Here is a 57,671-nt window from a genome sequence, read left to right as displayed (position 1 = left end):
TGCCCAAAAATATAAAGTTACTCCGTACGATATTTATCGGTTGAATCCCGATGCTCAAAATGGAATTCAGGAAAATGTAACTTTACTTATTCCTACTTCAGCTGTTAACAAAGAGCTAAACGGAAATTCAAAAACTCATGAAGTTCAGCCTAAAGAAACACTTTTCGGAATTGCAAAACAATATAATACTTCGGTTGAAGAATTAGAACGTTTAAATCCTGAAGTTAAAATGGAAGGCCTAAAAATAGGACAAACCATTCAAATTAACGGAAAAAAACAAGAAGCTAAACAAGAAGTAATTTCAAACGGGCAAGCAGTTTATCATGAAGTTCAGCCCAAAGAAACAATGTATGGCATTTCCAAACAACATAATATTACGGTTGAAGAATTAGAATTATTGAATCCTGAAGCGAAATCAGGTTTAACAATAGGACAAAAATTAATCATTAAAAAGGGGAAATCAGTTGAAACTACCACTTCAACTCCTGCAAAGAAAATTGAAGTTCCAAAAAACGGAAAGTACTTAACTTATGAAGTAAAACCAAAAGAAACTTTATTTGGATTATCTAAAACATTTCGTTTAAGTCAAGATGAGTTAATTGCTTTGAATCCGGAATTAAAAGAAGGTGTAAAAGATGGAATGACGATAAAAGTTCCTGCAAATGTGTCATTAAACACGGGAAATGTTCGAGAAGTAAAAGATTTGAGCAAATCGATTTCTGTTAAAGACAAAAAAGAGATTGTGCTTTTACTGCCTTTTAATATTTCTAATATCGAAAGTGATACCACATTATCCACTCAAGCTAGGTTAAAACGTGATGGATTTTTAAACATGACGTTGGATTTTTACTCAGGTGCTTTAATGGCAATTGATTCGGCTAAGCGATTAGGACTTAATTTTAACGTGAAAATATTTGATTCTCAAGAAACGAAAAGTTCTTCCAACGTGCTTCCAATCATTCGAAATAACAATGTTGATAAAGCTCATGCTGTTATAGGACCATTTTATCCTCAATATGTTGAAAAAGCTACAGAGCTTCTAAATCCACACAATGTTCCAGTTATTTCACCCTTACGAGAAACGTCAAAATCCTATAGCAATTTGTATCAATCGATGCCATCCGGTGATTTCGTGAAAAATGTGATGTTTGATTACATTCGTTCTAAAGAAGGTAATATGATTGCCTTGATTGACAGAAAAAAAGGATCTACTAAACAATTTATTGAAGAAAATCATAAAGACATTTTTATTGCTCCTCTAGGTGAAAAAGGCGGTGTTATTGGTGATAGTATTACCCCAAAACTTTCTAAGAATAAAGTAAATTATTTTATTTTAGAAACTGCATCAACCGGAATGATTTTTAATGCTTTAAATCAATGTAATAACGCAAAAAGTGCTGGTTATAGAACAGAATTAGTAGTTTTAGATATTAATCCAACCTTTGAAACAGATGAGGTTTTTCCTAGAATTTTAAGACAAAATATTATTTTTCCTTCGTTGGCTAAATTTCAAGACACCTCAGAATCATTAGGTTTTGCAACTAGTTACAAAAAGAAAAATAACGTTTATCCAAATCAATATGCTATTCGCGGTTTTGATTTAGTTTTTGATACGATGTTACGACTTTCGCAAGATGAAGATTTCGAAACTACCATCCAAAATACTGCAAGCGAGGGTATTGAAAACAAATTTGATTACGAGAAAAAATTAGCTTCAGGTTATTCAAACAAAGGTGTTTATATTATGCGTTATGATGAGGATTTAATAGCTAAACCAGTAGAATAATGACTTCAAAAGTAACATATATTGGCGAATTAAGAACCACTTCGGTTCATGTGCAATCCGGTACAGAAATTTTGTCAGATGCACCAAAAGATAATCACGGAAAAGGAGAAGCTTTTTCTCCCACAGATTTAGTTGCCAATTCATTAGCCACTTGTATGATTTCTATTATGGGAATAAAATCAAGGGATTTGAATGTAGATTTAACAGGCTCAACTGTAGAAGTTACTAAAATTATGCAATCCGAACCTCGAAAAATAGCTAAAATTATCACTGTTTTAAATATGAATCTTGAAGCAGACGATAAAACCAAAACTATACTAGAAAGAGCTGCCATGACTTGTCCTGTGATGTTGAGCTTGCATCCGGATATTGAAAAGGAAGTGATTTTTAATTGGAAATAGCTATCTGTTTTCTGTTATCCGTTATCGGTTGTAAGACAATGAACAACAGAAAACAAACGACGGACAACAGACAACCGACAACTGTCAATGGATCAACAAAAACAACTCATCAAATTAGCACATACCAAAATGCCTTTCGGTAAATATGAAGGTCGCTATTTGATTGATCTTCCTGAATATTACGTGGTTTGGTATCATAGCAAAGGTTTTCCAAAAGGAGAACTTGGTCAACAGCTTCAATTGATTTATGAACTTAAATTAAACGGTTTAGAACATTTAATTCGAACCATAAAAATCAAATTTCCAAAGCCTTAACGATTGAATTGCAATGAATTGTTTTTAAATTCAATTATTACATCATAATCTCAATATTTCATTTTTACATTGACTAATTAAATCGTACTTTTGCACCGTTTTGCATTAAAGTATATTCTATTAATTCATCACACACAACTACAACAACAAACAACAACACAATGAATCAGACAAAGTATATTTTTGTTACCGGCGGCGTAACTTCTTCCTTAGGAAAAGGAATTATTGCGGCTTCGTTAGCAAAATTATTGCAAGCCAGAGGTTATCGAACAACCATTCAAAAATTCGACCCGTACATCAACGTCGATCCGGGAACATTAAATCCCTATGAACACGGAGAATGTTATGTAACTGATGATGGTGCAGAAACCGATTTGGATTTAGGTCATTACGAACGATTTTTAAACGTACCTACTTCGCAAGCTAATAACGTAACCACCGGAAGAGTCTATCTTTCTGTGATTGAAAAGGAACGAAGAGGAGAATTTTTAGGTAAAACGGTGCAAGTTGTACCACATATTACCAACGAGATTAAAGAAAGAATGCAATTGCTGGGTAATTCAGGTAATTTTGACATCGTGATTACCGAAATTGGTGGAACTGTTGGTGATATTGAATCGCTACCTTACATCGAGTCTGTTCGTCAATTGTTATGGGAATTGGGTGAAGAAAACGCAATTGTCATTCATTTAACGTTGATTCCGTATTTGGCTGCAGCGGGTGAGTTAAAAACAAAACCAACTCAGCATTCCGTTAAAACATTGATGGAAAGCGGAATTCAAGCGGATATTTTGGTTTGTAGAACAGAACATGAATTATCAGATGAATTACGTCAGAAATTGGCTTTGTTTTGTAATGTAAAACGTGAAGCGGTCATTCAATCAATTGATGCATCAACGATTTATGATGTTCCGAATTTAATGTTGGAAGAAGGTTTAGATAAAGTCGCTCTTAAAAAGTTGAATTTACCCGAAAAAACCACTCCGGATTTGAAACAATGGAATGAGTTTTTGTTCAAATTGAAAAATCCAAAACATACTGTAAACATTGGTTTGGTAGGAAAATATGTTGAATTGCAAGATTCGTATAAATCAATTTTAGAAGCGTTTATTCACGCCGGTGCTGCTAACGAAACGAAAGTAAACATTGTAAGTGTGCATTCAGAATATATTGATAAATCGAATGTAGCAGAAAAAATTGGTGATTTCGACGGAATTTTAGTCGCACCAGGTTTTGGAGAAAGAGGAATTGAAGGAAAAATTGAAGCCGTTCGTTACGTTCGAGAAAATAATATTCCGTTTTTCGGAATTTGTTTAGGAATGCAAATGGCTGTAATTGAATATGCTCGAACAGTTTTAGGTTTTGAAGATGCCAATTCAACCGAAATGAATTCGCAAACATCACACGCCGTAATTGATTTGATGGAAGAACAAAAAACAATTACAGACAAAGGCGGAACCATGCGTTTGGGAAGTTGGAAATGTGATCTTCAAGAAGGAAGTTTGGCTCATCAAATATATGGAAAATCTCAAATTGAAGAACGTCATCGTCATCGTTTTGAATTTAATGGTCAGTTTAAAGATCAATTAGAAAAAGCAGGTTTAAAAGCAAGCGGAATTAACCCAGATACCGGTTTGGTTGAAATTATCGAAGTAGATAACCATCCGTTTTTTATCGGAGTTCAATACCATCCGGAATATAAAAGTACAGTAGCCAATCCGCATCCAATTTTTGTTGGGTTTGTAAAAGCTGCTGTTGAACATAAATCCGTTTCAGCCTAAATTTGAAACGTAAATAAGTAATAAGTAAGTAAATGGAAGAAAAAAAATTAGACTTAAACTCGATTATCGGATTCGGATTAATTTTCGTGATTCTGATTTGGGTCATGTACAACAGTCAACAAAACGAAGCAAAGGAAAAAGCTAAACAAGCTCAACAAGAACAAGTTGATGCAAATGCAAAACCATCTCCAGCCAAAGTTACTACAACAGAAACAAAAGCGGTCGCACCGGTTTCAGATTCAGTTCAGGTAGCTCAATTGCAAAGTAGTTTGGGATCTTTTGCTTATTCTGCTTCACTTCCATCTGCAACGGAAGCTTTTACAACCATCGAAAATGAAGTGGTTCGATTAAAAATAGCCAACAAAGGAGGTTATATCGTTGAAGCCGAAATGAAAGAATTTGAGCAATTCCGAAAAGGTTCAGGCAAAAAAGTTCATTTGATTAAGGATGGTAACGCCGATTTCAATATCGAATTAAAAACCAATGATAACCGTACCTTAAATACAAAAGATTTATTTTTTGAACCAACGTTAAGCAAAGAAGGTAAAAATCAGGTTGTTTCTTTAAAACTAAAAGCTGGTTCAAACCAGTATTTAGAATACCGTTATGTATTGAAACCAAACGAATATATGCTTGATTTTGCTATTCGTTCACAAGGTTTAAATACAGTTTTAAACTCCTCTAATCCGGTAAATTTAGATTGGAAAATCAAAACATATCGAAATGAGAAAAGTGTAAGCTATGAAAATCGCTACACCGAATTAATTTTTGAATATGAAGACGGTAAAGATGACTATTTAGGTCAAGGAGAATCTAAATCTGATGATCCGGTTGATGTCACGTATATTGCTTTTAAACAACACTTTTTTACATCTGTTTTATTAACCGATACTGCTTTTGAAAAAGCAATGGTTGTCTCAGAAAACTTAGTAAAAGATGAAGAAAAAGACACCTTATTCACTAAACAATTTAAAGCTACTGTTCCATTAGCTTTTAAGAATGGTGAAATTAATTATGATATGAATTGGTACTACGGTCCGGCGGATTATCATATTTTGAACAAGTATGATAAAAATCTTGACGAAATTGTTCCGCTTGGTTGGGGAATGTTCGGGTGGATAAACCGCTATATTTTTATCCCAACTTTCGACTTATTAATTGGGTTTTTACCATATGGAATAGCCATTATAATATTAACTATTTTGGTAAGAATTGTTATGTCACCGGTAACTTATAAATCCTACTTGTCACAAGCCAAAATGAAGGTTTTGCGTCCGGAAATTCAGGAATTAGGGACTAAATTTGCCAAAGACCCAATGAAAAAGCAACAAGAAACCATGAAATTGTATTCCAAAGCAGGAGTGAACCCCATGGCAGGTTGTCTTCCAGCTTTAATGCAGATTCCCGTGTTTTATGCGTTGTTTAGTTTCTTCCCATCAGCAATTGATTTAAGACAAAAAAGTTTCCTTTGGGCAGATGATTTATCGTCATTTGATTCGGTTATTAATTTGCCATTCTACATTCCTTTTTATGGAAACCATGTGAGTTTATTTCCAATTTTGGCTTCTATCGCTATTTTCTTCTATATGAAAATGACAACCGGAGACCAAGCTATGAGTGCTCCGCCACAAGAAGGTATGCCGGATATGGGTAAAATCATGAAGATTATGATTTATATTTCTCCGTTAATGATGTTGTTCTTCTTTAATAATTTTGCTTCCGGATTGAGTTTATATTATTTCATATCAAATGCCATCACAATCGGAATCATGCTGGTAATTAAGAATTATATTATTGATGAAAAGAAAATTCACGCTCAAATTCAAGAGAATAAAACGAAACCAAAAACCATGAATCGTTTCCAACGCAAAATGCAGGAAATGATGGAAGAGGCTGAAAAGCAAAAGAATTTAAAAAAATAAAACATAAAAAAGCTCCGAGATTTTCGGAGCTTTTTTTATATATAGAATGATTTAATTATATTTGATTGATTGTAGCTATTTTAGAGTTGTTGATAGTATTGCGAAATGGCAGGCCCAAATAAAATTCCGAAACAAATGACTGATATTAATACGATTGAAAACAAAAAAATTAGTGCGACAAGATTACTACTGTTTATAATTATTGGGTTTGGAGTGTCTAATATTTTCCGATTTGACATTTTTGATTTAAATAATACATTAGAAGCCAATTATAATTGGAGTTATTTGATATTGGAAGGAATTCTTGAAGGCAGTGGAATATTTATTGCAGGTTTATTGGGATTATTTCTACTAAAAAAACAAAGAAATGTTGACATCTCATTCTTTGGAACATCTAAGGTTAAAAGCTTACTAATGGCTTCTATTCCAACTCTTTTATTAATTGTAATCGGAGTTCAAAATAAATACGGAATAAATTCACATCTATTTGGACTAATTGCTGCTTTTGGAACTTTTGTTTATTGTATAATGGAAGAATATGGTTGGAGAGGTTATCTTCAAGAAGAATTTCGATTTATAAAACCTTTTGCAAGATTTTTGATTATTGGTTTTGTTTGGTATGCTTGGCATTTAAGTTTTCTGACAGAAGCTACTTTGTTTGATAATTTGTTTTTTTTAGGAATATTAATTTTAGGAAGTTGGGGAATAGGACAAATTGCAGAATTAACTAAATCAATTTTAGCTTGTACTTGCATTCACCTTTTGGTAAATGTTTTTATGTACAATCACTTCTTTAATAATGCGTTTAGTGGAACTTCAAAACTTATTATTTTAATAGTTTCCATTTCACTTTGGGTGTTGATACTTATAAAGTGGAAGAAAGACTTAATAATTGAAAATTGATCCTAAACAATACTTACACCAATTAGGATTTTACGAAAAGTGCGTTCAGTGCTCAATTGAACATTATGAATTCTAATAAATTGTTGTGCTTCTAAATCCGCTTCTTCACAAATTCCAAAAACGTTTCATAAAAAATTTAAAAACATATATAAAAGTAATTAGGTATGAAAATAATTAAAATTAGTGTTGTACTACTATTTACAGTTATTTGTTCATCATGTGGCAGTGGAATTGTTGTTTCTAATCTAACAGAAATGAATAAAGTCAAAATAAATACTGTTACATTAATTTCAGATAAAGAAGTCTCCGAAATGAATGGAACAAAAGTTGGAGATGTTTTACTCAAAGAAAATTCTAACTTAAAGTGGAGTTTTCTAAAGAATAAATTAGAAGAAACGGCAAAAAATAATGGAGCAAATTATATCGTAGTCAACACAATTGGGTATAATTTAAAAGGATACGGATTTTATTTAGAAGGACAAATGTATTATTCAGAAAAACCAATAGAGATAAAAGCTGAAAATTGTAAAGTAGGTTTTGTTCGTGATAGATTTGAATCGCTTGTAGGCTCTGCTTTTCCTATAGAAATTATAGTAGAAGGTCAACTGCTAGGCGAATTAAAAAAAGACCAATCTTTACTTTATCAAGCAAAAAATTGTGACGATACAGTAAACATTCAAGTTAATAATAAGAAAAAAGAAGTAGTTTTAAATGGTAAATCAAAATACTACAAAATCGGAAAGCAAACTGCCGGAAGTTCAAGCGGTGGCGGAATTCAAATTGGTATAGGTGGATTATCAATGTTAGAAATAGAAGATGAACTATTAGGAAAGTTACTTTACTTACAGAGTAAATAGTATCAATCTTATTAGTAAATTGATAAACAATATTTTTTATATAACTAAAAATAAATTATTTTATGAAATCCGAAATTTATGGTCATTAAAATTTAAAACAAAAAAAGCTCCGAGTATATCGGAGCTTTTCTTTTTCATAGCAAATTCTTAATTAAAAGTTTGGTAGAATAACTTTATTTATAGCGTGAATTACACCGTTAGATGCTTGAACATCAACAGCAATAATACCGCTAGTTCTTGCTCTTTCATCTGTAATTGTTGTACCAGTAATACTAAATGTTCCTGTTTCTAATGAAGTAATTGGTCCGGCTGGAATTTGGTTAGAACGTACATTGGCTCCACCAACAACATGATACAATAATGTAGTTGTAATTTGTCCTTCGGTTAAAGAAGCAATACCACCTGGTGCTAATTCAGCGTCTAAATCAGCAAATGCAGTATTAATAGGTGCAAAAACAGTGAAAGGAGGATTAATTCCATCAGCATTACCACCTTGGGTTCTACCTAATATTGCTGCAAAATCTGTAGCAGGTGTTAATGTTGTTAATGCAGCTTGTAATGTATCAAAATTTGGATCTGCAACTGCAAAAGTTACAACAGTTGGCAAACCAATTACAGCATCTACCACATGAACTACACCGTTTGATGCAATAATGTTCGCACTACCAGTTACTACAGACGAAACACCATTTAATCTAACTCCTGTAGATTTATTTACATACATGCTTAAGTTATTTCCGTTTGCTTCACCATTAAGAGTCGCAAGTGTCTGAATGTAACCAGCATCAGGTAATTGTGTAGATTGTACAGCACCAGTAACTACGTGATTCAACAAAACTTGAGTTAAAAGAGGAACTGGGACATCTTCTAAATCATCAAATCCGTTTGCTTCTAAAAAGTTTTCAAAAGCTTCATTAGTAGGAGCAAAAACAGTAAGTTGTGTTGTTCCATCAACTGCAGCTACTAAACCTGCACGGTCTAATGCTTGCACTAAAATGCTTAAATCCGGTGTGCGTGATGCAATGGCTGCAATGGTGTTGCTTTGTGGAGCTCCAGCGTCATCATCATCGCTACATGAGAAAGTTGTAATTGCTAAAAAAGCAAAAAATACTGATTTTAAAAATTTAACATTTTTCATAGTTATTGAGTTTTTTATTGTTCGATACAAATATATAAATTATTTTTAATATTGTTTAACTATTTTAGATATAAGATAAACAAAATTGTAAAATATAAATTTTTAAAAGAGGATTGTTTCTTGTTTTATTTCTTATTTTATTAGGATTTATAAGTTTTTTTGTTGATTTAAGCACTCTTAATAATTGTTTAATTTTAACAAAAAATTAATAAACAAAAAATCTTTTTTTCAATATTTCAACCAATTTTTTATCAAGAAATTTTGTTTTAGAAGTTAGTAATAGTATTTTTTTTGAGTTGCTTGATAGCTTAACTATCAAATGATTGAAAAAATCATTTATGAGGTAGTAAGTAGGATTACTTAATTTTTTGAATAATTTTGATTTTAAATAAAGTTTAATTTTAAATTTTCAAATAAATTCTCCTGATCATATACTATTTTTGCCAATGCGTAGTTTTATAAATAAATAACAATAAACTCATGAATATCCAATTTTCTAAAAAAATAGTTCTCTTATTATTTTTAATAAGTTCTGTAATTTTTGCACAAGACAATATCAATCAAGTAGATGAAAAAGGAAATAAGCATGGAATTTGGAAAGGTGTTTATGAAGATACAAAGTATCCCAAATACGAAGGTCAATTTAATCATGGTAAAGAAGTAGGCGTTTTTACCTTTTATGATAACACTAAAGTAAAAAAAATTGTAGCTACAAGAGATTTTTCTGCCAAGGATGGTTCTTGCTATACGATTGTGTTCAACGGAAAACATAAAGTAAGCGAAGGAAAATTAGTCAATAAACTTCATGAAGGCGAATGGAAATTTTATCATCTTAGGTCTGATACCATCATGAATTTAGAGAATTATAAGAAAGGTAAATTGCATGGTGTAAAAAAAGTATTTTATAATACCGGATTAATTGCTGAAGAAACTAATTTTGTTGAGGGTATAAAAAACGGACCTTACAAAAAAGTAGCTGAAAACGGTGTAATTTTAGAAGAAACAAATTTTAAAAATGGAGAGTTGAACGGTCCGGCAATTTTTAGAGAAGCTGCTGGAGATAAATATACAATTGGCGAATATAAAAATGGACAATCGGTTGGAATCTGGAAATTTTACGACAAAGGAAAATTAGTAAAAGAAGAAAACCGTAGCGAAAAGAAAAAAGCCAAACCCAAAACGGCAAAAGGCGAAGCCAAAAGAAAAGTTAAAGCACAGAAACAGTAATTTCAGAAATCGCTACCTTTGCAAAAATTTTTGAAATGAAAAGAGTAGTAGTCGGACTTTCCGGCGGGGTAGATTCCAGTGTTGCGGCGTATTTGTTGAAAGAACAAGGTTACGAAGTCATCGGCTTGTTTATGAAAAACTGGCACGATGATTCGGTGACAATTTCAAATGAATGTCCGTGGTTGGAAGATTCTAATGATGCTCTTTTGGTGGCCGAAAAACTCGAAATTCCTTTTCAAACTGTCGATTTAAGTGAAGAATACAAAGACCGTATCGTTGATTATATGTTCAAAGAATACGAAAACGGTCGAACTCCTAATCCCGACGTACTTTGCAATCGCGAAATTAAATTTGATGTTTTTATGAAAATTGCTCTTTCGTTAGGAGCAGATTTTGTAGCAACCGGACATTATTGTCGCAAAGGAATTCTTGAAAAAGATGGAAAAGAAATCTATCAATTACTTGCCGGAAAAGATGACAATAAAGATCAATCGTATTTTCTATGTCAATTATCACAAGAGCAATTAGCAAAATCATTGTTTCCAATTGGAGAATTAACTAAACCGGAAGTACGTGAAATTGCTTCAAAATTAGATTTAATTACCGCTGAAAAGAAAGATTCGCAAGGATTATGTTTTATTGGAAAAGTCCGATTACCTGAATTTTTACAACAAAAATTACAACCCAAAGAAGGGATTATTATCGAAATTGATAAAAATGATTCGATTTATACTTTACAAAAACCAACTTTTGAATCAATAGAAGATCAACTGAATTTTGATGCTCAACCTTTCCACTATTTGCCAAGTATGGGAAAAATGGTGGGCAAACATCAAGGTGCTCATTATTTCACTATAGGTCAACGAAAAGGGTTAAATGTGGGCGGAACCAAAGAAGGTTTGTTCATCATTGCCACTGATATTGAAACCAATACCATTTATACAGGACAAGCTCATACTCATCCCGGATTATTCAGGAAAGCATTGAAAGTTCAACCGAATGAAATTCATTGGGTTCGCGAAGATTTACGTTTGAATAATGGTGAAACAATGGAAGTTATGGCTCGTATTCGTTACCGTCAAGCCTTGCAAAATGCAACTTTATATCAATTTGAAAGTGGATTGTTTGTCGTTTTTGATGAACCACAATCTGCCATTACAGAAGGACAATTTGTGGCTTGGAATGTGGGTGATGAATTAGTAGGTTCGGGTGTAATTTCGTAAATTCGCATTTCTTAATTATTTGAATTTATGAACAGAATTACATCTCTTTTCAATATAAAATACCCAATTATTCAAGGCGGAATGATTTGGAACAGCGGATACAAATTAGCCAGTGCTGTCAGCAATGCCGGTGGTTTAGGTCTAATTGGAGCTGGTTCGATGTACCCGAATGTTTTGCGTGAACACATTCAAAAATGTAAAAAAGCAACTGACAAACCGTTTGGTGTAAATGTTCCAATGCTTTATCCTAATATTGAAGAAATCATTCAAATTATTATTGAAGAAGAGGTAAAAATTGTCTTTACATCTGCAGGAAATCCAAAAACGTGGACTTCTTTTTTAAAGGAAAAAGGAATTACTGTGGTTCACGTAGTGAGTAGTTCAAAATTTGCATTGAAAGCTCAAGAAGCCGGAGTAGATGCCGTTGTTGCCGAAGGTTTTGAAGCCGGTGGTCACAATGGAAGGGAAGAAACGACCACCTTAACATTAATTCCGATGGTAAAGGAAAACATTTCCATTCCGTTAATTGCGGCAGGCGGAATTGCAACGGGAAGAGGAATGTTGGCTGCGATGATTTTGGGTGCTGATGGTGTTCAAATGGGAAGTCGTTTTGCAGCTTCTACAGAAAGTTCTGCTCACGCTGATTTTAAACAAACGATTATTGATACGAAAGAAGGCGATACGTTGGTTACATTGAAAGAATTAGCTCCCGTTCGCTTGATAAAAAATAAGTTTTACAACGATATTCAGGAATTGTATGCCAAATGTCCAACTCCCGAAGAATTAAAAGAATTGTTAGGACGTGCCCGGGCAAAACGTGGTATGTTCGAAGGCGATTTAGTGGAAGGCGAATTAGAAATCGGTCAAATTGCGGGATTAATTCACGATATAAAACCAGTGAAAGAAATTATTGATTCGGTTATTGGAGAATTTGAATTGGCTAAGAAGGAAGCTGTTTTGCTTTAAGTCATCAAAATAATAGAGTATAAAAGCCGTTCAATTTTTAAGTTGAACGGCTTTTGTATTTTATTGTTGATTACAAATGAATCACTTCACCATAAGCATCAGCCACAGCTTCCATGACTGCTTCACTCATCGTTGGGTGTGGGTGAATTGCTTTTAAGATTTCGTGACCTGTTGTTTCTAATTTACGAGCAACAACTGCTTCGGCAATCATATCGGTTACGCCGGCACCAATCATGTGGCAACCTAACCATTCGCCGTATTTGGCATCAAAAATAACTTTTACAAATCCGTCCGGAGTTCCGGCAGCTTTTGCTTTTCCTGAAGCGGTAAACGGAAATTTACCCACTTTTAATTCATATCCTTTTTCTTTCGCTTGCTTTTCAGTTAAACCAACTGAAGCAATTTCAGGAGTAGCATATGTACAACCCGGAACGTTTCCGTAATCCAATGGTTCAACGTGTAATCCTGCGATTTTTTCTACACACAAAATTCCTTCTGCTGAAGCAACGTGAGCCAAAGCCTGACCCGGAGTTACATCACCAATGGCATAATAACCCGGAATATTCGTTTGATAATAATCGTTTACTAAAATTTTATCACGGTCAACGGCAATTCCAACATCTTCTAAACCAATGTTTTCAATGTTCGTTTTGATTCCAACTGCAGATAATAAAATATCGGCTTCAATAACTTCTTCGCCTTTTGATGTTTTCACAAATGCTTTAACACCATTTCCGCTTGTGTCAATTCGTTCTACCGAAGAACTTGTCATCACCGTAATTCCTGATTTTTTCAACGAACGTTCAAATTGTTTTGAAATATCTTCGTCTTCTACAGGAACAACATTTGGTAAAAATTCAACAATTGTTACTTCTGTTCCCATCGCATTATAAAAACTGGCAAACTCAACACCAATAGCACCGGAACCTACTACAATCATCTTTTTTGGTTGTTCCGGCAATGTCATCGCTTGACGATAACCAATTACTTTTTTACCATCTTGCGGCAAATTAGGCAATTCTCGTGAACGAGCTCCGGTTGCAATAATAATATGATCTGCACTGTATTCCGTTACTTTTCCATCACCTGCAGTAACATCAATTTTTTTGCCTGGTTTTACTTTACCAAAACCTTCGATAACATCAATTTTATTTTTTTTCATTAAGAATTGAACGCCTTTACTCATTCCGTCTGCCACTCCGCGACTACGGTTGATTACGGCTCCAAAATCTTTATCAAATTCTTTTACGATTAATCCGTAATCTGAAGCATGTTTCAGGTATTCAAACACTTGAGCCGATTTTAAAAGTGCTTTGGTTGGGATACATCCCCAATTTAAACACACGCCGCCTAAATTTTCTTTTTCAATAACGGCTACTTTAAAGCCCAATTGTGAGGCACGGATGGCTGTTACATATCCACCGGGACCACTACCTAAAACAATAATATCGTATTTCATTTTCTTTTGAATTTTCGTAATTACAGACTGCGAATTTAATGATTTAATATGTTTTTAAAAAGTTTTTTGAAGACTGTTTTCGGTTGTCCGTTGTCGGTTATCTGTTGTCGGTTATCAGTTGTCGGTGAAAATAACTCGCAACCCGTAACTCGCAACCTTACAACCCGCAACTTTCTACTGTTCCGTTACAAACTGCGAATCGTATAAATTTTTATAAAAGCCTTTTTCGTTTAATAAAAGTTCTGAATGTTTGCCTTGTTCAACGATTTTTCCTTTATCCATTACTATGATTTTATCAGCATTCACAACAGTTGCCAAGCGATGAGCAATCACGATAGAAGTTCTTCCTTTGGTCACTTTTTCAGTGGCTCTTTGAATTAATTCTTCCGAATACGTATCAATCGAAGAAGTGGCTTCATCCAAAATTAAAATACTCGGATTGCTCACATACGCACGCAAAAAGGCAATCAATTGTCGTTGACCCGATGAAAGCATCACACCGCGTTCTTTTACATTATAATCATAGCCATTGGGTAAAGTCATGATGAATTCGTCCACACCAATTTTTTTGGCAGCTTCAATCACATCTTCTCTTGTGATGTTTGGATTATCCAGGGTGATGTTATTCAGAATTGTATCGGCAAACAAAAAGACATCTTGCAAAACCACGGCAATTTGTTTTCTAAGACTTTGTAATTCAAATTCGTTGATGTTTCTTTCATCGATGGAAATAGTTCCGCTATTAATTTCGTAAAATCGATTTAATAAATTAATTATCGTTGATTTTCCTGCTCCGGTTGAACCAACAATTGCGATAGTTTCTCCCGGATTTACTTCCAAATTGATGCCTTTGATGACTTCTTCATCCTCAATATAACCAAAACGAACATCTTGAAAAGATAATTTTCCTTCAAAATGTGGTGCTTCAACTGTACCATTTTCTTGCACTTGATCTTGAATGTCTAAAATGGCAAAAACGCGATTGGCAGCAATCATTCCCATTTGCATCTCATTGAATTTATCAGCAATTTGACGGAGTGGGTTGAACAACATTCCAATCAACATTGTATACGTAAATAAATCTCCAAATGTGGTTGTAGTTTCACCTCCAATCAGAGATAATCCACCAAAATAGACCACAAAAGCTAAAGTGAAATAAGTAACTAAATCGGCAATTGGAAAGAAAATCGAGTTATACCAAACTGTTCTTATCCAAGCTTTGTTGTGTTTGTCATTGATGACTTTAAACTTTTCATAATCAATTTGTTCTCTTGAAAAAAGTTGAACAATTTTCATTCCGGTCACTCTTTCCTGCACAAAAGTGTTGATGTTTGCCACTTGTGTTCGAACTTCCTCAAACGCCGATTTCATTTTTAATTGAAAAATTCGCGTGGCATAAATTAAAATTGGCATGGCTAAAATTGCAATCCACGAAAGCTTCCAATTCATAAAAAACATGACAAAAATAACAGCAACCATTTTCATTAAATCACTGATAATCATGAATAATCCTTGGCTAAAAATACGTGCAATAGCTTCAATATCTGAAACAGAACGAGTTACCAATTGACCAACAGGATAATGATCGTAATATTTCATTTTAAACCGAAGCATGTGGTCAAAAAGCTTGATTCTGATGTCGCGAACAATATCTTGCCCTAACCAATTGGCCCAATAGACAAAGTAAAATTGTGATATAACTTCGAGAATTAATACGATTCCCATCAACATAATATAAAACATCAAGCCATGGCTGTCATGGGTTTTGATGTAATCATCAACTGTGTTTTTTAATAAATAGGGGCGAAGAGCGGCAAAAACCGAAAGTCCGATTGCCCAAAATATCACTCCTTTAAACCGCCATTGATAGGGTTTTGTGTAGAATAAAATCCGTTTGAATAATTGAGTGTCAAATGCTTTCATTCGGTGCTGTATGGATATAAAATTTGGGTTAAATAGAGTCCGTGAGCCGGTGCAGAAAATCCTGCTTGGCTTCGGTTTTTACTTTCGATGATGGTTCGCAACTGTTCCGGTTCAATTTTTCCTTGGCCAATGTTAATCATAGTTCCCACGATTGCTCGCACCATATTTCGGAGAAAGCGATCGGCTGTTATCGTAAAAACCAATTGATTATCTTTTTGTTGCCAAAAGGCATTTTTTATTTTACAATTAAAAGTAAAAACATCGGTATTCACTTTTGAAAAACATTCAAAATCGGTGTATTCTAACAAAATTTTTGCGGCTTGGTTCATTTTTTCCAAATTTAAGGGATAAAAATGATACCAGCTTAATTCATTAATAAAAGCATCTTTAGTGGAGTGAATGTGGTATTCGTAGGTTCTTTCAATGGCATCAAAACGTGCATGAGCTTCAGCATTCACTTCAAAAATAGAATAAATTACGATGTCTTTTGGTAAATAGGAATTCAGTTTTGGAATCCAATAATCACCATCTATCTTCTCTTCAAAATCAAAATGAGCAAACATTTCTTTGGCATGCACACCGGAGTCTGTGCGACCGGCGGCCACAATTTCAATTTTATTTTTAAGTAAAAGAGAAAGTGCTTTTTCCAATGTTTCTTGAACAGATACTGCATTGGGTTGCGTTTGCCACCCGTGGTAGTTGGTTCCGTTATATGCTAGTTTGATAAAGTATCTCATATTTCAATCTACAAAGATAATTGAATTGAAATTGTATCAAATTTACGGAGGATATAATTTTACGTTAAACTTTTTCAGGGTGATAGGTGATTGGTAAAAGGTAATTGGAATTTATTTCAACATAAAAAAGTCATATAAATTTTCTCTTTGTATCTTCGTGCCTTAGTGTCAAAAACATAAAAATTGAAAAAAATCCTTCTTCTTTCTGATACGCATAGTTTTATTGATGAAAAGATTCTGAAATATATTCGTTTAGCCGATGAAGTCTGGCATGCCGGCGATATTGGTGATTTGACTGTGACCGATGAAATTAAAAAACTTAAACCACTTCGGGCTGTTTATGGCAACATTGATAACGATAAAGCCAGAATGGAATTTACGTTGAACAATCGTTTTTTTTGTGAAGGGGTAGAGGTTTTAATTACGCACATTGGTGGTTATCCCGGAAAATATAATCAGGCAATTCGTGACGAACTTAGAAAAAATCCGCCAAAATTGTTTATTTGTGGGCATTCACACATTTTAAAAGTGCAATTTGATAAAACGTTGAATTTACTGCATATGAATCCCGGTGCAGCAGGAATCAGTGGCTTTCATCAAGTGCGAACAATGCTTCGATTTGAAATTGACGGAGAGCAAATTAAAGCGTTAGAAATTATAGAAATGGAAAAGAAAGCTTAATGTGGAATTTGAAGTTTAATGTAAACTAATGTCCCGGCGTTCATTTTAGAATTGATCGTAATTTTTCCTTTTAAGTTTTTAACGCGGGCTTTAATTTGAGTCAGTCCAAAGCCGTCACTGTTGTATGATTTTGAGCTATCAAATCCTTTTCCGTTGTCTTCTACGTTGATTATAATTTGATTATTTCGTTCTTCTAATGTGATGTAGCCACTTGTTGCATTGCTGTGTTTCACAATATTATTCACGAGTTCTGTAATGATAAAATACACCTTAATTTCAAATTCTTCGTTGTATCTTTTTTGGTTGGAACCAAAGTAATTAAAAGTGAAATTTATGATAGAATTTGAATTTTTTTCGCACAAATCTTGCACAGCATAATACAAACCTAATTTTGCCAAAACAGGAGGGACCAATTCATGAGATAAATCACGAACTTGATCATGGGCTTCCTTTAAAAGCGATCTTGCTTTTACAATTTCTTCAGGAATTTCATCTTTATGACCCACCAAATAGGCAGAAAGATGTAGACCTGCGGAAGATAGCAAAGCACTAATGTTATCGTGTAGAACTTCGGAAAGTTTTTTTCGTTCTATTTCCTGACCGTCAATGGAAGCGTTGATAATGTTTTCCTGAATTTCACTATCTAATTCTCTTATTTTATTGCGTTGTTTTAATTGTAAGTTTTGGTAAAAAAAGTAGAAAAGCACCAAACTAAAACCAAACAGAGCCACGAATATAAAGATGATTTTTTTGTTACGGCTTTGTCTTTCTTCTAATTGTTTCGATTTTTCTTTGTATTCATCTTCTACCTTATTGATGTTGTATTTTGTTTCAATTTCTCGAATTTTGTCACTAAGGTTTTCATTATGAAGTTTTTGACTATATTCTAACGCTAACGAATTATATAAATTTGCTCTTTTGTAATCACCTAATTGTTCATAAGCATAAACTAAGTTTAAATATAATTCTACATAATCAAATGAGCTTAAATCATCCTTATAATCAATTTTAATTTTTTCGTAAGTTTCTGCCCCTTTTTTAAAATTGTTCTCATATTGCATATAATAATAGCCATAATTGCTTAATGCAGAGATGATTAATTTTTTGTTATTGTTTTTTATTGCAAAATTATAACTACTATCTAAATAGGATTTAGCCATTACATAGTCATTTTTTATTGTATAGTAAACAAAATGATTATTGTAACTAATCGATAATCCGCTATTAGAATTTGTTATTTTATCAAGTTCAAACTTCTTTTTCATATATATATATGAACTGTCAATTCTCTTTGTTGTATTCAATCGAAATAGATTGTGGTAGATATGAATTAAAGTTGCTGTATCTTTTTCGCTTGTAGCAATATGCTTAGCTTTATAGTAATTTTTAAAAGCTTTAGCACTATCGTTGACAATAGAATAGTGAGTTGCAATTTGTTCTACTATCTCCGCTCTACCTTTTAATTTATTTTTTTCAGAAACAGACAAAGCCCTATAAAGTGTAACAAGTGCTTTATCATGATCGTTTAGTTTACTAAAAAGTTTTGATTTTCTCACTGAAATTTTGCAAAAATCTTTGTATTTCTTTTGTGCTAAATAGTCATCAGATTTTTTTTTCGCATAATTAATTGCTTTTATTAATTCTTTTTTTTCAGAATAATATTCTATTGAGTCAACTTTAGACTGACCTAAAGTAACTGTTAAAGAAAAAAGTAAGAGAAAAATATAAATTAATTTCTTAAGCATTTACATAAATTTTCACTTTTGGTTTATTTGAAGTTCCATCTCCCCAGTCACCTCCGATTTCATTAAAATTTTGTTGCAAAAATTCAATTTCTATCATACCATTATATTGATTGCAAATAACATTATCTGTAATATAATTTGTTGAAGGCTGTATCTGACCTTTTTTTAGTTTTATTGCTACAGTATATACACCATCTTTATGAGTCAATATAGCATTGCAATTGTCAGGAAAAGTGTATGTTAAATTATAACTGTCTGTGTTAATTCTAGCTGTGGAATACGTGCCTAAAAGTTCCATAATTATTGTTTGATTAAGTTGTTTTTGATAGCAAATTTCACAATGCCAATTGTGTTTTTGACATTTAGTTTTTTGATTAAATTTTTTCGATGCGTTTCAACTGTATTTAAACTTATCGATAATTCTTCACCAATTTCTTTTCCGCTGTATTCCAAAGAAATAAGTTTTAAAATTTCAAGTTCTCGGTCTGTTAATGTTGCATTAATAGAAATTTCATTTGTAGAGGGTTCTGTGGCGTTTCCTGAAAATGAACTGAAAATTTTTTCTTGAATATTTTGAGAAAAATAATCTTTTCCGGATGCAACGCTTTCAATCGCCTCAATAATACTCTCGCCGGCACATTGTTTAGATAAATAGCCGTTGGCTCCCAGTTTTAAAACCTCTTTTATTAATTTGATATCGTCATAGCTAGATAGAATAATTACTCTGCAAGAATGATCGGTTGATGAAAGTTCCTTTAGAACCTCTATACCATCTTTTTGGGGCATGTTAATATCCATAATCAAAACATTAGCACCATTTGAAAGTATTTTACTAACTAAATCTACTCCGTTTAATGAATGACCCACTACTTCAAACTTTGAATTTGTTTTAAGAACAGCAAGCATTCCGTCAATTAGAACCTGATGATCATCAGCTAAATGAATTCTTATTTTTTCAGACATGTAATTTTAGAAGTTGGTTTATTACTATTAGGTAATATCAAATGTAGAAAAAAATACGAATGTTTTATGTATTTCGTTTAAAATTTCAAAAGCACTATCAAAATTGAAAAATGTAGTAATTAATAAATAAAAAAAATCCGAACCATTGGCTCGGATTTTTAACGCACTAAAATAAACTAAGTTTACTGTGTTATTTACGTATTCTGCCCGACGATTTTACGAGCTTTTCGTCCTTTTGAATAGCGATGTTGGCTAACGCTAAAAATACGATAGAAAATAAAGGAAGAATTAGCCCAATACCCTTCTCAGACACATGTGGGTCTCCAGATAATTTTGGGGCATACAACACAAATAATAACAATAAAATTATATTTAATATGATGTTCAATCTGTTAATCACAAATTGATGTTGTCTTTTATTATAGGATATGATTGCCAATATAGCTAACAAAGTACTAAAGCTAAAAAGAATGGAAATCGTTAAATCTCCAAGAAAATAAACAGCAATTCTATTTTCATCATACCAAAGAGGAAAAAGGAAAGGTAGTAATCCTGAGCAAATAATTACTCCTAATAAATAAACAGTCTGAATTCGTTGTAGCATCCTTTTTTATTAATACAGCAAAAATATATTTTCTTTTTTAATAATTGCTATTGTTTATTAAAAAATATTTGTATTATTGCAGTGTAAATCTGTTTTTACTTCATTATTGCAGATTAAAATATATAGTGTACCTCATTACATTTTTCCGACTAAAAATTAACATCATAGAACATTCATGTTTGAAATTTCTGTATTAAAAGAAATGAAGCTTTCTGAGCTTCAGGAAATTGCGAAAGCAGCCAAAACAATAAAATTCAACGGCGTAAAAAAGGACGATTTAATTCAAAAAATTATTGAAACGCAAAACAGTGTTTCAAAATCTGAAGTGAATCAACCTAATGAAGTCACTTCTAAATCCAAACGAGCAAGAATAATTGCTCCAAAAGAAAATTTAGAAGAAGCCACCACTTTATTTTCTGAACCGGAAGTAAAGATCTCTGTTGAAATTGAAAACAAAGCTCCCAAAAACAATCAAATAGAGTCTGAACAAACTACTCAAGATTCAAAAAACACCGATAGACCACCGGCTAAGTTTGTAAAATCTAAATTTGAGAAAAAAATATTTAAAAAGAAAGAAGAACAACCGGAAACATCCGATTCATCTGAAATTCAAGCTCCCACAGTAACAGAAGAAAGTCAGCCTTCAAGCACTGAAAACCAACCACAACGCCAGCAAAATCAACCTTTTCAAAAACACCAAAATGGTAATGGAAACGGAAATGGTAACCAAAATAACAATCAAAATCCAAATTTTAAAAACAAAAAAACAAACTATCGTGATGCCGATTATGAATTTGACGGAATCATTGAAAGTGAAGGAGTTTTAGAAATGATGCCCGATGGTTATGGTTTTTTGCGTTCTTCCGATTATAATTATTTGGCTTCGCCGGATGATATTTATTTATCAACTTCCCAAATCAGATTATTTGGTTTAAAAACCGGAGATACTGTAAAAGGTGTGGTTCGACCTCCAAAAGAAGGGGAGAAGTTTTTCCCTTTAGTAAAAGTGTTAAAAATCAATGGTCATGATCCGCAAGTAGTGAGAGATCGTGTTTCGTTTGAACATCTAACACCGATTTTTCCACAAGAAAAATTCAAATTAGCCGAAAAACAAGCTACCGTTTCAACCCGAATTATCGATTTATTTTCTCCAATAGGAAAAGGTCAACGCGGAATGATTGTGGCTCAGCCAAAAACCGGTAAAACCATGTTGTTGAAAGATATCGCCAACACCATTGCTGCCAATCATCCTGAAGTATATTTAATTGTTTTATTGATAGACGAACGTCCGGAAGAGGTAACCGACATGCAACGAAATGTGCGTGGCGAAGTTATCGCATCAACGTTTGATGAACCAGCCGATCGCCACGTAAAAGTAGCTAATATCGTTTTAGAAAAAGCAAAGCGTTTGGTAGAATGTGGACATGATGTAGTTATTCTATTGGATTCAATTACGCGTTTAGCCAGGGCTTATAACACGGTTCAGCCGGCGTCAGGAAAAGTATTAAGTGGAGGTGTGGATGCCAATGCATTGCAAAAACCAAAACGTTTCTTTGGAGCAGCCCGTAACATCGAAAATGGTGGTTCACTAAGTATTATTGCAACGGCTCTTACCGAAACAGGTTCTAAAATGGACGAAGTTATTTTTGAAGAATTCAAAGGAACCGGTAACATGGAACTTCAATTGGATAGAAAAATTTCGAATAAACGTATTTTCCCTGCGATTGATTTAACCTCTTCAAGCACACGTCGTGATGACTTATTACTGGATGAAAACACCATTCACCGTATGTGGATTATGCGAAAATATTTGGCAGATATGAATCCGGTTGAAGCAATGGATTTTATCAACGACCGATTTAAGAAAACCAGAAATAACGAAGAGTTTTTGATTTCGATGAATGATTAATCGAAAATAAAGTATAAAAAAAGTCGTCCGAAATTATTTTTGGACGACTTTTTTGTTTTCAAACTATTTATTTTTTCTTAATAATTTTAATGCTTTCTTTTTCTCCTGAATTGGTTATGAGTGTTAAAAAATAGACACCATCTTCTCCATCCAATTGAAAAGTCACATTTTTTACATAAGAAAAATAAATTTGTCTTAAATCTTTTCCTAACATATCAGTTTGAATTATTGAACCTGTAAATTCCTTGTCAAAATTTATATTGACAAGTTCAGTTGTAGGATTGGGATATACTTTTATTCCTGCAAGTATTGGATTGGAAAACGTTAGACTATTACTTTCTAATTTCAAAACCCAATAATCAGATTGTCCTCGACTGTCTTCTGTTTTTTCTCCGGAAATACCTGAAAAAGTACTTCCTGCCACAAAATAGCCACCGCCTGAAATTTCAATAACATTAGTACCTGCCTCATTCTCAGAACCCCCAATTGTTTTTTGCCCAATTATATTTGCGTCTGCATCAATTAATACAATCCAATAATCGCTTAAACCTCTTGAATTACTTGTTTTGTCACCGGAAATGGAAGAATTGGATGTGCCACCTAAAAGATAATTACCGTCATTTGTTGGCGACATCCTGTAAAGTGTTTCTTGATCATTGCCTCCAATCGATTTTTGCCATAAAATATCACCAGTACTGTTCAATTTAAGAATCCAAAAGTCTGACAAACCATTTGATGCGACCGTTTTATCCCCGGAAATTAAGCCTGCCGAAGTACCGCCAATCAAAATATCATTTTCCGGTGTGATAATCATATCTGAGAGTAAATCGGTATCGGTACTTCCAATTGTTTTTTGCCATTCAATATTACCTAAAGGGCTTAATTTCAAAATCCAAAAATCATGACTATTGCCTCTATTATTTTCACTTTTTTCAAACCCAATGTTTGATCTGGAACGGCCACCAAGTAAAAAACCACCATCATTGGTTTGGCAAACGGTTTTGAATAGGTCTTCATCTTCTCCGCCTATGGTTCGTTGCCATTCAATGTTTCTGTTTTCGTCTAGCTTTAGCACCCAATAATCAGCATTTAAAGATGAAAAGCTTCTGAAATTTTCTGTTTTTTCACCAGAGATGGGCGATCTCGAGCTACCTCCAACAAAATAACCACCATCTGCACACGGAATACCCATCATATCAAACTCTGATCCGCTACCTCCAATTGTTTTTTGCCATTCGATATTGCCAATTTCGTCTATTTTTACTAACCAGTAATCAGATTCACCTCTAGAATTTTCGGTCTTATTCCCTGAAATGTTTGAACTAGATGTATTTGAAATTAGAAAACCATTGTCGGATGTTTTTATAGCATCATGATTAGTTTCAGCACCATTACCTCCGTAAACATTTTGCCAAACAATCTCACCGTTATCATCTATTTTTACAATCCAGCCATGCCTAGCACCACCAAATCCATTAACTGTTTTGTCACCGGAAGCGTTGGAGGAGGATTGTCCTGATAATAAATAACCATCAGATAACACTATATTTTTTTTAAAAGAATCTATATTATTCCCGCCAATTGTTTTTTGCCATTCAATGCCGGGTTGTGCAAAAGCAATAGAAGAAGTTATTACAAATATTAATATAAACTTCATATTATTATTCTTTGTAAATTACAGTTTGTTTTATAGCACCAGTTTCTGTTTCTTTATTGATAATATGATAATATTCGCTCATTAATTTGTCAAATAGGTCTGGATCTTTCACTTGTAACTCATTTAACTCCTCTAAAGTCAAATTCATTGAACCTATTACTTTTGTAGAAACAACTAATCCTTTTACAAAATCTTCTGTTTGACAAAAAGGTTGTCGATTACAATCTACAAAAAAATCATTTGTTATAGTTGGATCAACTTGATTTATTTGAACACCAAATGTATAGGTAGTATTAATGATTTCCGGTAAATCATTTATAGTTGCAGAAGTAGGGTCAGACGGGTTTACATTGGTAAAAACATAATCAAAACTTTTTTGAAAACGATGTCTTAACAATGTATTTCTACACACTTCTGCTGTTCCATCATTGTTATCAGTAACACTCCTGATAATTGTTCCTCCATAAGGAATTATTTCAAAAGGTTCGTATAAACTTTCTACAGTATTATAAGTTAAGAGAACATGTGCCATCGAAGGGCTTTGCAAATGAGTTCTCATTCGAACTACTTGACCTGGTGTAAAATGAAAACCACAAGTTGAATAAGCATCATATCCTAAATAATTTGCAGGTATAACATCAACATATGGTTCCCCTGTACAATCTGTACTATTTGGATTATAAATATATTCACAGTTAGCAAACCAAGGTTGAGAGGACTGTGCAGGAGTATCGTGAACTAAATCACCTGCAACATTTGCATTATATAGCGTGGAGTCTACGTTTCTGGTTACATGTTCACATTGGCTAGTATTAAAATTATTAAAAACATGATGTAAATTAAAACAATGTCCTAATTCATGTCCTAATACTTGCACTCTGCTATTATCATTCATTGTATGAAACGAAAAAACCGCTCTTGTATTTCCATTTATTGCATAAGCATGACCAATATGTGTGTAGTTAACAAAATAAATATTGTAAGCATTATTGTCGGTCACTCCTAATGAGGATATTGATGATCCGTTTTGTAGTCCATTAGTAACGTTTGAATTATAGGAGACATCAAAACCTTTGTATTTAAAGAAAATATTGTGTGGATTAAATGTAACGTTCATGTCTTTTAGAATTTCCATGATTTCATTTTCACCAAACTGAGTTACTAATTGACCATTTACAGTTAATTCGTCTGGTATAACTCCATATTCATCATAAACAATATGAAACTTTACATTTAAAACATACTTTGTTTCAGCATTATAGCTAAAATTGGGGGGGGGTAGCATTAGTAGAGTTGTTAACGGGTTCGTCACCATTACCACAAACAAAAGATTGAGCATTTGCAACTGAAATGCCAATCAAAAAAATAGCAAGCAGAAGTTTTTTCATAAATTATTGGTTTTAAAGGTTATATACTAATGCTAAAATAATAAAATAAATTTAAATACTATCTTTCTTATAAAAAAAATCATAAAAAAAGTCGTCTTTGAAAACTCAAAGACGACTTTTTGTTTTACTAAAAGTAACTTATACCGCCAAAACAATTTTAGCAAAATCATCACTTTTTAAAGCAGCTCCGCCAATCAAACCACCATCAACATCTGGTTTGGAGAAAATTTCGGCTGCATTTTCAGGTTTTACGCTTCCACCATACAAAATTGAAACATTGTCTGAAACATCGTTTCCATAATTTTTATTGATAATGCTGCGAATGAATTCATGCATTTCTTGTGCTTGCTCCGGTGAAGCTGTTTCGCCTGTTCCTATTGCCCAAACCGGTTCGTATGCCAGAATTATATTCTTCCAAGCCGAAGATCCTAAGTGAAACAATCCGTCTTTCAATTGATTTTCCACGACATTAAAATGTTGTCCTGATTGACGGTCTTTTAATTCTTCACCAAAGCAGAAAATTACTTCCATTTCGTGTTTCAAAGCGGTATCCACTTTATTAGCAAGCAAAGCATCAGTTTCGTGAAAATAAGCTCTGCGTTCAGAATGACCTAAAATTACAATGTTTATTCCAACACTTTTTAGCATTGAAGCTGATATTTCTCCTGTAAATGCTCCGCCTTCCGCTTGGTGCATATTTTGTGCTGCGACTTCAATATTGGTGAATTCCAAATGATCGGCTGCGGCTGATAAATTCACAAATGTTGGAGCAACAATTACTCTTTGCTCTATATCGGTTGGAATTTTATCAATTAATTCGTTTAATAAATCTTCGGTTTCTTCTGCATTTTTATGCATTTTCCAGTTTCCTGCAACGATTTTTTGTCTCATTAGTTTAGGTTTTTTATGGTCGATATCAATTTTTCATCATCTGCTTCGATGGCTTTATACAAAGCAATTTTTCCTGTTTTATCTAAAACAATGTAACGCGGAATCCAATCTAAATCAATAGAATTACTGAAAGTACCGCCTTTCCATTTGGATAAAATTAAATAATGTTCGCCATTCACAGCATATTTTTCAATTCCTTTTTCCCAGCTTTCAGGGGTTTTGTCATATGATAAAAACAAATAAACTGCATCAGGAAATTGTTTTTGTAACGCTTCCACTTTTGGCATTCCTTTGATACAATCCGGACACCACGATGCCCAAACATCAATGACAACGGTTTTGCCTTCGTATTTTTTTAAGATGTCAGAAAAAGCTAATTCATTTCCATCCACAGACAACATTTTATCAGCCAACGCTTCTTTTGAGAATTCAGTTTTTTGAGCATTGGAGCAGGAAATCAATCCTAACGCAACAAAAAAAGACAATATTATTTTTTTCATAGTTTTATTTTTTATCACACAAATTTACAATAACTCAGGAAATGAAATCCCAAAAAAGTCCTAATTAAAACCGAAAACGTTTTAGCTTAACCTGATTTTTGGATCGAGGTAAGCATAAACCATATCAACCAAAATATTGATTACCACAAACGTAGTAGCAATCACGATTACAGAACCCATAATTACGGGTAAATCTAAGTTGTTCAAGGCTTCTACGATTTCTTTCCCGAGTCCGTTCCAGCCGAAAATATATTCCACAAAAACGGCTCCGGCCAACATCGAGGCAAACCATCCTGAAATAGCTGTAACGACTGGGTTTAGCGAATTTTTTAAAGCGTGATTTTTAATAATTTGATAAGAATTTAATCCTTTTGCTTTTGCAGTTCTGATATAATCTTGTCCAAATGTTTCTAATAATGAATTTCGCATCAATTGAATGACAACTCCAAGCGGACGAATTCCCAAAACTATTGCCGGAAGAATGATGTTTTTCCATTGAATATAACTTCCTTCGCCAAAATCATCCACTTCATATAAACTGCCGGTCATTTTGAGCCCGGTGTAATTGTGAAGTACAAATCCGAATAACCAAGCAAATAAAATCGCACTAAAAAACGACGGAATACTCATCCCTAACGTACTGATTAAGGCGATAATTCGATCTAACAACGTGTCTTTGTATAGTGCCGAAATGATTCCTAAAAAAACACCAATTACAATGGCAATGATAATAGCAAAAATCGCTAAAATGAATGTATTTGGTAATGTGTTTCCAATTACATCTGTCACTTTTTTACCGCTTTTCTGGAAACTTTCCCTTAAATAAGGTGTCTTTAAAACGGATGTTGTGTTTCCCAACTTTACTAATTGAAAAGCATTGTATTTTCCTTCCGATAAAAAAGTATAATCTTCAGAATTTGAACTATGAAATGAAATTGGCGATAAATCGTTCAAATAATAAAGATATTGTGTGGAAATCGGTTTATCAAAACCATACTTTTTTTTGACGATTGCTAATTGCTCCGAATTTTCATTTTGATCCAACATCATTCTTGCCGGATCACCGGGAAGTATTGTAAACAAAACAAAAATAACCGTAATCACACCAAAAAGTGTAAGCAGAGCATAGCCAATTTTATTTAGGAGATAGCGAATCAACTTATTTTAAAGTTACTTTATCAATATCATTAAAATGCTTTTTCTCTACAATCGTTCCTTTTTCTAAAACAACAATGCTCGGATTGGCTCTTTCAATTGTTTTTAAGGTAGTTGCATCACAGAAATAATAGTCAAAACTTAATTTGTATTCAGCTTTAATACCATCAATAATCGATTTATCTGAAGAAGTCATCCCGATAACTTTATAGCCTTTTTTGGTAGCTTTTTGGTAAAAATCTTCCAACTCATTTAAACCATCATTTTCCGCTTTACTTAAATCATATGAAATGAGCATGATTAATTTTGGCTCGTTCAGCATATCTTCGGTATAATCACTTCCATCCAATTCTATTGTAAAATCGTGAATTGGTGGCACATAACCTTGCTTAATTAATTTATCTTTTCTATCCACAAATTCAGCTGTTTCCGGCACTTTATTCGCCATGACATCATCTTGTGAAAACTCGGTATCTACACCATTTACTTTGTAAATAAAAATCATTTCGTATTCCGACATTTGAGCACCGACCGGAATTTCCATTCCTTTTTGAATGTTTGTTCCTTCAGCATACGCTCTAAAATCAATAAAAGGCAAATGCATTAATACGGTGTAAGCCATCCATAAACAAAAAATATAAGAAGCCAGAACGGTTATGTTTAAAGCTAATCGTCCAAAAAGGGGCTGAATGTATTTTAAGTTAATCAATAAAATTAATATCAAAACCAACAAAACAATATCTTTTGTAAACGATTCCCAAGGTGTTAATTTTAAAGCATCGCCAAAACAACCACAATCCGTTACTTTATTAAAATAGGCTGAGTAGAAGGTAAGGAAAGTGAAAAACACAATCATCAAAAATAGACTCCAAACGGTGAATTTTGGTTTAAAACCAATGAGTAGCATCACACCTAAAACTACTTCAAAAATGACTACAAAAACGGCAATCATTAAAGCAATTGGCATCAAAAACGGTAAGTTTAAAACACCTTCAGAAAAATATTCTTCCAATTTAAAAGAAAATCCAACCGGATCATTTAATTTGATTAATCCGGAAATAATGAATAGTAATCCGACTAGAATTCTGGAAATATGAGTGATAATTTTCATGTTGATAATGTGTCAATTAGTTAATTTGGCAATGTGTCAATCTGGGTTATTTTTTGTGAAAACCTAAGTGAATTAAGGCAAAAACGGCATAATTAATCATGTCTTGATAATTCGCATCAATACCTTCAGACACTAATGTTTTACCTTTATTATCTTCAATTTGCTTTACGCGAAGGAGTTTCTGCAAAATTAAATCGGTTAATGAACTTACACGCATTTCTCGCCAAGCTTCGCCATAATCGTGATTTTTGTTTTCCATTAACGATTTGGTTTCAGCAATTTTTTCGTCATATAAACGAGTTGCTTCTTCCAAACCTAAATCCGGTTGATCGACCACACCTTTCTCCAACTGAATCAAAGCCATAATCGAATAATTGATGATGCCAATAAATTCGCCTGTTTCGTCTTCATCTACTTTGCGAACGGAATTTTCCTGTAAACTTCGGATGCGTTGAGCTTTGATAAAAATTTGGTCAGTTAATGATGGTAAACGCAGAATTCGCCACGCACTACCATAATCTTTCATTTTATTGCAATACAATTGTCGGCATACAGCGATGACTTTATCATATTGTTGGGAAGTACTATCCATTATTGAATTATATTTGTATAAGATTTTCAAAAATACAATTTTCAAAACAAGTAGATGCTACTTTTTAATGCCTTTTTTCAAACGATATGTTAATAAACTGTTTAGGTAATTTAGTTGATTTAAAAACGCCCAAAGTAATGGGAATTTTGAATGTTACGCCCAATTCTTTTTTTGACGGAGGAAAATACCAACAAGAAAATGAAATTCTCAAAAGGGTAGAAGTGATGCTGAATGAAGGTGCTGATTTTGTTGATATTGGAGCATATTCGAGCAAAGCCAATGCGGAATTTGTCTCTGAAGAAGAAGAATTAAACCGATTACTTCCTATTTTGAAATCAGTTTTGAAAGAATTTCCCAAAACGATAATTTCGGTTGATACATTCAGAAGCGAAATAGCCAAAGCTTCAATTGAAAACGGTGCGGCGATGATTAACGATATTTCTGCCGGAAGTTTAGATGAAAATATGATGAAAACGGTGGCAAAATTTCAAGTTCCTTATATTATGATGCATATGAAGGGAACGCCGCAAACGATGATGAATTTGACTAAATATGATGATATTGTCAAAGAAATGTTATTCTATTTTTCTGAAAAAATTGCTCAAGCCAGAAGTTTCGGAATCAATGATTTGATTATCGATCCCGGTTTCGGATTTGCTAAAAACATCGAGCAAAATTATGAAGTTATGCAAAAATTGCAATTGTTTGAAAGTTTAGAATTACCAATTTTAGCTGGAGTTTCACGAAAATCAATGATTTATAAACCATTGGAGTCTTCGCCCGAAGATGCGTTAAACGGAACCACTGCTCTCAATATGATTGCGTTGACAAAAGGAGCTTCGATTTTACGGGTACATGATGTGAAGGAAGCGGTAGAATGTGTGAAATTATTTTCTTTAATGAGTTTATAAAATGAAAAAACTGACCTTACTTTTTTGTATTTTGATTATGATTTCCTGTAAAAAGGAAGTTGAATTAGTAAAAGCAAATCGAACAATTGATTCAACCGTTGTGGATCATTCTCCAATTTATATTTTTTTAGATGCGAAAGGAAAAGATACCCTAGCCGAAGTTAACCGAAAAAATTCCATCGGAACAACCAATTGGATTTTTCATGTTGATAAACGTCTTCCGTTGAATGTTGCAATTCCTGAAATTGTTGCTTTGCAAGACAGAAGAGAAAAAGCTCAATTTCATAAAAACGATGAAGCCGGAAATTATTTTTCTTATACAGATAGCGTCCAAAAAACATTGGCTTTCATTCCATTTAAGGAAATCAATTATAGCTACAACAGTTATTTCTCTACTGTTTATGTAAAAGAAAATCCTGATTATCATCTTCATTTTCAGACTTTTTCAGTGAATTTTAAACCAAAAAATAAAGTTTCTGTGGATGGAAATGAAGTAGAAATGAGTGAGCTGCTTACCTTTTTAAAAGAATACACCGCTTTTTCCAGCGATGGAAAACGTATTTTAATTTATTTGAATTTTGATGAACGATTGACGTTTAATCAATATTTATCCAAATTAATCGAACTAAAAACACTTGAAAATGAGATGGTTTCTATTTCTCCAATCCATTTTATTTATGATAAAAAGAAATTACCGGATTGTGATTGTGGGATGTAAGGGTTGCGGGTTGGAAGGTTGCGGGTTGCGGGTTTGAAGGTTGCGAGTTTCAAGTTTCAGGTTTCAGGTTTTTGAACGCAATGTTGTCATCCCGACGAAGGAGGGATCTCATAAAGTAGAGTTACAATTTTTCTGACTTTGTGGCAAAGTATAAATTCCGTGTCTTCCTTGTTTTCTGTGAGAAAAAATTGTGTCCTTTGCGAAATTCTTCGTGCTCTTTGCGGTTAAAAAAAGAAGCAAAGCGACTTCTACTGATGATGATAAGGTTCATTCCTCAAAATCGTAAACCCTCGATAAACCTGCTCAATAAAAAACAAACGCACCATTTGATGTGAAAAAGTCATCTTAGAAAGCGAGATTTTCTGCTGTGCTTTTTGATAAACCGCTTCTGAAAAACCATACGGACCTCCAATTACATAAACTAACGTTTTAATTCCGGCATTCATTTTCTTTTGTAATTCATTCGCAAATTCTACACTACCAAAGGATTTTCCGTTTTCATCCAACAGAATTAAATAGTCGGTTGGAGACAATTTTCCCAAAATTAATTCGCCTTCTTTTTCTTTTTGTTGAGCTTCAGAAAGATTTTTTGCGTTTTTGATGTCTGGAATAATTTCTAAATCAAATTTAACATAAAAAGACAATCGCTTTTGATATTCATCCATCAACGATTGAAGATTTTTATTATCCGTTTTACCAATGGCGATTAATTTGATGTTCATTTTGAAACTTTTTTCAAATGTACAAAGTTATTTTTTTTTCATTCACCCAATAATCAGAGATTATAAACTATTTTTGCACCGCAGACCGCCTTATCGCTTTCAGTAATGAGAGAGGAAAGTCCGGACACCACAGAGTAGCATAACGGGTAACGCCCGTCCGTTCGTCTCGGCGAATGAGGACCAGTGCAACAGAAAGTATGTACAGTTCGGCTGTAGTGAAACCAGGTAAACTCTATGCGGTGAAATGCCATGTAAATCAACGTTCTGTTTCGGCAGATAAGGGCTACTCGTCCGAGGTTGAAGGGTAGGCAGCTAGATTCAATGGGTAACTATTGAGCAAGATAAATGATAAGGGTTCGCTTTGGCGAATACAGAATCCGGCTTACAGGTCTGCTTTTTTTGTGAAGATGGGGACTGCTATTTCTCACAACCACCATTTTTCTTAAATGCTTTCAATTCCTTTTTTAAACATTTTTTTAAAATGGTTTGAGCCGATTTTCCAAAAACAACATCATCACGGTTATTTTCTACTTCAATACTTCCGGTAGTTGTGTGCGAATAAATTAGACTTCCTTTGTTTACATCATAAACTTGAATGGTGATGGATGCTGATGATTCTTCAGCATTTTTCATCGGTTTGATATTAATTCCTCCAATATCGTTGGCTAAAACATTGCCCACAACTTGAATTACATAATCAATACTATTGGTAGCTTTTAAAATGGTTAATTGCTCCCTTGAATTTTTTTCTGTTAGAATCGGAACATTATAAGCTGCTTTTCTCTTTCCATAGCTAAGATAGAGTGAATCATTCAGACAAGATGAAAGAGCTTCTTCAGTTGTAGTAGACAAATCGTTCCATGCTTTTCCATTTACCGTAACATGATTTAAAAACCATTTTCCTTCCGAAAAATTTATGTCATATAAACTTGATTCTGCAATTGATCTATAATGCGGAAAATAGCATGAATTAAATACTAAAAGCACAGCAAAAAGTCCAAAATAGGTAAGTCTATTCTTCGCTATCATCTTCTTCAATTTCATCATTGTCTGATTCACTTTCCCATTCAAAAAAAGAAAAAGTAGAACCACCATAATTTTTTTGAAACGAAAATTGATTTAAATGTTCTAGTTTAGTATGTTTCGAATGTTCCACAATCATCATTCCATCTTCAGAGAGAAGTTCTCTTTCAAAAACGGACTGAACAACTTTTTCAAAATTTTCTTGTGTCATTCCATAAGGTGGATCGGCAAAAATAATGTCGAAATTACCTTTAGTTTTTTCTAAAAATTTAAAAACATCGCTTTTGATGGCGGTGATATTAAATTCAAATTCGTCGGTTGTTTTTTTGATGAAAGATATACATCCAAAATCGGCATCAACCGAAACAATTGGTTCACTTCCACGTGAAGCAAATTCAAAACTGATGTTTCCGGTTCCGGCAAATAAGTCTAAAACCGATAATTCAGCAAAATTAAAATGATTATTTAAAATGTTGAACAACGCTTCTTTGCTCATGTCGGTCGTTGGACGAACAGGTAGATTTTTGGGTGGTGATAGCCTGCGACCTTTGTATTTTCCGGATATGATTCTCAAGAGTTAAATAGTATAAAATGGGTTCTGTTTTCTTGTGCCGAAAAAGAATTTGATTTTTGTAAATCGGAAACATCCAATAAAGATGTATTTCGTACATAATGATATGCTTTTTGATAAATAGCATCTTGTTCTCTGCATTCGCCTAAAATTATTAATTTAAACGATTCCGGGTTCAAATGAAGTTGTTCTGCCGTGAACAATAAATAATATAAAAAATCTTCGGCAGTTTGATATTCAAATGAATTGAAAAGCAACAATTTTTGATTTTGTATAACAATAATTTCAAAATGTGTTTTAGTTACATGCACAAACATGTTTTGCGACACATCGTTTTTAGATAAATCAAGTAATTTGGAAACTAAAATTCCTGTATAATGTTGGTATTCAAATGAACCAAATTGATCAATTAAATAGTTATTTATGTTTACATAAGGCACGTAAACATTCATCATTTCATATTTTCCAATTTCATCAACAGCAAAATAATCAGTGTCAAAAACTTTGGTGTTATATTGCAAATAACTTCCTTTATAATCTTCGTCAAAAAGCGGTTTTGGCACAAAAGTACTCAAGTTGTTTTCATGCAAAACGGTAATTTGATCATACGATTTTGTTAAATCTGTGTAATCCAAAATAGATTTCCACAAACTATTTTCTATGCTAAAATTTTTTGGAAATTTGCTAAAGTCAATTCGATCAAAAGAAGTTATTTGCCCCGACAAAGTGTCACGGCAACAAAAAGAAAGCCCATTCAGTGAGACCTGAATGGACAATTTTTTATAACTTTTTTCAGTGATTGAATTATTCGTTATTTCCATATTTTTTAGGCCAGTTTCCTGACATACTAACTTCTTCCATTGAACCTAACAAAATATATTCGCCGTTAATTCCATCAACAGAAACAACTTTTCTTTCTTTAGCAACTAGTGATTGATCTTGATCAGTAAGTAATTTAGATTTCTCAAGTTTAGCTTCAAAAACAGGAATTTTTAAATCTTCTCTTTTGATGAATCCTGCTTTCAAATCAATTTTAGCTTCAATATCGCCAATTTTAACAACATTTAATCTTTTGTAACGATCAGAGTTTTTAAATAAAGAATCTTTAATGCTCACTTTACCTAATTCTTTAGTTACTACAATATCTTTAAAATAACCGCCTGTTCCGTCTGGACCAACTGTTAAACGATAGGCAGCATTTTTTGCAGCATCGATAACCGACGTGTCTTTTCTTTCAATGATGGTAAATTTTTCATTTTCAACAAATGAAATCAATGAATCTAAATTATCTGTATACTTTCCGTTAATGGATTTATATGCCATTTGAACAGCTTTAATGTCCAACATTTTGTTAACGGCTACCTGAAAACGCTTTTCTTTTAATTTATCAAAACGAATCGGATCTTGAATTGATTCGTAAATTAAATATACAAAAAGCAAAGTGACAACCCACAATACAACAGAAAGGATATTTTTTACACCCTTGCTAGTATTTTTATCCAGTAATTTTACAATTCCAAAAATGGCTAATGCAAGTACTACAACAATTATAACTAATTTAATCATCTTGATTTTTTTTAATTTCAGTTTAAGGCAAATCTACAATTTTTTTTTTTTCTCAAAAGCATTTCACACAAAATTCATCAGTATATTTGAATTTTAATAGTTTCCTAACTTTTCATAAATGAATTCATCTCTGTTTTACAGTATCTTACAAAAATCGTTTCCATTCAATCCTACTTTAAAACAAACTATTTTTTTTGAAAAGGTAGCCAATTTCGCCACAAATTCAGATTCCAACGAACTTTTTGTTTTAAAAGGTTATGCCGGAACAGGAAAAACAACATTAATTTCTACGTTGGTTGAAAACTTACTTTCTGTAAACAAAAAATATGTGTTGTTGGCTCCAACCGGTCGGGCAGCAAAAGTGATTGCCAATTATTCAGGAAAACCGGCTTTTACCATTCATAAAAAAATTTATTTTCCTAAAAAAAATTCGTCAGGTGGCGTTTCTTTTACCAGACAAGTAAATAAACATAAAAACACCATTTTTATTGTAGATGAAAGTTCGATGATTTCGGATGTAAATACCGACTCAAAATCAATGGACAGCAATTCACTTTTGGATGATTTGATGAGTTATGTCTATTCCGGTGAAAATTGTAAAATGATTCTATTAGGCGATACTGCTCAGTTGCCGCCCGTTCATTTAGATGTGAGTCCGGCATTAAATATTGAAACCTTAGTAACATATTATAATAAAGAGGTGCTTCATATTGAATTGGATGAAGTAATGCGTCAAGAAGAGAATTCCGGAATTTTGTATAATGCAACTTTACTCAGAGAAATTTTGAAAAATCATTTTATAGATTCGTTTCAATTTAATGTAAAAGGTTTTAAGGACATCGTTCGTTTAACAGACGGTTATGATATTCAAGATGCTATTAACACTGCTTACAGTAAGGATGGGATGGAGGAAACCGCTTTCATCGTGCGAACCAATAAACGAGCGAATCAATACAATCAGCAAATTAGAAACGCCATTCTTTTCCGCGAAAGCGATTTGTCTGCAGGCGATTTTATGATGGTGGTTAAAAACAATTATTTTTGGTTAAAAGAAACCGATGAAGCAGGATTTATTGCCAATGGTGATATTATCGAAATACTCGAAATTCACAAAATTCAAGAATTATACGGATTCAAATTTGCAAAAGTAAAAATCAGAATGGTCGATTATCCAAACCAAAAACCATTTGAAACTATTTTGTTATTGGATACAGTTGCGAGCGTTTCGCCATCATTAACGTATGAAGAATCCAACCGCTTGTATCAGGAAGTTTTGCAAGATTATGAAAATGAAGGACCAAAATACAAACAAGTTCAAAAAGTGAAGGAAAATGAATATTTCAATGCTTTGCAAGTCAAATTTTCTTATGCCATAACATGTCACAAATCACAAGGTGGTCAGTGGAATACCGTTTTTGTTGAACAACCCTATTTGCCGGATGGAGTAGATAGAGATTACATTCGATGGTTGTACACCGCTATTACACGTGCCAAAGAAAAATTGTATCTGATTGGTTATAAAGATGAAAATTTTGAATAAATTTGAACTATGATATCCATAGAAACTATTATAAGCATTTGTCTCGGAATAGGATTGGCAGCCTCAGCCGGATTCCGCGTTTTTGTACCCCTTTTTATATTGAGTTTGGCTTCTCATTTGAATTGGATTCCTGTGAATGATTCTTGGAGTTGGCTTGGCGAAACACCGGCTTTAATTGCACTTGGAATTGCTATGGTTTTTGAAGTTTTAGCCTATTATATTCCTTTTGTAGACAATATTTTAGACACGATTGCTATTCCGTTAGCAGCCATTGCCGGAACGGCTGTCATGGCTTCTACGCTGGTTGATTTGAGTCCGTTGTTTACCTGGGGTTTAGCCATTATTGCCGGAGGTGGAACAGCCGCAGCAATCAATTCAGCTACAGCTGCAACCAGACTAACTTCAACCGCAACAACAGGAGGAATTGGCAACCCAATTGTTTCCACCATTGAAACCGGAACTGCCACAGTCATGTCATTCGCATCCATTTTTATACCAATTATAGCATTTGTTTTAGTGCTTTTTATTTTCTTTATGGGAATAAAATTGTTTCGAAAGATGATAAAATAAAAAGCGAACAATCCAACAATCCAACAATCCAACAATCGAAAAATCTGAAAATCCAACAATCCAAAAATGAAAATAATCGCCGTCATCCCAGCTCGTTATGCATCAACCCGTTTTCCAGCCAAATTAATGCAAGATTTAGGTGGAAAAACTGTTATCACGCGAACGTATGAAGCGGCTGTGAATACCAATTTATTTGATGATGTTTTTGTGGTTACGGATTCCGATTTAATTTTTAATGAAATTGTTTCGCGAGGTGGAAAAGCCATTATGAGTATCAAAGAGCACGAAAGTGGTAGCGACCGAATTGCCGAAGCGATTGAAAATATAGACGTTGATGTGGTTGTAAATGTGCAAGGCGACGAACCTTTTATCAACAAAGAACCTCTCGAAAAAGTGATTGAAGTTTTTAAAAAGGATGTAGATCAAAAAGTCGATTTAGCTTCGCTTATGCGAGAAATTACCGATTGGGAGGCAATTGAAAACCCGAATAACGTAAAAGTAATTGTCGATCAAAACGGATTGGCTTTGTATTTTTCGCGTTCGGTAATTCCATATCCAAGAGAGAAAAATGTTGGAGTTCGCTATTTTCAGCATATTGGAATTTATGCGTTTAGAAAGCAAGCATTGTTGGATTTTTATCATTTACCGATGAAATCACTCGAAGCTTCAGAAAAATTAGAACAACTTCGTTATTTAGAATACGGTAAAAAAATCAAAATGGTAGAAACCGATCATGTTGGCATCGGAATCGATACTCCGGAAGATTTGGAAAAAGCTAGACTTTTACTTTAGTTGTACAAAGCATAATAAGCTTCTACATTATCCAAAAATACACCGTCGAATCCGGCATTGATTATTTTTTTCATATACGAATCATCGTTACCATACATCATTTTTTGCCAAGTCGGCTCCCAAAATTCTACATAAATTTCATTGTCATAACCTTTGTAGTTCTTTTTGAGCCATTTCGGATTGCCTTTTTTCCAGTCGGGTTGCCAGTAACTTCGCCAATTTTCGGCAGCACCAACATTTAAATAACTAATTACTAATCGTTTTCCGCCGTTTTTCTTCACTTTTAGTTTCTCTAAATCGGCTTTGGTGTAGGGAAAACTTAAATAATATAAATCGATTAAAATTAAGTCAAAATTAGTATCAGCAACTTTATCAATCAATTCTTTTTTGGTGTCAAAATCATCGGCATTAATGAGGTATAAAAAATTCTGTACATCTTTTAACTTTTTGACATCATTCGCGTTTTCATTTAGTATTTTTTCTGGAATGGTGTGATAATGATAATTATCTGCAGTTCTGATAAACGGAACAAACCCAACTTCCTGATTCAATTTAATGATGTTCTCTTCTTCATTTTTATCCTTTACAAACTCAGAAACAATTACTTTTTTATCTTTTGGTAATTTTTTTAAGTTGTTAATTCGATAGTTATCTGCTTTACCTTTTTCATCCAAAAATAATTCTTCAATTGCGATTCCGTCGATTGCATTCATATATTCGTTGCACAAAGGTTTGTCCGGATCAACGTTTTGAAAAGCCAATTCGGAACCATTTTGTGGAATAACAATAAATTCAGGATTAAATTTTCGGGCATATTTTGAAATGCCGACCACCATTTCCTGCATTTTTTTTCCTGCTTTTTGCGTATTTTTATCTTTATCGTCCATTTCAAAACCAAATAAAATGAGTAAGGTCAAACCAATGGGAAGTATAAAATATATTTTTTTCATGCTACGAATTTCTGAGGTCAAAAGTAATAATTTAATTGGTATTCATTCGATTACGTTGCAATTAGTGTACCAATTCACTTTTCTTTTTTAACTAAAATCAGTTCGTTGTGTTCTTCAATTCGTGGAAGCGTCCAAACTTTATATTTTTCTGAATCAAAAAAATTGAGATACAATTTATTTCTACTATTATCATGTTCTTTCAAAATCATCGTATTAAAAAGAATATAACCATCAACATTTAAAATTTCGGTTAACCGATTCTGAAAGAAATTTTCAAATAAAAAGCTTGGCATTGTTGTGTCTTGAAAAATATCAACAATAATTAAATCATATTTCAATTTGGTTTTTAAAGCAAATTCAAATGCTTCATGATGAATAATGTTGAGGTTTTTGATTTTATCTAACCCAAAATGTTCATTTGCCAAATCGATGACTTTTTCGTCTAATTCAATTCCGGTAATTTTTCTGGAATAACCAACTTCATCCACCAATGTTTTGATAACACTTCCTCCGGCAACTCCCAAAACCAAGATATGATTCATGGGTTTAATATTTTCAAAACCAATATTTAAAAGTCCTTTTCTGAGTACGCGTTGCAAGCTTCCATAGGAATAATTGGTGTTCAAACTATCCAAAACTACTTGACCATTTACCAAGGTAACTTCCAAAGACTTGCTAATCTCAGAAGTTGTTTTATGTAAATTGATAGGATAGAAGTAGCTGATTATTTTTTTGAACATTTAATAATTTTCATCAAAAATAATGTATAAATCGTATTTTTACTAAAATATTTTAAGAGATGAAGAAATGGCTTTATAAATTAATTTTTTTTAAACTGATGGGATGGAACATTTCCGGTACAATTGAACCATCAATAAAAAAATGTGTCATGATTGTGGTTCCGCATACGAGTTGGCACGATTTCTATCTTGGTCTTTTTACGAGAGGAATTTTAGGTTTAGAAATGAATTTTGTGGGTAAGAAAGAATTATTCAGATTTCCTTTTGGCTATTATTTCAAATGGATGGGAGGAGAGCCGTTAGACAGATCGGGCGGTTTAAATAAAGTAGAAGCCATTGCACAAGTTTTTCAAAAAAGAGCAATCTTCAGATTAGCCATTGCACCCGAAGGAACTCGAAAAAAAGTAACAGAATGGAAAACAGGTTTTTACTATATTTCACTTCAAGCAAATGTTCCAGTAATACCGGTGGCTTTTGATTATGGTAAAAAGGAAGTAAGACTTGGAAAACCTTTTTATCCAACCGGAAAAATAGAAGAAGATATTCAATTCTTACAGAAATTTTATGTTGGCGTTATAGGTAAAGTACCGGAAAATAGTTTTGAAGTATAAATTTTAAAAAGGTTTTTATTTGAACTTTATCAACAAACAATAATAGTTTCGTTAATTAAATTAAAATCAAAAATTAACGTACAGCAATTCATTTGTCTAAATTTGTAATTCATTGGTTTTCCAAACTAAAAAATAAACAAATATCAAATGAAAAAAATAACAATTCTGGCTTGCCTTTGCCTAAGTATTTTTGCAATAAATGCACAACAAATCAAATCTCCCGACGGTAAATTAGAAATGATTTTTTCTTTAAAAGAGAATGGTGTGCCGACATATTTATTAAATTATAAAGGGAAAAGTGTCATTAAAACTAGTTCGCTCGGATTGGAATTAAAAAACCACAAGAAGTCATTATTGAATGATTTTACAGTTTCTGACACAAAGAATTCAACTTTTGATGAAACGTGGAAACCGGTTTGGGGCGAAGAAAGTCAAATCCGCAATCATTACAACGAATTAGCGGTTACTTTAAATCAAAAAGAAACCAATCGTTTGTTAGTCATTCGTTTTCGACTTTTTGATGATGGATTGGGTTTTCGTTACGAATTTCCGCAGCAAAATAACTTGGGACACTTTGTTATTAAAGAAGAAAGAACGCAATTTGCTATGACCGGAGATCATACTGCTTTTTGGATTCCGGGCGATTATGACACGCAAGAATACGACTATTCAGAATCTAAATTGTCAGAAATCAGACCGTTGATGGCAAAATCGATCACAAGTAATTTATCACAGACTTCCTTTTCACCAACAGGCGTTCAAACTTCGTTGATGATGAAAACAGCTGATGGTTTGTACATCAATTTACATGAAGCTGCTTTAATCGATTATGCTTGCATGCATTTGAATTTAGATGATAAAAATTTTGTGTTTGAATCTTGGTTAACGCCCGATGTTCAAGGAGATAAAGGTTATCTTCAAGCCCCATCTACTTCGCCTTGGAGAACGATTATGGTGAGCGATGATGCCAGAACAATTTTGGCTTCCAGAATGACATACAACCTGAACGAACCTTGTAAAATAGAAGATACTTCATGGATTAAGCCAACAAAATACATCGGTGTTTGGTGGGAAATGATTACCGGAAAAAGTTCGTGGGCTTACACAGATGATTTTAAAGCCATTCAATTAGGAGTGACCGATTACACCAAAGCAAAATCAAACGGAAAGCACGGAGCAACGACAGAAAATGTGAAAAGACACATCGATTTTGCAGCAGAGCACGGTTTTGATGGTGTTTTAGTAGAAGGATGGAACGAAGGTTGGGAAGATTGGTTTGGCAATTCTAAAGATTATGTTTTTGATTTTGTAACGCCTTATCCCGATTTTGACTTGGTTGGAATCAGAGATTATGCCAAAAGCAAAGGGGTAAAAATGATTATGCATCACGAAACTTCATCGTCTGTACGTAATTATGAGCGTCATTTGGATAAAGCGTATCAATTTATGAAAGATAACGATTACGATGCTGTTAAAAGCGGTTATGTAGGCGATATTTTACCAAGAGGAGAAAATCATTACAGTCAATGGTTGATAAATCATTATCAATATGCATTGGAAAAAGCTGCAGAATATAAAATTATGGTAAATGCTCACGAGGCTGTTCGACCAACCGGAATTGCCAGAACCTATCCGAACCTTATCGGAAATGAAGCCGCGAGAGGAACAGAATATCAAGCTTTTGGAGGATCTAAGCCAAATCATGTCACCGTTTTGCCTTTCACTCGATTAATTGGCGGACCAATGGATTATACGCCGGGAATTTTTGAAATGGATATTCAAAAATTTAGTCCGGATAACAAATCGCATGTAAACAGTACGTTAGCAAATCAATTGGCGTTGTATGTAACTTTGTACAGTCCGTTGCAAATGGCAGCTGATTTTCCAGAACATTACAACAAATTTTTAGATGCTTTTCAATTCATAAAAGATGTTGCATTAGATTGGGATAAAAGCGTTTACGCCGAAGCAGAGCCCGGGAAATATGTTACAGTTGCCCGCAAAGCAAAAGGAAAATCAGATTGGTTTATAGGAAGTGTAGGAGGTGAGCAACCTAGAACTTCCACATTAAATTTTGATTTTTTAGAGAAAGGAAAAACCTATATTGCAACTATTTATGCTGATGCAAAGGATGCTCATTACAAAAATAATCCGCAGGCCTACACAATTCAGAAGGTTTTAGTAACCAATAAATCGAAGCTTACACAATTTGTTGCTGCTGGTGGTGGTTATGCAATTAGCATCAAACAAGTTGGTAAGGAAAACACAAAAGGAATTAAAAAAATATAAATTTATAACTATTTAAATTTCAGAAAAAGTGAGTGATAGGCTCACTTTTTTTGTTTTTATATATTTTGACGAATTTTTTTTAAAAAATTTCCAGACTATTTAAAACCAAACTTTTCTTTTCGTCGTAAATGCTTTTACAAACACTTAAAAATTTTATAACATGAAAAACAAAAATTTATTTTCGGCAGTTATCTTGAGTTCAATCTTATTTATGTCATGTAGTGACGATGATAACATGCAAACAGTTAGTGAAGTAAAATTATTTACTTCAAGCAATACTTCAGGAATGGTTTCTATAACAGACTTGTTACCATCTACACCAACAGTACAAGGTTTCTCGGTAAATTCTACCGATGCAGATGGAATTCATTACTATTCTTCAAGTGATGAAATTATTCTTGCTTCTCGTTCAAATAATAGATTAGAAGCTTATGGAAATGTTAAAGAAGCGATGATGAATAATAGTTCAAGTTTGACTTTGTCATACAGCAGTACTTCAGATTTTAATAATGCTAGAGAAATTGCAGTTTCGGGCAATACCGTAATTGTGACGCAAGATCAAGCGGAATCAAACGGAAATCAAAACAAATTATTTGTTTATGAAAAAACAGCATCAGGGTTCACATTGCAAAGAACATTTGATGTTAATATTAAATTGTGGGGAATTCACTTTGATGGTAGTACTTTGTATGCAATTGTTGATTTAACAAGCGATTTAGTAGCTTATGATAACTTTTTAACCAATTCATCTGGACCGCTTATGCCTAGCAAACGTGTGACCATTGAAGGTTTAGTTAGAACGCACGGAATCACGTATTCAAGTGTTGAAAACACAATGGTTTTAACCGATGTAGCTGCTGCAGCTTCTGATTCTGACGGAGGTGTGATTGTTATTAAAAATTTCTCATCTGTTTTTTCATCCACAGCAAACAACGGAACGATTTCAACAGCAAATCAAATTAGAATCTACGGACCTAATTCAATGCTTGGAAATCCAGTTGATGTGGCCTATGATAATGTAACAAAAATGATATATGTAGCAGAAAGAGCTAACGGTGGCGGAAGAGTATTAACTTTTTCTGTACCAACAACCAGCGGAGATTATGCTCCGGTAATGAACAGACTCGAACCTGGCTGTGCCGCAGTTTTCTTGCAAAGAAGATAGTTTTTTGTGTTTGTTTTATTGGTCCTGAAAGCCTTAGCTCCATGTGAGTTAGGGCTTTCTTTATTTAGGTAAATATGTTTTAAACGTTCCGTTTTTGTAGAAAACTACAATTTTTTCAATATCCTCTTGGGTTTGAAATATGTTTTTCTCCGGTTTGCTAACTTCAGCTTTATCGCTTTCTTCACTTTTTTCCAATCGCGTTTCTTGATTCTTAGAAATGTTTTCTGCTGAGTTTGATTTTGGGAATGTTCCTTTATTAAACAAAAACCAATACAAATCTACTTCAGGAAAAGCTTCCGTGATTTTAATTACAAACTCTAAACTTGGCTTGTTTCTTCCGGAGAGTAGGTGTGAAAGACTCGATCGTTGCACGCCAATTTTATCTGCAAAACCAGAAGCACTAAGTTGATAATAGTCTAGAATTTTTTCTAATTTCAGAACAAAATCTTGCGTGTTTTGCATGTTTTAAAATGATTGAATTTTTAGTGTTACAAATGTAATCAATTTGGTGTAATTTGTAAATGTTACAAATGTAATTTGACTTCTATTAACCAGATTTAGCTAAATTATAAGTTTATTTAATTATGCTTAAAATATTGATTATTAATTTTTTATTGTAATATAATTTAATGATGTTAGTTATGGTTATTTTAATGTTTACAAAGTTAAATTATGGAATGTTTTTTGCCTGTTTACAAATGTTATCGCAAAGATGTTTACCTTTGTATAGCTAAATTTTACCCCAATGGACTACCTTTCTATCTTCGAGAAAAATAAAGAAACCGAGTTGTCGGGTCGATATATAACACTTAAAAATATTGAACCTATCATAGGGAAACATTTTGCCAAAAATGAAATTCAAGTGATTGGTAATTCAGTTTTAGAAAAGTCAATATACAGTTATCGGGTCGGAAGTGGAAATTTTAAAATTCTACTTTGGTCTCAAATGCACGGAAATGAGAGCACAACCACAAAAGCACTTTTTGATCTTTTTAATTTTTTGGATTCCGATGTAGATGAAGTGAAAAAATGGAAGGGAAAATTTAGTTTCTATTTTATTCCAATGCTCAATCCGGATGGAGCCGAAATTTACACTAGAGAAAACGCTAATCAAGTCGATTTAAATCGTGATTTTATTAACCTTTCTCAACCGGAAAGTCAGCTGCTTATGCATGTTTTCAATGAATTTAAACCTGATTTTTGTTTCAATCTTCATGATCAAAGAACAATTTTTGGTGCTGGTCAAACAAATAATCCGGCAACAGTTTCGTTTTTAGCTCCTTCTTATAATGAAGAACGAGAAATAAATGATGTTCGATTAAAGGCGATTAATCTTATTGCTTCTATTAATGAAAAAATTCAACAGTTTATTCCTAATCAAGTAGGTCGTTTTGATGATGGTTTTAATAGAAATTGTGTGGGCGACACTTTTCAACAATTAGGCGTGCCAACTGTTTTGTTTGAAGCAGGACATTTTCAAAATGATTATGATAGAGAAGAAACCCGAAAATTTATTTTCATAAGTTTATTAGTTGGATTTCAAGCACTTTACGAAAACGATATAGTTAATAACAAAATCGAAGATTATTTGAAAATTCCTCAAAATAATGTCTGTTTTTTCGATATTGTTTACAGAAATGTCAAAATAAATTATGATAATTCAAAATTAATAACGAATTTTGCAGCACAATTTAAGGAAGAAATTGTTGAGAATCAGCTGAAATTCAATGCTTATATTTCAAGTGTTGGTGATTTAGAAGGTTTTTATGGTCACACAGAATATGATGCTCAAAATGATATGTTTTTGGATGACGAAGGCAATTTTCCTAAAATTGATAAAAAAGCTAATTTTATAGTAGGAAACAGCAAGGTATTTGTTAATGGTTTGCTAAAAAATTAATGAATTCGTTTTTTTATTGAATAAATTGTACTTCTTTTGTACCATAAATAAACAACAATAAATACATACAAAAAACCATGAGTAAGTTTCGTTTAGATGAAGTAGATCACCAAATTCTTGACATGTTAATCGACAACACAAGAGTTCCTTTTACGGATATAGCTAAAAAACTATTAATTTCTGCTGGTACCGTTCACGTAAGAGTAAAAAAAATGGAAGATGCCGGAATTATCATGGGCTCGTCTTTAACCTTAGATTATGAAAAATTAGGCTATTCATTTATCGCTTATGTTGGCGTTTTCTTGAATAATACGTCTCAAACAAAATTCGTTTTAGAGCGTATCAACGAAATTCCTTTCGTAACAGTAGCTCACGTTACAACCGGAAAATTCAATATTTTCTGTAAAATTAGAGCTAAAGATACTAAACATGCCAAAGATGTTATCTTCATGATTGATGATATTGAAGGAGTTTACCGTACTGAAACAATGATTTCTTTAGAGGAAAGTATCAACGACAAAAAACGTTTGATGCACACGATTTTCAAAAATATGTAAGATTTGAAATCTTCAACAATATAAACCCTCTCCACTGAAATCGAGAGGGTTTTTTTATGAAAAAATTCAAAGTTCTTTTTTAAAATAATTCACTAAATTAGTGAGCAAAATTCAGACTATGTACACGCTTCCCAAAATTGAACGTTTTCATCAAAACGTAATTTCTAAATATCAAATTTACAACAGTGTTTTTATCACGCTTCCTTTTGATGCCATTGATAATACCGGCGTTCTTTTGCCACTTTTTACTGAAATTTGTGAAAATGGATTTAAAAATGAGCAAAATCCGGAAGAGATTTTTAATTCTTTCGCTTCCAAATATTTAGAAAACCCAACTGAGGAGCAGAAAATTGAATTAATGTTTCGCTTCATTCAATATATCGAACGGCAAATTGTTTTGTTTGATGCCATTGAGGATGCTGCTTTTCCCGTTGTAAATAATATGGAAGGTCGCGGTTCACTTCGTGATATGAAAGAAAAAGCAGATCAACGTTCTAAACGAAAAGAATTAAAAGATTTTCTTGAAAATTTTCAGGTAAGAACTGTTTTAACGGCTCATCCAACGCAATTTTACCCTGGTTCTGTTTTGGGAATTATCACCGATTTAACCGAAGCTGTTCGAGTTAATAATCTTGTTGTAATAAAAGAACTATTGGCTCAATTAGGCAAAACGCCATTCATTAAAAAAGAAAAACCAACTCCGTTTGATGAAGCCGTGAGTTTGATTTGGTATTTGGAAAATGTGTTTTATCCAACTGCCGGAGAAATGATTCAATACCTGCAAAAAAATATTTTTGATGGTGATGAAATACACAACTCCATTTTTAATTTGGGATTTTGGCCGGGTGGCGATCGGGATGGAAATCCGTTTGTTACAACCGAAATTACTTTAAAAGTAGCCGAACGACTCAGAACATCCATCCTAAAATCATATTACACAGACATTCGAAAATTAAAACGAAAACTAACTTTTAAAGGAGTTGATACCTTAATTGCTGATTTGGAAAGCAAATTATACCGCTCTGTTTTTTATTCAAGAGGAGAAATTTACATCACGCATGATGAATTTAAATCGATTTTGATAAAAATTAAAAACATCATCAAAGATGAACATCAATCACTTTATTTGGATGAAATAGATTTATTGTTGAATAAACTTAATTTATTTGGATTCCACTTTGCTACGTTAGACATTCGTCAAAATAGCCGCATTCACAAAGCCGTTTTTCAGGAGATTGTTGATAAAGAAAAATCATTATTTCCAGCCGAATATGCCAACTTTAGCGAAAAGGAAAAAATTGAAATTTTATCTAAAGTCACAAGTTCGTTAACCGAAGCCAATTTTGAAAACGAAATCACTAAATCAACCGTAAGTTCTATTCATGCCATGAAAACCATTCAGGAAAAGAATGGCGAATTGGGTTGTAATCGGTATATCATTAGCAACAACGAAAGTGCACTGAATGTGATGGAAACGTTTGCCATGTTTAGTCTTTGTGGATGGAAAAATCCTTCGGTAGATATTATTCCGCTTTTTGAGTCTGTGGATGATTTGCAAGCGGTCGACAAAATTATGGAACAATTATATACCAATTCAGCGTATAAAAAACATCTTGAAAATAGAAATAATATTCAAACTGTGATGCTCGGTTTTTCGGATGGAACAAAAGACGGAGGCTATTTAATGGCGAATTGGAGCATTTATAAAGCGAAGCAAAAACTTACAGCTATTTCACGAAAATATGGCGTAAAAGTGATCTTTTTTGATGGTAGAGGTGGACCGCCGGCAAGAGGTGGAGGAAAAACACATAAATTTTATGCTTCGATGGGACCAACAATCGAAAATCAGCAGATTCAAGTGACGGTTCAGGGACAAACCATTAGTTCTAATTTTGGCACATTGGATTCTTGTCGTTATAATTTAGAGAATTTGTTGAGTGCTGGGGCAACCAATCAGCTTTTCAGTAAAGGAGAAAATGTGCTTTCTGAGACTGATAATGGTGTTTTAGATGAATTGTCACAGTTGAGTTATGACAAATATTTGAAGTTTAAACAGCATCCAAAATTCATCCCTTATTTGGAAAAAATGAGCACGTTGAATTATTATGCCAAAACCAATATTGGCAGTCGCCCATCCAAAAGAAATAAAAGCGATCAATTGGATTTCAACGATTTGCGAGCCATTCCGTTTGTGGGTTCTTGGAGTCAATTGAAGCAAAATGTACCAGGATTTTTCGGTGTAGGAACTGCTTTAAAACAATTTGAAGAAACCAATCAATGGGAAAAGGTATCTCAATTATATCAAAATTCCTTGTTCTTTAAAACATTGATAGAAAACAGCATGATGTCGCTGTCTAAATCTTTCTTTCCGCTTACGGCTTACATGCAAAAAGATGAAGAATTTGGCGAGTTTTGGCAGATTATTTATGATGAATATTTAGAAACCAAACGATTATTGCTCAAATTATCCGGTTTCACTGAATTGATGGAAAATTATCCCGACGGAAAAGCTTCGATTGAAATTCGTGAACAAATTGTATTGCCGTTATTGACGATTCAGCAATATGCTTTGTTGAAAATCAGTGAATTAAAAAAGCGAAAAAATCCAAACGAAAAGCAAATTGCGGTCTATGAAAAAATTGTAACCCGTTCGTTGTTTGGAAATATTAATGCAAGTAGAAATTCGGCATAAAAATTAAATTTTTTTAAATAAAATGAACTTATCCTCTTTACAAGCAAACGAATACGCACCTTATTATTCACCTTATATCAAAGCATTAGGCGAAGTTAATTTGATGGAAGAATTAGAAAATTCAATGCAGAATTTTGAAGAATTTATAAATCAAATTCCATCCGAAAAACATGAATTTCGCTATGCGGAAGGAAAATGGACCATCAAAGACATTGTACAACATTTAATTGATGCCGAACGCATTTTTGCCTATCGCTCGTTGCGGTTTGCCCGAAAAGATCAAACACCACTTAACGGTTTTGATGAAAATGAGTATGTTGATGCTACAGATGCTAACAAAAGAACGCTAACTGATTTACTCCAAGAATATAAAGCAGTGAGGTTATCAACGTTATATTTATTCAAGTCGTTTAATGACGAAGAATTAATGTACACCGGAATCGCTTTGAATAATACATTCACAGTTCGAGCCATTGGTTTTATTGCATTAGGTCATCAAAAACATCACCAACGTATTATAGCAGAAAGGTATTTGTAGAAACTATTTCTTCTTACCGTTATTAAACTTAACTTTCTCAACAATTTCAGGTTTTGCATCCGGTTTCTTTTTAAAACCAGGCTTTCCTGTTGGTTTTCCAGCGGGTCTTGGAGCTGATTTTTGCACAGGCTTTTTATCACCAAAGGTTTTGGCTTTTGGTTTTTCTGTGGCTGGAGTAGTTGGTTTGTGACTTTTAATCACCTCCAACGGATTTTTCGGATTTTCTTTTGTTCCTCTTAAATGGATTACTAATCCGTTCAAAAAATTGCGAAGCACTTGATCACCACATTCCATATAATTAGGATGGTCTGCATTTCTAAAAAAAGCTCCTAATTCCGCTTTCGATATACGAAAATTAACCAATTCCATGATTTCTACAATTTGATCATCACGAAGTTGAAGGGCTACACGGAGTTTTTTGAAAATATCGTTGTTGTTCATTTTTATAATTGTTGCGGGTTTGAAGGTGGCGGGTTGCGAGTTTTTTATTCGGTAAAGATAGTGTAATTTTCAGCTTCATAAAAGTACAAAAGTTTTATTAGCTTAGGGAATTTAGTTTTTAATTCTTCATCTAGTAAAAAGATGGAATAGACATCAAATCCCATATGAAATTCTTCATTTTTAGAAAACATATATTTTCTATACTCTGTTTCATTCAAGTTTTCAATGTCATCGACTTTATGTTTAAAATATGACACATTTTCAATTTCTCTCAATAATTTAAATAATTCAGTTGCTTCATCATCATCTTCATTAAACAATAATAATTGATTTTTAATATCAAAAGGTGTAACATACATCCATCTATTATAATTGAAACGATCATTTTCATTTAAATAAACCCAATTTTCTTTAAAATTATGGATAATCATTCGTTGTAAAATTATTGTATCTAAAGATACTTTTGAATTAGAATTGAAAGCTTCCCTAACTTTGAAAACTTGAAATTGTGAAGCATCTGTATTCCTTTCCTTTAGAGCTTTAATTGTTTCATCTTTTAGTTTGAAATTGTAGTTATGATAGGTTTTTGCAACTTCATCATCAATATATTGATATTCTTTTTCAAACCTTTTATGGTAAGAATTATTCAAAACAGATTGATCAACTTTAGATATAAATGTCAAAATTATTGATAATATCATACAAATGATAAAAGAATAAATCATCCAAAGTCTACATTTAAATACTAATTGAATTACTGACCAACTTTTAAAAAATAAAAAAATCGGTATCAATAAAAAGAAATTAATATAATTATCAATTAACTCTTCAAAATAAGATGGACCTCCAACCCCAAAAAACACTGTTGAAATTGCACTGCAAAATCGAGTTATAATAAATAAGAAAAACCAAAAAAATAAAAGGTGATACATTTTTGCCGTTCTTTTTAACAGACTGTATTTTCGCCTCTTTTGATAATCAGTATTCATCCAAATCCAAAGTGTCATATTCAAGCCTAAAAAGCTTGATAGATACGAGAAAAAAAATGTGTAAAACCAAACCTTTTTATCAGAAAGAATTAATAAATCGGTATTCATTTGACTAAATAACCTGAAAAATTCTCGAAAGTAATTGAAACTAAAAGATAGTGTTGTGGCAGTTAAAATACCAATAATTATTCCGAACCAAAAATTAGTTTTTCCTACATTATTAATGCTTATTTTATCTTTTTTCCAATTGTTCATCTTGAAATTTTATGGATTTATAATAACCCGCAACTCGCAACCTTCAAACCCGCAACTAAAACATCCACCGAACTGCATCGCCAAAATTCTCCCGCCATAACTTCTCATTGTGTTTTCCATCTTTGATGATGACTTGTTTCAAGTTCGATTTTTTGCAAATTCGTTTTTCAATCAAAGCTGTCATTTTATTGAAATCACTCACCATGTCTTCACTTTCGCTATCTCCACAAAGGAAATAGAGTTTTGCGTTGATTTTCTCTGTTTTTTCTGTAAATGTGTAAATATCTTCCGTGTACCAAAAAGAAGGTGAGAAGACTCCGGCTTTTCCGAAGATTTCAGGATATTTTAACACTGCATAATACGAAACCAATCCGCCCAACGAACTGCCAAATATAGTGGTGTGTTTGGCTTTTGTTTTGGTTCGATAGGTTTTATCAACGTGTGGTTTTAAGGTGGTTACAATAAAATCCAAATAGGCATCGGCATTTCCGCCACCGTGTTTTTCGTGTTTATAGGGTGTTAATTCTTCTAAACGTTTTTCGTTTCCATGTTCGATGCCGATAACAATTACATTCATTTTCAAACTGTCTAACGTTTCATCAACCTTCCATTCGCCGGCATAGGAAGTTTTAGAATCAAATAGATTTTGTGCATCATGCATATAAATTAAAGGATAATTCCGAGTTTGCTTTTCGTAATCTTTTGGCAAATAAACCCATATTTTTTTAGTAGTTTTTAATTGAGGAGCTTCTATCTCAAAAGTAGAATAACGTTTTTGACTCCAAACGTTCTGACTAACGAAAACAAGTATGCCGAAAAGAATAAGTAACGAGAAAATTAACTTCATTTTTTGATAAATTAAATGGAAAAACTAAATTAGCCAAAAATATGGTTTTATGATCACGTATAAAGAAAAATTAAGTTTGTTGGGCGATATGATTGAACTTTCTAAAGTAGATGGTCAATTGCACGACAGCGAATACGAATTTATCAAAATGGTAGCCGAAGAATTAAACGTTCGCACTGCCGATTTTGAAGAATTATTTTCAACTCCAAACGAACTCTTAGTTTTTAAGTCGGAATTTAAACGTATTGAGCATTTTTACCGCTTAGCGTTACTTTCGCATTGCGATAACCATCACCACGATCGTGAACATGAATTTATGTATCAGTTGGGATTAAAATTAGGTTTAAACCCTTTTTCCATCAAGCGTGTATTAAAAGAAATGGATAATTCGCCAACACGAATGATTGAAGCCGATTTGTTGTTGGGAATTTTTAAGGAGCAACATAATTAATTTGGGTAAAAGGTAAAAGGTAATTGCTAAAAGGTGATTTGGAATATAATCTCCTGCAATTTTTTCATGTCGACCAAACGAGACACCTCACAATATAAGTAAAAGAGTGCCAAAAGCAAGAATTTAGCAGTGACTAATACCTTTCAATCCATTTTGTTAGACGAACAATTATAACCACTATAGATGTAATTATTTTTATCCGTTGTAAAGGTCATTTAACAAAAAACATTTTCTGCTAACTACTTTTATTTATTTTTCCTAAATACCGCTTTGCACAATCCGAAGCACAAATGAGTCCGGCAGCCATCATAATTACATCTTTAATTACAAGTCGGCCCGCACCGGATAAATAAGGGAATCCAAAATGTGGAGTTGGAAAATCGCCACCTAAATTGGGGACATAAACTTCGGGCGTGGTTATTAAAAATGTTAAAGTAACTAATGACATTCCAAATGTTAACAGCCCACCAATTAACCCGATTTTATGAAACCAAATTCCTAATAGTGTTAAGATTCCGATGATCACAATTACTAATCCTAAACCATAGGCAAAAATATAGGTTCCGTTTTCGGTGTGCCAATCAATGTTTTTTTTAACCGTTTTTCCCTCGGGGTTTTTGTACTGACTATATTCAGGAGATTCTTTAGCATATAAAAACGACATTAACGGACTATTGGCAACAAACGGAACAATCCCGTCTGCTTCATATTGAAAGGCTTTGAGTCCGCCAATCCAAACCATAACAATACAGATTGATATTCTTGCCAGATTGATAAACTGTCTCTGACTGTTTGCTAAAATCGTGATGAGTTTATTCATTTTGTAGTTTTTTAGTAAAATAAAATTAGATAATCTATCTTAAACAGAATATTTTCTAAACATATAAATCCATATCATTCTGGATAATCGAATATTGAAAAAACACAGCAATATAATTACACAACAAATGATTGGAATCATTCGTAAATCGATTGGTTTTTCAAAAAAATTAAGTAAAAACAGATAGGTTATAATTCCTTCTCCAACAGTTAGTGCATAATTGACGAACATTGCTCCAAAAAAATAACCCGGTTCTTTTTCAAATTTATAATGACAAGAGCTGCAGTGTTCATTCATCTTAGGAAAACCAACACTAAAGAAAAAACTTTTGTCTTTAAATACTTTTCCGTTGTTACAATTCGGACATTCATTTTTCAGAATTTTACTTACTATGTTAGCCATTGTGTTCTTTTTGTTGCAAAATTAATGCATTATTTTGCTGTGGATTATTTGTATATTCGCTAAAAATAGTAGTATAAAGACATTTTTATGGAAAAACTTCCTATTTATAAAATTAATAAATTCAATTGTGAGTCGAGTGAGAATGATTTGTATATCAACGATTTCAAAACTCATCTCACTAAAAATTCATTTATTGAAAAATTACACAGTCATAACTTTTACTTATTAGTTTTTTTTACAAAAGGAAGCGGACTACATTCTATTGATTTTAATCAGTATGAAATTAAACCCGGCACTGTTTACTTGCTAAATCCTGGGCAAATTCATAGTTGGCAACTTTCTGAAGACATTGATGGATACATAGTTTTTTATTCGCAGGAAGTGTATAATTTATATTTTGGAAAAAAGAAAATTGAAGATTATCCCTTTTTTAGTTCACTAAGAAATTCTCCTGAAATTGTGCTCAACAATCAACAAATGAGTGAAATAATTCCCATTTTTGAACTTTTGATGCACGAAAATAACCAAATAGAATACAAAAAAACAGATAAATTGCTCAATCTGATTGACATTATTCACATTGAATTAGCTAGAATTTACAGTTTCTCAGCAAACCATGATATTCATTCCTATCATCTAAAAATAAAGGAATTAGAAGAGTTGGTTGCTCAACATTATAAACACCAAAAATTACCGTCTTTTTATGCAGATAAAATGAATATTACTCTAAAACACTTGAACAGAATTTGTAAAAATATATTGAACACAACAGTCACTGATTTTATTTATGGGAAAATAATTTTAGAAAGCAAACGTTTATTGGCAACTCAAAAACAAACAATTAGCGAAGTAGCCGATGAAATGGGTTTTGAAAATCATTCCTATTTTACAATTGTTTTTAAAAAATATACAGGTGTTACGCCGCAACAATTTAAAAAAGGAATAAGTGTTTTAAGTTGAATTGCTTAGTAAATGTGGAGAAAACTAATCAAACAAGGAATATTTTTTTGTGTTTACTAACTATTTATCTCCTTAAAATTTTCAAATGCCAAAAACAATTCTTTTCTAATTTCCCAGCCTAAATCAGCTTCGTTTAGAATGTTTTGATTTTTCTCAAACACAGCTATAACTTTTTCCCATAGGAGTTTATTGTTTTTCCAAAATTCATTGTCAGAATTTAAAACACTTTTTAGCAAATCTCCTTCATAAAAATCCCCTTCGGCAAGAATGTTGTTTTCTAATGCTTTTATAGCCAACGGAATTAAATAAATCAATCCACTATTCTGACCAATCATTATTCTTAAATCTTCAATATCAAAATCGCCTAAAGCCTTTTTTCGTAAATTTAAACAAGTAGTAATAAGATAAGATTCCTCTTTCGGGATTTCTAAATACTTCTTTTCTAGTTGTTCAATGGTTTTATTTAAATTAGTTTCCAAGTATTGAATTGAATTAGTGGGTAATAGATGTGCTATTAAAGCGTGTATATTTTTACTAAAATACAAAAAACATCATCAGTTTAGTCATTTTTTTAAAATAGTGAAATCATGAGTTGTAGAAGAGTAAAAAGATAATGACATGGGACAACAAAGTTTTATTACTCTATTTAAATAAAATAGAAGAATAGTGAAGTTCCAATTAAACTGCCAATTATAATAATGGTAAAGCCTTGCCAAATTAATTTTTTTAAATTAATACTGTAATTTGTGAATTTCATCAACAACCAGTTTACAACAACTACCAATAAAAACATTATTATTCCGATACTAGCAAAACCGATAAATCTCAACACAAAAGATAGTATAGGATTTTCTAACAGTTGTTCGGCATTTTCTTTTGAACCGATCCAAAAAAATCCGCTCAAAAAAACAATTAAACAACTAATAAGTAATAGTAGAGTAAAATTGATATATTTCATTTGGATTACTTCTGCTTAGTTGATAAATATAATAATATAATTAGATTGGTTTAGTAACTGCGAAGTCATAGACATACTAAGCAAGTTAATACTTTTATAGGAAGACTTTTGTAAGCCGGTAGCCGTTATTTAAACTTTTGTTCATTTTCTTTCACTCTAAAGATGACAATCTTTGCTATCAACTCATACGGAACTTGATCGAACGGAAATTGTACCGAACCTTTTCCTTGTTTGTAATACGAAAGTTCTTTACTAAATTCAGTATGACCGGAAGGTGTGGCATAAAATCCGATATGATTTTTAAACGCAGCAAAATACACCAAAGGCTTTCCGTTTGTTTTATAGGCAGGCATTCCGTAAGAAATACTTTCTGCAGCGTTTGGTGCGTTTTCAATAATTACGCTGCGAATTTTACTCAAACTCAACTGAATCGATTTTGGATAAGTCCCAATATATTCATCTACAGATTTGAAATTGGTATTCATTTGAATTTTAGAAAAGTTTAAAATATAATGTTAGCTGAGGAAACTTGTTGTTTTATGTGGTTGCGGGTACGAGCGTGACGCTCGCACTAGCGGGGGGTGTAATCCCAAGATCAGCAATTGTTATAAACTTGTATTATTCAATATATTTCACTACGATTTTTCCGATGTCTGTTAAAAAAGCTGCTGCTATTTTTTCGCGATTAGTTTTAGAACCTTTTAGATATCTATTTCTTAGTAAATCATTCATTGAATGTGACATTTTGAACTTAATTTTTGAATCATTAATCCCTTTTGAATTACAATACACATTAATAAATTCAGGAATCCAATCATGAGTTAATCTACCTCCTTCAGAGGAATATGATTTTAATTCCCATGGTGTCCAATGATTATAATCTGATAATAAAGTCAAAGCTTGTGGAGTAAGTGTTTCAATTTGATTTAATGCAAATTTATGGTCTTCAAATAGGTTTTGAAAGTCACTATTAACAATGTGTTTAAGAACAGTTGATAAATGATTTGTTAATTCAAAATCTGGAGGTTCATTGTCAAGAATTCTAAGTATTTTGTTGAAGATAGTATTTCCTTGAGGATTTGTCAAGAAAGATTTAAGTTTTTCCACAGAATCTTCGGTTTGATCTGCTTTATCGAAATATGAGGAAAGTAAAATTTGTTTTTTAGCTTCCTTAATTTCACTGTCAATTTCTTCATTCCAATTTAGAATAGTATTTATTACTTCGCCTACTTTAAAAAGACCCAGGACTTTGTCTCTTATAGTTTTTGTGGTTTTAGAGTCAATAATACCATCTTCCTCTTCCTGAGTTAACTTAACATTTTCAATACGCTTCTGCAAGCTTTGTTTTTGAGAATCAAAATAAATTTTGGGATCAACTATTATCTCTTTTTTGATTATGTCGCTCATGTTTTTAATTGTGATTAAGTTCTAATATATTGTGCATAACGTGCTGTGATTTGTAACAGTTACCATGATTTATTACAAATGATTTCAAAATTTAAATTTCTTTCTTAATTTCAGCAGAAAATTCGTGATATACCTAAGCCCAGCAATTGTTACAAACTGCTGTGCTTGTTGCACAACTCCTCAAATATACCAAAAAAATCTTGCAAAAAAGATTCACTTTTTGTAATTTTAGACATGCAAGGAAAAAAAGAACTCACCCCAAAAATGCTCTACCAAGTTCATTTACAGGACTTGATTCCGGAGCATAATTTTTACCGAATATTGGATAAAGCCATTGACTTTCGATTTTTATATAAAGCTACACAAGACTATTACGGAGACGAAGGACAAGAGAGTATTGACCCTGTAGTGTTCTTCAAAATCTGTTTGGTTGGTTATTTGAACAACATCAA

60 protein-coding genes and 1 other RNA gene (1 of these 61 running past the window's edge) are annotated in these 57,671 nt (G+C 32.8%); 28 read left to right on the top strand and 33 right to left on the bottom strand.

Annotation, left to right across the window (positions count from 1 at the left end; genetic code table 11):
* The 7 genes from AC23MC_RS12820 to AC23MC_RS12790 all read left to right on the top strand — a co-directional run.
* Positions 1-1,786 carry the 3' portion of a LysM peptidoglycan-binding domain-containing protein gene (locus AC23MC_RS12820; protein WP_487568749.1) on the top strand. 116 nt of this gene lie to the left of the window's left edge, so 1,786 of the gene's 1,902 nt are visible here — the last part of the coding sequence; the start codon falls outside the window, past its left edge; its stop codon occupies positions 1,784-1,786.
* On the top strand, positions 1,786-2,187 hold the full coding sequence (locus tag AC23MC_RS12815; protein WP_487568748.1) for an OsmC family protein: 402 nt from the start codon (positions 1,786-1,788) through the stop codon (positions 2,185-2,187). Before AC23MC_RS12820 ends, AC23MC_RS12815 begins: the two co-directional genes overlap by 1 nt.
* A gap of 87 nt (positions 2,188-2,274) precedes the next feature.
* Positions 2,275-2,502, top strand: a complete 228-nt coding sequence (locus tag AC23MC_RS12810; RefSeq protein WP_487568747.1) for a DUF3820 family protein — start codon at positions 2,275-2,277, stop codon at positions 2,500-2,502.
* A 161-nt stretch (positions 2,503-2,663) separates the two neighbouring features.
* The gene (pyrG, locus tag AC23MC_RS12805) at positions 2,664-4,283 is read left to right on the top strand and encodes a CTP synthase (protein WP_487568746.1); all 1,620 of its coding nucleotides are present in this window, start codon (positions 2,664-2,666) and stop codon (positions 4,281-4,283) included.
* Between the two features lie 32 nt (positions 4,284-4,315).
* Entirely contained in the window at positions 4,316-6,205 is a 1,890-nt protein-coding gene (yidC, locus tag AC23MC_RS12800) for a membrane protein insertase YidC (RefSeq protein ID WP_487568745.1), read from the top strand.
* Between the two features lie 135 nt (positions 6,206-6,340).
* Entirely contained in the window at positions 6,341-7,108 is a 768-nt protein-coding gene (locus AC23MC_RS12795) for a CPBP family intramembrane glutamic endopeptidase (RefSeq protein ID WP_487568744.1), read from the top strand.
* 164 nt (positions 7,109-7,272) lie between these two features.
* Positions 7,273-7,965, top strand: a complete 693-nt coding sequence (locus AC23MC_RS12790; protein WP_487568743.1) for a hypothetical protein — start codon at positions 7,273-7,275, stop codon at positions 7,963-7,965.
* Between the two features lie 151 nt (positions 7,966-8,116).
* On the opposite strand, the gene AC23MC_RS12785 is transcribed toward AC23MC_RS12790, so the two are convergent.
* Entirely contained in the window at positions 8,117-9,103 is a 987-nt protein-coding gene (locus AC23MC_RS12785) for a fasciclin domain-containing protein (protein ID WP_487568742.1), read from the bottom strand.
* Between the two features lie 480 nt (positions 9,104-9,583).
* Between AC23MC_RS12785 and AC23MC_RS12780 the strand changes: the two genes are divergently transcribed.
* From AC23MC_RS12780 to AC23MC_RS12770, 3 genes are read left to right on the top strand one after another with little or no spacing between them, the layout of a single operon-like run.
* Positions 9,584-10,330: a toxin-antitoxin system YwqK family antitoxin gene (locus AC23MC_RS12780; RefSeq protein ID WP_487568741.1), complete on the top strand. Its 747-nt coding sequence runs from the start codon at positions 9,584-9,586 to the stop codon at positions 10,328-10,330.
* Positions 10,331-10,365: 35 nt separating this feature from the next.
* Positions 10,366-11,553, top strand: a complete 1,188-nt coding sequence (gene mnmA, locus AC23MC_RS12775) for a tRNA 2-thiouridine(34) synthase MnmA (RefSeq protein WP_487568740.1) — start codon at positions 10,366-10,368, stop codon at positions 11,551-11,553.
* 27 nt (positions 11,554-11,580) lie between these two features.
* Positions 11,581-12,519, top strand: coding sequence for an NAD(P)H-dependent flavin oxidoreductase (locus AC23MC_RS12770; protein WP_487568739.1), 939 nt, complete (start codon positions 11,581-11,583; stop codon positions 12,517-12,519).
* A gap of 70 nt (positions 12,520-12,589) precedes the next feature.
* Here the strand turns inward: AC23MC_RS12770 and lpdA are convergent, their stop codons facing one another.
* The 3 genes from lpdA to truA form a co-directional block, all read right to left on the bottom strand.
* Entirely contained in the window at positions 12,590-13,978 is a 1,389-nt protein-coding gene (lpdA, locus tag AC23MC_RS12765; protein WP_487568738.1) for a dihydrolipoyl dehydrogenase, read from the bottom strand.
* A gap of 174 nt (positions 13,979-14,152) precedes the next feature.
* Positions 14,153-15,901, bottom strand: coding sequence for an ABC transporter ATP-binding protein (locus AC23MC_RS12760; protein ID WP_487568737.1), 1,749 nt, complete (start codon positions 15,899-15,901; stop codon positions 14,153-14,155).
* On the bottom strand, positions 15,898-16,638 hold the full coding sequence (gene truA, locus AC23MC_RS12755) for a tRNA pseudouridine(38-40) synthase TruA (RefSeq protein WP_487568736.1): 741 nt from the start codon (positions 16,636-16,638) through the stop codon (positions 15,898-15,900). Before truA ends, AC23MC_RS12760 begins: the two co-directional genes overlap by 4 nt.
* A 183-nt stretch (positions 16,639-16,821) precedes the next feature.
* Here truA and AC23MC_RS12750 point away from each other — a divergent pair, with 183 nt between their 5' ends.
* Positions 16,822-17,319 carry a metallophosphoesterase family protein gene (locus tag AC23MC_RS12750; RefSeq protein WP_487568735.1) on the top strand — a complete coding sequence of 166 codons (498 nt, stop codon included), beginning with the start codon at positions 16,822-16,824 and terminating at the stop codon, positions 17,317-17,319.
* Here the strand turns inward: AC23MC_RS12750 and AC23MC_RS12745 are convergent.
* From AC23MC_RS12745 to AC23MC_RS12730, 4 genes are all read right to left on the bottom strand, one after another.
* On the bottom strand, positions 17,316-19,064 hold the full coding sequence (locus AC23MC_RS12745; RefSeq protein WP_487568734.1) for an ATP-binding protein: 1,749 nt from the start codon (positions 19,062-19,064) through the stop codon (positions 17,316-17,318). The genes AC23MC_RS12750 and AC23MC_RS12745 overlap by 4 nt on opposite strands.
* Complete coding sequence (locus tag AC23MC_RS12740; RefSeq protein ID WP_487568733.1) at positions 19,057-19,362, bottom strand: hypothetical protein; 306 nt, start codon at positions 19,360-19,362, stop codon at positions 19,057-19,059. The genes AC23MC_RS12745 and AC23MC_RS12740 overlap by 8 nt, the downstream gene beginning before the upstream one ends.
* A gap of 2 nt (positions 19,363-19,364) precedes the next feature.
* Complete coding sequence (locus tag AC23MC_RS12735) at positions 19,365-20,027, bottom strand: response regulator (RefSeq protein WP_487568732.1); 663 nt, start codon at positions 20,025-20,027, stop codon at positions 19,365-19,367.
* Positions 20,028-20,217: 190 nt separating this feature from the next.
* A complete protein-coding gene (locus AC23MC_RS12730; protein ID WP_487568731.1) occupies positions 20,218-20,631 on the bottom strand; it encodes a DUF4293 family protein in 414 nt (137 codons plus the stop codon).
* Between the two features lie 175 nt (positions 20,632-20,806).
* Between AC23MC_RS12730 and rho the strand changes: the two genes are divergently transcribed.
* On the top strand, positions 20,807-22,540 hold the full coding sequence (gene rho, locus AC23MC_RS12725) for a transcription termination factor Rho (protein ID WP_487568730.1): 1,734 nt from the start codon (positions 20,807-20,809) through the stop codon (positions 22,538-22,540).
* Between the two features lie 67 nt (positions 22,541-22,607).
* Here rho and AC23MC_RS12720 read toward each other — a convergent pair whose 3' ends face one another.
* The 8 genes from AC23MC_RS12720 to AC23MC_RS12685 all read right to left on the bottom strand — a co-directional run bounded on the left by AC23MC_RS12720 (position 22,608) and on the right by AC23MC_RS12685 (position 29,834).
* Positions 22,608-24,197 (bottom strand): T9SS type A sorting domain-containing protein, encoded by a 1,590-nt coding sequence (locus AC23MC_RS12720; RefSeq protein ID WP_487568729.1) that lies wholly within the window; start codon positions 24,195-24,197, stop codon positions 22,608-22,610.
* A gap of 4 nt (positions 24,198-24,201) precedes the next feature.
* Complete coding sequence (locus AC23MC_RS12715; protein WP_487568728.1) at positions 24,202-25,482, bottom strand: M43 family zinc metalloprotease; 1,281 nt, start codon at positions 25,480-25,482, stop codon at positions 24,202-24,204.
* Positions 25,460-25,585: a hypothetical protein gene (locus AC23MC_RS12710; RefSeq protein WP_487568727.1), complete on the bottom strand. Its 126-nt coding sequence runs from the start codon at positions 25,583-25,585 to the stop codon at positions 25,460-25,462. Before AC23MC_RS12710 ends, AC23MC_RS12715 begins: the two co-directional genes overlap by 23 nt.
* 138 nt (positions 25,586-25,723) lie before the next feature.
* On the bottom strand, positions 25,724-26,476 hold the full coding sequence (gene tpiA, locus AC23MC_RS12705; protein WP_487568726.1) for a triose-phosphate isomerase: 753 nt from the start codon (positions 26,474-26,476) through the stop codon (positions 25,724-25,726).
* Complete coding sequence (locus AC23MC_RS12700) at positions 26,476-26,976, bottom strand: TlpA family protein disulfide reductase (protein WP_487568725.1); 501 nt, start codon at positions 26,974-26,976, stop codon at positions 26,476-26,478. Before AC23MC_RS12700 ends, tpiA begins: the two co-directional genes overlap by 1 nt.
* 81 nt (positions 26,977-27,057) lie before the next feature.
* Entirely contained in the window at positions 27,058-28,134 is a 1,077-nt protein-coding gene (locus AC23MC_RS12695) for an ABC transporter permease (RefSeq protein WP_487568724.1), read from the bottom strand.
* A 1-nt stretch (position 28,135) separates the two neighbouring features.
* Complete coding sequence (locus tag AC23MC_RS12690; RefSeq protein ID WP_487568723.1) at positions 28,136-29,242, bottom strand: BT_3928 family protein; 1,107 nt, start codon at positions 29,240-29,242, stop codon at positions 28,136-28,138.
* A gap of 46 nt (positions 29,243-29,288) precedes the next feature.
* Complete coding sequence (locus tag AC23MC_RS12685; protein WP_487568774.1) at positions 29,289-29,834, bottom strand: DUF1599 domain-containing protein; 546 nt, start codon at positions 29,832-29,834, stop codon at positions 29,289-29,291.
* An 86-nt stretch (positions 29,835-29,920) separates the two neighbouring features.
* Here AC23MC_RS12685 and folP point away from each other — a divergent pair, with 86 nt between their 5' ends.
* Complete coding sequence (folP, locus tag AC23MC_RS12680; RefSeq protein WP_487568722.1) at positions 29,921-30,745, top strand: dihydropteroate synthase; 825 nt, start codon at positions 29,921-29,923, stop codon at positions 30,743-30,745.
* A gap of 1 nt (position 30,746) precedes the next feature.
* Positions 30,747-31,463 (top strand): hypothetical protein, encoded by a 717-nt coding sequence (locus AC23MC_RS12675; RefSeq protein ID WP_487568721.1) that lies wholly within the window; start codon positions 30,747-30,749, stop codon positions 31,461-31,463.
* A 248-nt stretch (positions 31,464-31,711) separates the two neighbouring features.
* Here the strand turns inward: AC23MC_RS12675 and rlmH are convergent, their stop codons facing one another.
* The gene (gene rlmH, locus AC23MC_RS12670) at positions 31,712-32,185 is read right to left on the bottom strand and encodes a 23S rRNA (pseudouridine(1915)-N(3))-methyltransferase RlmH (RefSeq protein WP_487568720.1); all 474 of its coding nucleotides are present in this window, start codon (positions 32,183-32,185) and stop codon (positions 31,712-31,714) included.
* A 77-nt stretch (positions 32,186-32,262) separates the two neighbouring features.
* Between rlmH and rnpB the strand changes: the two genes are divergently transcribed.
* Positions 32,263-32,586: RNase P RNA component class A (gene rnpB / locus AC23MC_RS12665), an RNA gene on the top strand.
* Between the two features lie 16 nt (positions 32,587-32,602).
* Here rnpB and AC23MC_RS12660 read toward each other — a convergent pair.
* From AC23MC_RS12660 to AC23MC_RS12645, 4 genes are read right to left on the bottom strand one after another with little or no spacing between them, the layout of a single operon-like run.
* Positions 32,603-33,214 carry a hypothetical protein gene (locus AC23MC_RS12660; protein ID WP_487568719.1) on the bottom strand — a complete coding sequence of 204 codons (612 nt, stop codon included), beginning with the start codon at positions 33,212-33,214 and terminating at the stop codon, positions 32,603-32,605.
* The gene (gene rsmD / locus AC23MC_RS12655; RefSeq protein WP_487568718.1) at positions 33,198-33,782 is read right to left on the bottom strand and encodes a 16S rRNA (guanine(966)-N(2))-methyltransferase RsmD; all 585 of its coding nucleotides are present in this window, start codon (positions 33,780-33,782) and stop codon (positions 33,198-33,200) included. Before rsmD ends, AC23MC_RS12660 begins: the two co-directional genes overlap by 17 nt.
* The gene (locus AC23MC_RS12650; RefSeq protein ID WP_487568717.1) at positions 33,779-34,600 is read right to left on the bottom strand and encodes a DUF3822 family protein; all 822 of its coding nucleotides are present in this window, start codon (positions 34,598-34,600) and stop codon (positions 33,779-33,781) included. Before AC23MC_RS12650 ends, rsmD begins: the two co-directional genes overlap by 4 nt.
* Complete coding sequence (locus tag AC23MC_RS12645) at positions 34,584-35,345, bottom strand: hypothetical protein (RefSeq protein ID WP_487568716.1); 762 nt, start codon at positions 35,343-35,345, stop codon at positions 34,584-34,586. Before AC23MC_RS12645 ends, AC23MC_RS12650 begins: the two co-directional genes overlap by 17 nt.
* Before the next feature lie 118 nt (positions 35,346-35,463).
* Here AC23MC_RS12645 and AC23MC_RS12640 point away from each other — a divergent pair, with 118 nt between their 5' ends.
* The 3 genes from AC23MC_RS12640 (at position 35,464) to kdsB (ending at position 38,247) form a co-directional block, all read left to right on the top strand.
* Positions 35,464-36,885, top strand: coding sequence for an ATP-dependent DNA helicase (locus AC23MC_RS12640; RefSeq protein WP_487568715.1), 1,422 nt, complete (start codon positions 35,464-35,466; stop codon positions 36,883-36,885).
* A gap of 12 nt (positions 36,886-36,897) precedes the next feature.
* Positions 36,898-37,455 (top strand): DUF4126 domain-containing protein, encoded by a 558-nt coding sequence (locus tag AC23MC_RS12635; protein ID WP_487568773.1) that lies wholly within the window; start codon positions 36,898-36,900, stop codon positions 37,453-37,455.
* Between the two features lie 66 nt (positions 37,456-37,521).
* Positions 37,522-38,247 (top strand): 3-deoxy-manno-octulosonate cytidylyltransferase, encoded by a 726-nt coding sequence (kdsB, locus tag AC23MC_RS12630; protein WP_487568714.1) that lies wholly within the window; start codon positions 37,522-37,524, stop codon positions 38,245-38,247.
* On the opposite strand, the gene AC23MC_RS12625 is transcribed toward kdsB, so the two are convergent.
* Together AC23MC_RS12625 and AC23MC_RS12620 are read right to left on the bottom strand one after the other, a co-directional pair.
* A complete protein-coding gene (locus tag AC23MC_RS12625; RefSeq protein ID WP_487568713.1) occupies positions 38,244-39,197 on the bottom strand; it encodes an endo alpha-1,4 polygalactosaminidase in 954 nt (317 codons plus the stop codon). The two genes, kdsB and AC23MC_RS12625, sit on opposite strands and share 4 nt — an antisense overlap.
* Positions 39,198-39,271: 74 nt before the next feature.
* The gene (locus tag AC23MC_RS12620; RefSeq protein ID WP_487568712.1) at positions 39,272-39,937 is read right to left on the bottom strand and encodes a spermidine synthase; all 666 of its coding nucleotides are present in this window, start codon (positions 39,935-39,937) and stop codon (positions 39,272-39,274) included.
* A gap of 59 nt (positions 39,938-39,996) precedes the next feature.
* Between AC23MC_RS12620 and AC23MC_RS12615 the strand changes: the two genes are divergently transcribed.
* The 3 genes from AC23MC_RS12615 to AC23MC_RS12605 all read left to right on the top strand — a co-directional run bounded on the left by AC23MC_RS12615 (position 39,997) and on the right by AC23MC_RS12605 (position 44,002).
* On the top strand, positions 39,997-40,548 hold the full coding sequence (locus AC23MC_RS12615) for a 1-acyl-sn-glycerol-3-phosphate acyltransferase (RefSeq protein ID WP_487568711.1): 552 nt from the start codon (positions 39,997-39,999) through the stop codon (positions 40,546-40,548).
* Between the two features lie 147 nt (positions 40,549-40,695).
* A complete protein-coding gene (locus tag AC23MC_RS12610; RefSeq protein ID WP_487568710.1) occupies positions 40,696-42,837 on the top strand; it encodes a glycoside hydrolase family 97 protein in 2,142 nt (713 codons plus the stop codon).
* Between the two features lie 160 nt (positions 42,838-42,997).
* Positions 42,998-44,002: a hypothetical protein gene (locus tag AC23MC_RS12605; protein WP_487568709.1), complete on the top strand. Its 1,005-nt coding sequence runs from the start codon at positions 42,998-43,000 to the stop codon at positions 44,000-44,002.
* A gap of 60 nt (positions 44,003-44,062) precedes the next feature.
* Here AC23MC_RS12605 and AC23MC_RS12600 read toward each other — a convergent pair whose 3' ends face one another.
* Entirely contained in the window at positions 44,063-44,464 is a 402-nt protein-coding gene (locus AC23MC_RS12600; RefSeq protein WP_487568708.1) for a helix-turn-helix domain-containing protein, read from the bottom strand.
* Positions 44,465-44,747: 283 nt separating this feature from the next.
* Here AC23MC_RS12600 and AC23MC_RS12595 point away from each other — a divergent pair, with 283 nt between their 5' ends.
* The 4 genes from AC23MC_RS12595 to AC23MC_RS12580 all read left to right on the top strand — a co-directional run bounded on the left by AC23MC_RS12595 (position 44,748) and on the right by AC23MC_RS12580 (position 49,689).
* Complete coding sequence (locus AC23MC_RS12595) at positions 44,748-45,902, top strand: M14 family metallopeptidase (protein ID WP_487568707.1); 1,155 nt, start codon at positions 44,748-44,750, stop codon at positions 45,900-45,902.
* A gap of 77 nt (positions 45,903-45,979) precedes the next feature.
* Positions 45,980-46,459, top strand: a complete 480-nt coding sequence (locus AC23MC_RS12590) for an Lrp/AsnC family transcriptional regulator (protein ID WP_091140893.1) — start codon at positions 45,980-45,982, stop codon at positions 46,457-46,459.
* Between the two features lie 118 nt (positions 46,460-46,577).
* Entirely contained in the window at positions 46,578-49,151 is a 2,574-nt protein-coding gene (locus AC23MC_RS12585; RefSeq protein ID WP_487568706.1) for a phosphoenolpyruvate carboxylase, read from the top strand.
* Positions 49,152-49,173: 22 nt separating this feature from the next.
* A complete protein-coding gene (locus AC23MC_RS12580) occupies positions 49,174-49,689 on the top strand; it encodes a DinB family protein (RefSeq protein ID WP_487568705.1) in 516 nt (171 codons plus the stop codon).
* Between the two features lie 3 nt (positions 49,690-49,692).
* Here the strand turns inward: AC23MC_RS12580 and AC23MC_RS12575 are convergent, their stop codons facing one another.
* The 3 genes from AC23MC_RS12575 to AC23MC_RS12565 are packed head-to-tail and all read right to left on the bottom strand — an operon-like array spanning position 49,693 to position 52,221.
* Entirely contained in the window at positions 49,693-50,130 is a 438-nt protein-coding gene (locus AC23MC_RS12575; RefSeq protein WP_487568704.1) for a DUF1456 family protein, read from the bottom strand.
* Between the two features lie 44 nt (positions 50,131-50,174).
* Positions 50,175-51,374 (bottom strand): hypothetical protein, encoded by a 1,200-nt coding sequence (locus AC23MC_RS12570; RefSeq protein WP_487568703.1) that lies wholly within the window; start codon positions 51,372-51,374, stop codon positions 50,175-50,177.
* Between the two features lie 55 nt (positions 51,375-51,429).
* Positions 51,430-52,221 (bottom strand): alpha/beta hydrolase, encoded by a 792-nt coding sequence (locus tag AC23MC_RS12565; RefSeq protein ID WP_487568702.1) that lies wholly within the window; start codon positions 52,219-52,221, stop codon positions 51,430-51,432.
* Between the two features lie 49 nt (positions 52,222-52,270).
* Here AC23MC_RS12565 and AC23MC_RS12560 point away from each other — a divergent pair, with 49 nt between their 5' ends.
* Complete coding sequence (locus AC23MC_RS12560) at positions 52,271-52,672, top strand: TerB family tellurite resistance protein (protein ID WP_487568701.1); 402 nt, start codon at positions 52,271-52,273, stop codon at positions 52,670-52,672.
* Positions 52,673-52,907: 235 nt separating this feature from the next.
* On the opposite strand, the gene AC23MC_RS12555 is transcribed toward AC23MC_RS12560, so the two are convergent.
* On the bottom strand, positions 52,908-53,492 hold the full coding sequence (locus AC23MC_RS12555; RefSeq protein WP_487568700.1) for a DUF417 family protein: 585 nt from the start codon (positions 53,490-53,492) through the stop codon (positions 52,908-52,910).
* A 39-nt stretch (positions 53,493-53,531) separates the two neighbouring features.
* Positions 53,532-53,894: a DUF983 domain-containing protein gene (locus tag AC23MC_RS12550; RefSeq protein WP_487568699.1), complete on the bottom strand. Its 363-nt coding sequence runs from the start codon at positions 53,892-53,894 to the stop codon at positions 53,532-53,534.
* Between the two features lie 87 nt (positions 53,895-53,981).
* Here AC23MC_RS12550 and AC23MC_RS12545 point away from each other — a divergent pair, with 87 nt between their 5' ends.
* Positions 53,982-54,854: a helix-turn-helix domain-containing protein gene (locus tag AC23MC_RS12545; protein ID WP_487568698.1), complete on the top strand. Its 873-nt coding sequence runs from the start codon at positions 53,982-53,984 to the stop codon at positions 54,852-54,854.
* A gap of 56 nt (positions 54,855-54,910) precedes the next feature.
* Here the strand turns inward: AC23MC_RS12545 and AC23MC_RS12540 are convergent, their stop codons facing one another.
* The 4 genes from AC23MC_RS12540 to AC23MC_RS12525 all read right to left on the bottom strand — a co-directional run bounded on the left by AC23MC_RS12540 (position 54,911) and on the right by AC23MC_RS12525 (position 57,219).
* Entirely contained in the window at positions 54,911-55,333 is a 423-nt protein-coding gene (locus tag AC23MC_RS12540; RefSeq protein ID WP_487568697.1) for a contact-dependent growth inhibition system immunity protein, read from the bottom strand.
* Positions 55,334-55,500: 167 nt separating this feature from the next.
* Positions 55,501-55,812, bottom strand: a complete 312-nt coding sequence (locus AC23MC_RS12535) for a hypothetical protein (RefSeq protein ID WP_487568696.1) — start codon at positions 55,810-55,812, stop codon at positions 55,501-55,503.
* A gap of 125 nt (positions 55,813-55,937) precedes the next feature.
* A complete protein-coding gene (locus AC23MC_RS12530) occupies positions 55,938-56,297 on the bottom strand; it encodes an iron chaperone (RefSeq protein ID WP_487568695.1) in 360 nt (119 codons plus the stop codon).
* A 133-nt stretch (positions 56,298-56,430) separates the two neighbouring features.
* Positions 56,431-57,219 carry a hypothetical protein gene (locus AC23MC_RS12525; RefSeq protein WP_487568694.1) on the bottom strand — a complete coding sequence of 263 codons (789 nt, stop codon included), beginning with the start codon at positions 57,217-57,219 and terminating at the stop codon, positions 56,431-56,433.
* Between the two features lie 234 nt (positions 57,220-57,453).
* On the opposite strand from AC23MC_RS12525, the gene AC23MC_RS12520 reads away from it, so the two are divergent.
* A partial coding sequence (locus tag AC23MC_RS12520) for a transposase (protein WP_487568693.1) occupies positions 57,454-57,671 on the top strand: 218 nt, incomplete at its 3' end.

This window comes from Flavobacterium sp. T50_26 (assembly GCF_057652995.1).
Note: the sequence above shows the minus strand (reverse complement) of the source record. Positions and strands in the feature narration are given on the sequence as shown.

Coding starts and splice junctions, on each gene's coding strand:
- pyrG (WP_487568746.1), top strand. CDS start 2,664: ATGAATCAGACAAAGTATATTTTTGTTACCGGCGGCGTAACTTCTTCC.
- kdsB (WP_487568714.1), top strand. CDS start 37,522: ATGAAAATAATCGCCGTCATCCCAGCTCGTTATGCATCAACCCGTTTT.
- AC23MC_RS12615 (WP_487568711.1), top strand. CDS start 39,997: ATGAAGAAATGGCTTTATAAATTAATTTTTTTTAAACTGATGGGATGG.
- AC23MC_RS12600 (WP_487568708.1), bottom strand. CDS start 44,464: ATGCAAAACACGCAAGATTTTGTTCTGAAATTAGAAAAAATTCTAGAC.
- AC23MC_RS12735 (WP_487568732.1), bottom strand. CDS start 20,027: ATGTCTGAAAAAATAAGAATTCATTTAGCTGATGATCATCAGGTTCTA.
- AC23MC_RS12780 (WP_487568741.1), top strand. CDS start 9,584: ATGAATATCCAATTTTCTAAAAAAATAGTTCTCTTATTATTTTTAATA.
- AC23MC_RS12585 (WP_487568706.1), top strand. CDS start 46,578: ATGTACACGCTTCCCAAAATTGAACGTTTTCATCAAAACGTAATTTCT.
- AC23MC_RS12560 (WP_487568701.1), top strand. CDS start 52,271: ATGATCACGTATAAAGAAAAATTAAGTTTGTTGGGCGATATGATTGAA.
- truA (WP_487568736.1), bottom strand. CDS start 16,638: ATGAGATACTTTATCAAACTAGCATATAACGGAACCAACTACCACGGG.
- AC23MC_RS12545 (WP_487568698.1), top strand. CDS start 53,982: ATGGAAAAACTTCCTATTTATAAAATTAATAAATTCAATTGTGAGTCG.
- AC23MC_RS12535 (WP_487568696.1), bottom strand. CDS start 55,812: ATGAAATATATCAATTTTACTCTACTATTACTTATTAGTTGTTTAATT.
- AC23MC_RS12590 (WP_091140893.1), top strand. CDS start 45,980: ATGAGTAAGTTTCGTTTAGATGAAGTAGATCACCAAATTCTTGACATG.
- AC23MC_RS12810 (WP_487568747.1), top strand. CDS start 2,275: ATGGATCAACAAAAACAACTCATCAAATTAGCACATACCAAAATGCCT.
- AC23MC_RS12760 (WP_487568737.1), bottom strand. CDS start 15,901: ATGAAAGCATTTGACACTCAATTATTCAAACGGATTTTATTCTACACA.
- AC23MC_RS12645 (WP_487568716.1), bottom strand. CDS start 35,345: ATGATTAAATTAGTTATAATTGTTGTAGTACTTGCATTAGCCATTTTT.
- AC23MC_RS12595 (WP_487568707.1), top strand. CDS start 44,748: ATGGACTACCTTTCTATCTTCGAGAAAAATAAAGAAACCGAGTTGTCG.
- lpdA (WP_487568738.1), bottom strand. CDS start 13,978: ATGAAATACGATATTATTGTTTTAGGTAGTGGTCCCGGTGGATATGTA.
- mnmA (WP_487568740.1), top strand. CDS start 10,366: ATGAAAAGAGTAGTAGTCGGACTTTCCGGCGGGGTAGATTCCAGTGTT.
- AC23MC_RS12570 (WP_487568703.1), bottom strand. CDS start 51,374: ATGAACAATTGGAAAAAAGATAAAATAAGCATTAATAATGTAGGAAAA.
- AC23MC_RS12785 (WP_487568742.1), bottom strand. CDS start 9,103: ATGAAAAATGTTAAATTTTTAAAATCAGTATTTTTTGCTTTTTTAGCA.
- AC23MC_RS12580 (WP_487568705.1), top strand. CDS start 49,174: ATGAACTTATCCTCTTTACAAGCAAACGAATACGCACCTTATTATTCA.
- AC23MC_RS12640 (WP_487568715.1), top strand. CDS start 35,464: ATGAATTCATCTCTGTTTTACAGTATCTTACAAAAATCGTTTCCATTC.
- rlmH (WP_487568720.1), bottom strand. CDS start 32,185: ATGAACATCAAATTAATCGCCATTGGTAAAACGGATAATAAAAATCTT.
- AC23MC_RS12790 (WP_487568743.1), top strand. CDS start 7,273: ATGAAAATAATTAAAATTAGTGTTGTACTACTATTTACAGTTATTTGT.
- AC23MC_RS12770 (WP_487568739.1), top strand. CDS start 11,581: ATGAACAGAATTACATCTCTTTTCAATATAAAATACCCAATTATTCAA.
- AC23MC_RS12715 (WP_487568728.1), bottom strand. CDS start 25,482: ATGCTACCCCCCCCCAATTTTAGCTATAATGCTGAAACAAAGTATGTT.
- rho (WP_487568730.1), top strand. CDS start 20,807: ATGTTTGAAATTTCTGTATTAAAAGAAATGAAGCTTTCTGAGCTTCAG.
- AC23MC_RS12685 (WP_487568774.1), bottom strand. CDS start 29,834: ATGGATAGTACTTCCCAACAATATGATAAAGTCATCGCTGTATGCCGA.
- AC23MC_RS12525 (WP_487568694.1), bottom strand. CDS start 57,219: ATGAGCGACATAATCAAAAAAGAGATAATAGTTGATCCCAAAATTTAT.
- AC23MC_RS12555 (WP_487568700.1), bottom strand. CDS start 53,492: ATGAATAAACTCATCACGATTTTAGCAAACAGTCAGAGACAGTTTATC.
- AC23MC_RS12675 (WP_487568721.1), top strand. CDS start 30,747: ATGAAAAAACTGACCTTACTTTTTTGTATTTTGATTATGATTTCCTGT.
- yidC (WP_487568745.1), top strand. CDS start 4,316: ATGGAAGAAAAAAAATTAGACTTAAACTCGATTATCGGATTCGGATTA.
- AC23MC_RS12795 (WP_487568744.1), top strand. CDS start 6,341: ATGACTGATATTAATACGATTGAAAACAAAAAAATTAGTGCGACAAGA.
- AC23MC_RS12720 (WP_487568729.1), bottom strand. CDS start 24,197: ATGAAGTTTATATTAATATTTGTAATAACTTCTTCTATTGCTTTTGCA.
- AC23MC_RS12620 (WP_487568712.1), bottom strand. CDS start 39,937: ATGTTCAAAAAAATAATCAGCTACTTCTATCCTATCAATTTACATAAA.
- AC23MC_RS12650 (WP_487568717.1), bottom strand. CDS start 34,600: ATGGAAATAACGAATAATTCAATCACTGAAAAAAGTTATAAAAAATTG.
- AC23MC_RS12730 (WP_487568731.1), bottom strand. CDS start 20,631: ATGCTACAACGAATTCAGACTGTTTATTTATTAGGAGTAATTATTTGC.
- AC23MC_RS12575 (WP_487568704.1), bottom strand. CDS start 50,130: ATGAACAACAACGATATTTTCAAAAAACTCCGTGTAGCCCTTCAACTT.
- AC23MC_RS12690 (WP_487568723.1), bottom strand. CDS start 29,242: ATGAAAATTATCACTCATATTTCCAGAATTCTAGTCGGATTACTATTC.
- AC23MC_RS12700 (WP_487568725.1), bottom strand. CDS start 26,976: ATGAAAAAAATAATATTGTCTTTTTTTGTTGCGTTAGGATTGATTTCC.
- tpiA (WP_487568726.1), bottom strand. CDS start 26,476: ATGAGACAAAAAATCGTTGCAGGAAACTGGAAAATGCATAAAAATGCA.
- AC23MC_RS12660 (WP_487568719.1), bottom strand. CDS start 33,214: ATGATAGCGAAGAATAGACTTACCTATTTTGGACTTTTTGCTGTGCTT.
- AC23MC_RS12815 (WP_487568748.1), top strand. CDS start 1,786: ATGACTTCAAAAGTAACATATATTGGCGAATTAAGAACCACTTCGGTT.
- AC23MC_RS12740 (WP_487568733.1), bottom strand. CDS start 19,362: ATGGAACTTTTAGGCACGTATTCCACAGCTAGAATTAACACAGACAGT.
- AC23MC_RS12625 (WP_487568713.1), bottom strand. CDS start 39,197: ATGAAAAAAATATATTTTATACTTCCCATTGGTTTGACCTTACTCATT.
- AC23MC_RS12605 (WP_487568709.1), top strand. CDS start 42,998: ATGAAAAACAAAAATTTATTTTCGGCAGTTATCTTGAGTTCAATCTTA.
- AC23MC_RS12610 (WP_487568710.1), top strand. CDS start 40,696: ATGAAAAAAATAACAATTCTGGCTTGCCTTTGCCTAAGTATTTTTGCA.
- AC23MC_RS12565 (WP_487568702.1), bottom strand. CDS start 52,221: ATGAAGTTAATTTTCTCGTTACTTATTCTTTTCGGCATACTTGTTTTC.
- AC23MC_RS12530 (WP_487568695.1), bottom strand. CDS start 56,297: ATGAATACCAATTTCAAATCTGTAGATGAATATATTGGGACTTATCCA.
- AC23MC_RS12745 (WP_487568734.1), bottom strand. CDS start 19,064: ATGCTTAAGAAATTAATTTATATTTTTCTCTTACTTTTTTCTTTAACA.
- AC23MC_RS12550 (WP_487568699.1), bottom strand. CDS start 53,894: ATGGCTAACATAGTAAGTAAAATTCTGAAAAATGAATGTCCGAATTGT.
- folP (WP_487568722.1), top strand. CDS start 29,921: ATGTTAATAAACTGTTTAGGTAATTTAGTTGATTTAAAAACGCCCAAA.
- AC23MC_RS12710 (WP_487568727.1), bottom strand. CDS start 25,585: ATGAAAAAACTTCTGCTTGCTATTTTTTTGATTGGCATTTCAGTTGCA.